This is a genomic window from Pedococcus sp. P2_D7 (assembly GCF_056404295.1).
Window position 1 is genome coordinate 450045 of the sequence record NZ_JBFUEH010000004.1, and the last position, 57235, is coordinate 507279.

Here is a 57235-nt window from a genome sequence, read left to right on the forward strand (position 1 = left end):
TGGGCACCGTCAAGGACGTCGACCTGGGCGGGGGAGCCAAGCGCACCTATGTCTCGGTGGACGGCGGCATGAGCGACAACATCCGCACCGCGCTCTACGACGCCGACTACTCCTGCACGCTGGCCAGCCGGCACTCCGACGCCGCGCCGCGGCTGGCCCGCGTGGTCGGCAAGCACTGCGAGAGCGGCGACATCGTCGTCATGGACGAGTACCTGCCGGACGACATCTCGGCCGGTGACCTGGTCGCCGTCCCGGGCACCGGTGCCTACTGCCGGAGCATGGCCAGCCAGTACAACCACACCCCACGCCCCCCGGTGATCGCGGTCAGGGACGGGCAGGCGAGGGTGCTGGTGCGGCGCGAGACGGTGGACGACCTGCTGGCCCTCGACGTCGGCTGAGCCGATGACCCCCGGCTACAGTCCGGATGGCGGAACAATGGGCGTCCACGAAGTGGTCACCCGTCACGATGGGCCCGACCGTGAGACAGCCCCACGAGGGCGCGAGGAGCAGGTGTGAGTGAGAGCCAGCAGGTGACGGCGGTGGAGCCCCTGAGGGTGGCCCTCCTCGGATGCGGTGTCGTCGGCTCGTCCGTGGCCCGGATGCTCACCGAGCACGCCGACGACCTCGCCGCCCGGGTGGGGCGGCCCCTCGAGCTGGTCGGCATCGCCGTGCGCCGGCCCGGCAAGGACCGCTCCGACCTGCCCGTCGACCCGGCGCTGTTCACCACCGATGCCGAGTCGATCATCACCGGGGCCGACATCGTCATCGAGGTCATCGGAGGCATCGAGCCGGCTCGCAGCCTCATCGAGCTCGCCATGAAGAGCGGCGCCTCCGTCGTGTCGGCCAACAAGGCGCTGCTCGCCGAGGCCGGCCCGGCGCTCTACGCCGAGGCCGCCGCCCACGGCGTCGACCTCTACTACGAGGCTGCCGTGGCCGGAGCCATCCCCATCCTGCGCCCGATCCGCGAGTCCCTCGCCGGCGACGAGGTGCGCAAGGTCATCGGGATCGTCAACGGCACCACCAACTACGTGCTCGACAAGATGGACTCGACCGGGCTGGGCTTCGCCGAGGCGGTCGAGCAGGCCCAGGCGCTCGGCTACGCAGAGGCCGACCCGACCGCCGACGTCGAGGGCTTCGACGCGGCGGCCAAGGCCGCGATCCTCGCCTCGCTGGCGTTCCACACCCGGGTGTCGAGCGACCAGGTCTACCGCGAGGGCATCACCGAGGTGAGTGCTGCTGACGTCCAGGCCGCGCGCGAGATGGACTGTGTCGTCAAGCTGCTCGCCATCTGCGAGCGCACCGAGACGGTCGGCCCCGACGGCACGACGACCGCCGGGGTGAGCGTGCGCGTGCACCCGGCGATGATCCCGCGGTCGCACCCCCTCGGTGGCGTCCGTGACGCGTTCAACGCCGTCTTCGTCGAGGCCGACGCTGCGGGTCAGCTGATGTTCTACGGCAAGGGCGCGGGTGGCGACCCCACGGCCAGCGCGGTCCTCGGTGACGTCGTCGCGGTGGCCCGTCACCGCGTGGGTGGCGGCCGAGGGCACGGCGAGTCGGCCTACGCCGACCTGCCCGTCCTCGAGATGGGTCAGGCGTTGACGAGGTACCACATCAGCCTCGACGTAGCCGACCGTCCGGGCGTCCTCGCCCAGGTCGCGACGTCGTTCGCCGAGCACGGGGTGTCGATCGAGACGGTGCGCCAGCACATCATCGCCGCCGAGCCCCAGGGCCCGGACGGCGAGCTGGGGGAGACCCGTGCGAACCTCATCGTCGTGACCCACACCGCCCCCGATGCCGCGCTGTCCGCCACGGTCGAGGCCCTCGTGCGACTCGACACCGTCCGCGAGGTCGTCTCCGTGATGCGGGTGGAGGGCGCCTGATGGCCACCCTGTGGCGCGGTGTGATCCGTGAGTATGCCGACCGCCTCCCGATGCTCGCGGGTGCGCCGGTGGTGACGCTCCAGGAGGGCGGCACCCCGCTGATCCCGGCAGAGCACCTGTCGGAGCTGACCGGTGCGGTCGTCTTCGTCAAGTACGAGGGGCTCAACCCGACCGCGTCGTTCAAGGACCGCGGCATGACCGCAGCGATCTCGATGGCGGCCAAGAACGGCGCCAAGGCGGTGATCTGCGCGTCGACCGGCAACACCAGTGCCAGCGCCGCGGCATACGCCACGAAGGCCGGCATGGCCTGCGCGGTCCTCGTGCCCGACGGCAAGATCGCGATGGGCAAGCTCAGCCAGGCCATCGCGCACGGCGCGACCCTGCTCCAGGTGGACGGCAACTTCGACGACTGCCTCACCTTGGCGCGCAAGCTCGCCGAGTCCTACCCGGTCGAGCTGGTCAACTCGGTCAACCCGGCTCGGATCGAGGGTCAGAAGACGGCGTCGTTCGAGGTCGTCGACGCGCTGGGCGACGCTCCCGACATCCACTGCCTCCCGGTCGGCAACGCCGGCAACATCACGGCCTACTGGAAGGGTTACCGCGAGTACCACCGCGGCAGCGAGCAGCCCGGCCCCGCGACCAAGCTCCCCCAGATGTGGGGCTTCCAGGCGGCCGGCGCGGCACCGATCGTCCTCGGTCACCCCGTCGACGACCCCGACACCATCGCCACCGCGATCCGCATCGGCAACCCCGCTTCGTGGAAGCAGGCCGAGGCCGCGCGCGACGACTCGGGTGGCCGCATCGAGTCCGTCACCGACGAGCAGATCCTCATCGCCCACCGCATCCTGAGCGCCCGGGAGGGCATCTTCGTCGAGCCCGGCTCCGCCGCGTCGGTCGCAGGTCTGTTGCAGGCCGCCGAGGCGGGCCAGGTCCCGGCCGGCGCCACGATCGTCTGCACCGTCACCGGTCACGGCCTCAAGGACCCGCAGTGGGCGCTGCGCAACGCCGACGGCTCGGACGTCACCCCGACCCGGGTCCAGGTCGACGCGTTCACTGCGGCGCAGGCGCTGGGTCTGCAGGACTGATGGCCGAGCTCGTCGTCGGCAGCTCCGTCCAGGCGCGGGTGCCGGCCAGCAGCGCCAACCTCGGGCCGGGCTTCGACTCGGTCGGGCTCGCCCTCGGGCTCTGGGACACCTGCGTGGCCACGGTCACCGACGAGCCAGGCATCACGGTCGACGTCCAGGGGGAGGGAGCCGCCGACGTCCCCCGTGACGCCACCCACCTCGTCGTGCGCACCATGCTGCGGGCCTGGGACGAGCTCGGCGTCGCACCGCCTCGCGGTCTGCACCTGAGCTGCGTCAACGAGGTGCCGCACGGCCGGGGCCTTGGGTCATCGGCGACCGCGATCGTGACCGGAATCGTTGCGGCACAAGGACTTCACGATGTATGCCGCGGGGTCGCCGAGGGTCCCGACCTCGCCTTCGCCAACGACCTCGCGGCGCGCCTCGAGGGGCACCCCGACAACTCGTCGGCCTCGGTCTATGGCGGGCTCACCCTCTCCTGGTCCGACTCGCCGGACGAGGGGACGCGCACCCTGCGTCTCAAGCCGCACCCCGAGGTGCACGCGCTGGTGCTCGTGCCGGCGACGCAGCTCTCGACCGCGAAGGCCCGGTCGGTGCTGCCGACCCAGATCCGCCACGGTGACGCCGCGCTGAACTCGGCTCGCGCCGCCCTGCTCGTGCAGGCCCTGACCGCGCACCCGGAGCACCTGCTCGACGCGACCCGCGAGTGGCTCCACCAGGAGGCCCGGCGCGACTCGTTCGCCGCGTCCATGGACCTCGTCGACGCGCTCCGTGGAGCCGGCCACGCGGCAGTGATCTCCGGGGCGGGACCGTCGGTCCTGGTCCTCACCCGCGGGGATGGAGCGCCCGCCGTCAAGGCCCTGACCAGCGACGACTGGACGGTGTTGGACCCGGGCATCCCGGCGACCGGGGCGCAGGTCAGCGACCTGCCACCCGGCCAGGACACGTGACGCCCATCTGGGCACACTGGACTGACGAGGCACCCAACGGTGTTACATTGTGAGCGCACTCGCAGCCGATGCCTCCTCTTGCGCATCCAGTGGCGAACTGCACCCACCACATGTCGGCGGCCTCGGCGCTGCCACGCCTCGCTGTGCTGCATGTGGCTCCATCGGTCAGCACGCCTGACCCAAGCACCGGTCCGGGATCTGAACACCGGCCGCGAACGAGGGGGAAGGATCCTTCGTGACAGACACCACCACTCTCGACACTGCGGGTACGCAGGACGAGAAGCCGCGTCGCTCCGGCGCACTGGGCACCATGAAGGTGGCCGAGCTGCAGGGCCTGGCCGCGAGCATGGGCATCACCGGTACCGCCAAGATGCGCAAGGGTGACCTCGTCACCGCCATCAAGGACCGCCAGTCCGGTGCCGGCGCGCCCGCGCGCCGCAGCGCTCCGCCGCAGGACCGCCCGGCGCAGACCGAGGCGCCCGCGACCACCGAGCCGCAGCCGACCCGCGGTGAGCGCCCGGACCGCGCCCAGCGGGCCGAGCGCGCCGACCGTGCCGTCCGTGAGCAGGTCGACCTGGCCGAAGGCCGGGCAGCGGAGGGTCGCGAGTCCGGCTCGGACGACGGCCGCCAGGACCGCGCCGACCGCCAGCAGGGCGAACGCCAGCAGGGTGACCGCCAGCAGGGTGACCGCCAGAACCGCACCCGGGCAGACCGTCAGCAGGGTGACCGCCAACCGGCTGACCGCCAGCAGGGTGACCGTTCGCACCGCGACCAGCAGGACCAGGGCGCGTCGGACCGGGACGAGCGCCAGCAGGACCGGCAGCAGGGGGACCGTCGCGAGCGCCAGAGCCGCGACGAGCGCCAGCAGGACCGGCAGGACCGCCAGCAGGCCGACCGCCAGAACCGCGACGACCGCCAGCACCGCGACGACCGTCCCCAGAACGACCGGGACGACCGCGATGACCGTGACGACCGCGGCAACCGCAACCCGGGCCAGGGCGGCCAGGGCCAGCAGGGCCAGCAGGGCCAGCAGGGCAACCAGGGCTACGACGACGACGGTGAGGGTCGCGGCGGACGCCGTCGTAACCGCAACCGCAACCGCAACCGCGACAAGCGGGGCCAGCGCGGCGACTACGGCAACGACTACGAGAACGAGCCCATGGTCGAGGAGGACGACGTCCTCGTGCCCGTGGCCGGCATCCTCGACGTCCTCGACAACTACGCCTTCGTGCGCACCTCCGGTTACCTGCCGGGTCCGGGCGACGTCTACGTCCCCCTGGGGATGGTGAAGAAGAACGGCATGCGCAAGGGCGACGCCGTCACCGGTGCCGTCAAGGCGCAGCGCGAGGACGCCCAGCAGAACCAGCGGCAGAAGTTCAACGCGCTGGTCCGCCTCGACACCGTGAACGGCATGTCACCCGATGACGCCCGCAAGCGCGTCGAGTTCGGCAAGCTCACGCCGCTGTACCCCCAGCAGCGCCTGCGGCTCGAGACCGACCCCAGCGTCCTGACCACTCGGGTCATCGACCTGGTCGCCCCGATCGGCAAGGGCCAGCGCGGCCTCATCGTCGCGCCCGCCAAGGCCGGCAAGACGATGGTCATGCAGGCGATCGCCAACGCGATCACGACGAACAACCCCGAGTGCCACCTCATGGTCGTCCTCGTGGACGAGCGGCCCGAAGAGGTCACCGACATGCAGCGTGCGGTCAAGGGCGAGGTCATCTCCTCGACCTTCGACCGTCCTGCCGAGGACCACACGACGGTGGCCGAGCTGGCCATCGAGCGGGCCAAGCGGCTCGTCGAGATGGGCCACGACGTCGTCGTGCTCCTCGACTCGATCACCAAGCTGGGACGCGCCTACAACCTCGCTGCCCCGGCGAGCGGCCGGATCCTGTCCGGTGGCGTCGACTCGGCGGCGCTGTACCCGCCCAAGAAGTTCTTCGGCGCGGCCCGCAACATCGAGAACGGTGGCTCGCTCACGATCCTCGCCACCGCGCTGGTGGAGACCGGCTCGCGGATGGACGAGGTGATCTTCGAGGAGTTCAAGGGCACCGGCAACATGGAGCTCAAGCTCGACCGTGGCCTGGCCAACCGTCGGATCTTCCCGGCGGTCGACATCAACAACTCGGGCACCCGCAAGGAGGAGATCCTCCTGTCGGGCGACGAGCTCAAGATCATGTGGAAGCTCCGCCGGGTGCTGGCCGCGCTCGACCAGCAGCAGGGCATCGAGCTCCTCATCGACCGGATCAAGAAGACCAAGAGCAACATCGAGTTCCTCATGCAGGTCCAGCAGAACTCCTCGATCCGCATCGACGACGACGACAAGGACTGACGCCCGGTTCGGTGCCAATCCGACCGGCGGCCCGGCGCCGAACAGGCGCCGGGCCGCTGTCCTGTCGTCCGCTCTGTGGGACGACGGGGAGCCCCGAGGTCTGTGGGTTTGCTCTGCAGTGCCGTCGGAGTGCCCGATGAGCGCGAAGAACGGGTCCTGAGCACGTACATTTGGTTCGGGCTCATCCATTTGCATGACGACGAGAGGACTGGCAGTGACCGCGGCTGAGGGAATCCGAGTGCTCGTCGCCGACGACGACCCGGACATTCGCGACCTGGTGGAGTTCAAGCTCACCCAGGCCGGGTATGCCGTGGAGGCGGTCGGTGACGGCCTGAGCGCCTGGGAGGCGTTCCAGACGGAACCTCCGGCGCTGGTCATCCTCGACGTGATGATGCCCGGCCTCTCCGGGATCGACGTCCTGCGCAAGATCCGCGAGAGCGGCGCGGCCACGGTGCCGGTCCTGATGCTGAGCGCCAAGTCACGCGACAGCGACGTGGACACCGGCTTCGCCGTCGGAGCCGACGACTACGTGATCAAGCCCTTCAGCCCCCGGGAGCTGCTGCACCGCGTCAACGGGATCCTGGCCCGCGTCAGGTGAGCACCCGGGGCATTCTCTGGGGCTCCTGCGCCCTGGTCCTGCTGGCGTGCCTGGCTCTCGTGCTGGTGATCGTCACCACGAAGGTGACGCGCACCCTGCGTGACCGGCGCACCTCGGCCCTGGTCGCCCCCCATCGCGCCGACCTGCTCGCCGTGGGCTCGGGCGAGGACGAGGACGGCACCCACCGCGACGCGCTGATCGCCGTGGACGGACCGGCCCGTGAGGCGTTGGACGACGCGCTGGTCGACCTGCTCACCAAGGTGCGCGGCGTCCCCGCCGAGGAGCTCGCCGCGATCCTCCTGGCGCACGGGGCGGTCGACCGGGCACCCCACGACCTCAAGCACCGGAGCACCATCCGCCGAGCTCGCGCGGCCCACATCCTCGGGCTCTGCCACGTGGGAGCGTCCCTGCCCCTGATCGTCGACGCCCTGCGGGACCCCGCCCCCGAGGTGCGCGTCGCAGCGACCCGCGCCCTCGGTCTCCTCAGGGAGCCCAGCGCCGCTGCCCCCCTCCTCGCGGCGGTCGGCGCCGACCGCGCCGTCCCGGCCGGCCCGGCCGGCGACGCCCTGGAGCAGCTGGGGGTCGGCATCGCCGACGCCCTGCGCGACGGACTCCTGGCTGCCAGCCCCACGACCCGCACGGTCGCGGCATACCTCAGCGGGGAGGGGAGCTTCACGCGGTCGATCGACCTGTTGCGGCTCTCGCTCACGACCGACGAGGACCCCGTCGTCCGGGCCACCTCGGCCGTCGCGCTCGGCCGGATGGGGCGCACCGCCGACGTCGCCGTGCTCCTGGAGGGCACGGGGGACCAGCAGCCCAGCGAGCTGCGCCGCGCCTGCGCGGCCGCCCTGGGTGACCTCGGCGACCCGTCCGCCGTCGACGGGTTGAGTGCCCTGCTGGCCGACCCCGACCCCCGGCTCGCCGAGATCGCGGCCACCTCGCTGCTCAGGCTCGGGCCGGTCGGTCAATCGGCGGTCGACGGCGCGCCCACGAGCGCCTCGATCGAGAGTGCACGGGCCGTCGCCCGGCTGCAGGGGACCCCTTCATGAGCTGGGACGGCTTCGTCGACGGCCTGCGGGCGACCGTGGTGTGGCTCATGAGCATCACGTCGTTGCCGATCCTCATCTACTTCGCGGTCATCAACCTCTCCTACCTGGCCCTCATCGGGCTGGCCTTCATCGACTTCCGGGCGCAGCACCGACGTCGTGAAGCGGTCGTCGAGACCTTCGGGGGCGCCCTGACCCCGGGGGTCTCACTCCTCGTCCCCGCCTACAACGAGGAGGCCGGGATCGTCACGGCAGTGCAGGCGCTGCTGTCCCTGCGCTATCCGCGGCACGAGGTCGTGGCGGTCGACGACGGCAGCACCGACGCCACGTTCGAGCGGCTCCGTGACGCCTTCGACCTCGTCCCCATCCCGCGCGAGATCCCGCAGGACGTGCCGACCCGGGCGCGGGTCATCGACGTGCACGTGCCCCGCGACGGCCGCACTCGCCTCATCGTCGTGCGCAAGGAGAACTCGGGGCGGTCGGAGGCCATCAACGTCGGGGTCAACGCCGCGACCGAGTCCCTGGTCGCCATGGTGGACGCCGACTCCATCCTCGAGCCCGACGCACTGCTGCGCGTCACCCAGCCGTTCGTCGACGACCCGAACCGCATGGTGGCGGCGGGCGGCGCGATCCGCCCGGTCAACGGGAGCCGGGTGGTGTCCGGGCGGATCGTCAAGGTCCAGATGCCCACGTCGTGGCTGGCCAGGATCCAGGTCGTCGAGTACCTGCGTGCGTTCCTGCTCGGGCGCACCGGGTGGGCGCGGTTCGGCGCCCTGATCCTGATCAGCGGGGCCTTCGGCATCTTCCGCCGCGACGTCATCGTCGAGGTGGGTGGGCTCGACCCCGACAGCATCGGCGAGGACTTCGAGCTGGTCCTGCGGATCCACCGCACGATGCGCGACGAGGGCCGTGACTACCAGGTCGCCTTCGTGCCCGAGCCGGTGCTCTGGACCGAGGTCCCGTCAACCACCTCGGTCCTGCGCAGCCAGCGCCGACGCTGGCACCGTGGGCTGTGGGAGACCCTGTGGGCCTACCGCGGCATGCTCTTGCGGCCGCGCTACGGCAAGGTCGGCTTCGTCGCGCTGCCGTACTTCTGGATCTTCGAGCTCTTCGCGCCACTGCTGGAGATGTTCGGCATCATCATCGTCCCGCTGGCCCTCGTCCTGGGCGTCGTGAACGTCCCCTACGCGATCCTCTTCCTCGTGCTGGCCTACGGCCTGGCCGTCCTCGTGACCCTGTCGGCGATGGCTGCCGAGGAGTGGGCCTTCCACCGGCACGAACGCTGGCGCGACCTGGGCCTGACCTTCCTGGCGTCGGTGCTGGAGAACTTCGGCTTCCGGCAGCTCACCGTGTGGTGGCGGCTGGAGGGCTGGTGGGCCAGCCTGCGGCGCAAGAAGCAGGTGTGGGGTGTCATGACCCGGACCGGCTTCGACGAGGCTGGCGAGTGACCAAGCTCGCGAGCCGATCGGTCTCCGGCCAGCTCAAGGTCCTCGGCCTGGCCCTGGTGCTGTTGATCCCGGTCGTGGCCGCGGCATCGCTGTGGAACCTCACCAGCCAGAGTCGCGACATCCGCGCGCTGACGACCTCGTACAGCCCGGCCTCCGATGCCAACAACGCCGTCCTCATCGACATGACCGGGGCCTATGTGACGTGGAGCCAGCTGCTGGGCGGCTCCGCCCCACCGATCAGCTACCGCGGCACGCAGAACCTGGTTTCCGTGGAGCTCGCCGCCATGGAGCGTGCCCTGTCCTCGCCGTCGCTGCCAGCCGAGGACCGCACCCGGTATGCCGCCTTGCTGGACACCCAGCGAGCGGCCATCGACGCCTGGTTCAGGTCGGCGGAGGCCGCCGATGACGGCATGGCGCGCAGCCAGCCGCAGCGCGAGGTCCTCGAGACCGCCGCGAGGGACCGGTTCCGCGCCTTCAGCGACAGCAACCGCAGCCTGTACGACGTACTCCGGGTCGAGCGTGACGCGGCCCGGAACGCGGCGCGGCGCTCCGTCCAGCTGCTCGTCGGTATCGCGGCCGTCACGGTCCTGCTGGCGATGGTCATCGTGCTCAGTGGGTGGCGGCTGCTGGTGCGCTCGGTCAGTGGTCCCCTGGAGCGGCTCCGATCGGTCGTCGAGCGTCAGCGTGACGGTGACCGCGACGCCCAGGCTGACACCGGAACGGGGGCTGCGGAGATCCGCGCGCTGGCGGCCGACTTCAACGGCCTGACCCGCTCCAACCAGGCGCTGCAGGAGCAACAGTCGGTGGTCCTGCTGGCCCACCAGCTCGCCCTGGACGTCGCCCGGGTGGTGCACGGCGCGCCAGAGATCGACACCGCCCTGCACGCGGTGTGCACGATGCTCGGGGAGGGTCTGTCGCTCGACCGGGTCATCCTCTACACCCACGACGAGTCGGGGGTGATAGACCAGCGGACCCAGTGGCATCGTCACGACCTGCCCGAGCTGCCGATCCTCCCGGCCTCGCTGGCCGGTGAGGTCAAGGCCGTGGGCGACGAGCTGCGGCGGCAGGCGACGTTCTTCGTGGTCTCCGACTTCCTCCACCCGGAGGTGCAGGCCCAGGACCGGGCTCAGCGGTTCTTCCGGGCGACCGGTGCCACGTCGCTCCTCATGGTGCCCGTGGGCATCGGCGAGCAGGGTCTCGGCGTCCTGTCGCTGATGACCGTCGACGGCCCGCGACGGTGGCGTCGCTACGAGATCCAGGCGGTGCAGCAGTGCGCCGCTTATGTCGCCCAGTCGATCGTCGACCTCCGGCTGCGCGAGATGCGGGAGGCCCAGGTCGACCAGCTGACCGCGCTCGACCGGCAGAAGACCGACTTCATGGCGACCGTGTCGCACGAGCTGCGGACCCCGCTGACCTCCATCAACGGCTACCTCGAGCTGCTCCAGGACGGCGACTACGGAGACCTCACGAGCGGTCAGCGCGGCGCGCTCGACATCATCGGCCGCAACTCCCACCGGTTGCGTGGCCTCATCGAGGACCTCCTCGTCCTCAACAAGATCGAGGTCACCGGCCTCCACTCGTCGACCGAGGATGTCGGGGTCGACTCACTCGTCGCCGGCGTCGCCGAGCTGCTCCGTCCGGTGGCCGATGCCGCGGGGGTGTCCCTGGTGGTCGACGCCGTCGACCCGGCGATGACCATCCGGGTTGACCGTGGCCAGCTCGAACGCAGTCTCATCAACCTCGTTTCCAACGCCGTGAAGTTCACCCCCTCGGGTGGCCAGGCGACGATCGCCGCGATCCAGGTCGACGACCAGGTGGTGATCACGGTGACCGACACGGGCATCGGGATCCCCGAGAAGGACCTGCCGGACCTGTTCGCCCGGTTCTTCCGTGCGTCGAACGCCACCGCCGCCGCGATCCCCGGCACCGGACTGGGCCTGGCGATCGTGCGAGCGATCGTCGAGGGGCACGGCGGAGAGCTCCAGGTCGCCTCGGTCGAGGACCAGGGCACGGTGATGACGGTGGTGCTCCCGGCGGGGAATGGCAGGCTGGTCCACACCGTTTAGGAGATGTGCGCCGCTCTCTGGCACACTTGACTGCTGACCGGTTCACGGCATGGACACCTCCAGGGCAGCCCGCCCAGCCGACCCGGCCACATTGACTCAAGGAGCACGCTTTGCAGAAGGACATCCACCCCGAGTACGTCGAGACCACGGTGAGCTGCACCTGTGGGTCCACGTTCACGACTCGCAGCACTGCGACCTCCGGCGTCATCCGCGCCGAGGTGTGCTCGCAGTGCCACCCGTTCTACACCGGCAAGCAGAAGATCCTCGACACCGGTGGCCGCGTGGCCCGGTTCGAGGCCCGCTACGGCAAGAAGGCCGCTGCCGAGAGCAAGTAGCTTTCCCGATGCGCCGGTCCTGACCCCCTGGGGTCGGGGCCGGCGCACTGCTTTCCCCGCACCACCCCCGCACCACCCCCGCACCACCCGTACCGCCTCAGGGAGCCCCCATGTTGGAGTCCGCCGCAGCCCTCGTCCAGGAGCACGCCGACCTCGAGAAGCAGCTGGCCGACCCCGCGGTGTTCGGCGACCAGGACCTCGTCCGCAAGCTGAACAAGCGGTATGCCGCGCTGGCACCCACCGTCGCGGCATACCACGCGTGGCACGCGGCGACCGACGACCTGGCGGCCGCCCGCGAGCTCGCCACCGAGGACGCGGGCTTTGCCGCGGAGGTGCCCGGTCTCGAGGCGAGGCTGGCCGAGACCGAGGACGTGCTGCGGCGCCTGCTCATCCCGCGCGACCCCGACGACGACCGCGACGTGATCCTCGAGGTCAAGGCGGGCGAGGGCGGCGAGGAGTCGGCGCTGTTCGCCGGTGACCTGCTGCGGATGTACCTGCGCTACGCCGAGCGGCGCGGGTGGAAGACCGAGGTCATCGACGCGACCGAGTCCGACCTCGGTGGCTACAAGGACGTCCAGGTGGCGGTGAAGGCCAAGGGCACCCCGCAGCCGGGAGACGCACCGTGGGCCCGGCTGAAGTACGAGGGCGGGGTGCACCGGGTGCAACGCGTCCCCGTGACCGAGAGCCAGGGGCGCATCCACACCTCCGCGGCGGGCGTCCTGGTGATGCCCGAGGCCGAGGAGGTCGAGATCACCATCGACGCCAACGACCTCAAGATCGACGTCTACCGCTCGTCCGGGCCCGGTGGCCAGTCGGTCAACACCACCGACTCGGCGGTGCGGATCACGCACCTACCCACCGGGGTGGTGGTCTCGTGCCAGAACGAGAAGAGCCAGCTCCAGAACAAGGAGTCGGCGATGCGCGTGCTGCGTGCCCGCCTGCACGCACTCGCCAAGGAGGCGGCCGACGCCGAGGCCAGTGCCGCCCGGCGTTCGCAGGTCCGCACGGTCGACCGCAGCGAGCGGATCCGCACCTACAACTTCCCGGAGAACCGCATCTCCGACCACCGCACCGGCTACAAGTCCTACAACCTCGACACCGTGCTCGACGGTGACCTCGAGGCGGTTGTGCAGTCCGCGGTCGACGCCGACGAGGCCGCGCAGATGGCCGCGGTCGCCGACGGCTCGGGTCCGTGACGACGCTCCGATCGGAGGTCGTGCGGGCCACCGTCGCGCTCGCCGAGGACGGCGTGCCGTCGCCGGAGGCGGACGCCCTCGCGCTGGCCGCGTTCGCCCTCGGCACCGATGTCGCCGAGGTCGGGCGTCGCATGGTGATGCTCGACGAGGCCGACGCCGGCTTCCGCGATCGCTACGCGGGTCTCGTCGCGGACCGCGGGGCGCGGATCCCGTTGCAGCACCTGACCGGTCGCGCCGGGTTTCGACGGCTCGACCTGAGCGTCGGGCCGGGGGTCTTCGTGCCACGGCCCGAGACCGAGTTCGTGGCTGGGCTGGCGATCGACGCTGCACTGGGCCTCGAGGCGCCCGTCGTGGTCGACCTGTGCACCGGTTCGGGTGCCATCGCCCTCGCCGTCGCCGACGAGGTGTCGACCGCGACGGTGTATGCCGTGGAGCTGGGTCGCGAGGCGCACGCCTGGGCCGAGCGCAACGTCACCGACTCCGGTCTGGCCGTGCACCTGCGGCTCGGCGACGCGACCGAGGCCTTCCCAGAGCTGGAGGGCACGGTCGACGTCGTGGTGTCGAACCCGCCCTACATCCCGGTGGGGATGGTGCCGCTCGACCCGGAGGTGCGCGACCACGACCCGGAGCTCGCGCTCTTCGGCGGAAGCCCTGACGGGCTGGCCATCCCGCTCGCGGTCGCGCGTCGTGCCGCCCAGCTCTTGCGTCCCGGCGGCCTCCTGGTGATGGAGCACGCCGACAGCCAGGGCGTGAGCCTGCCGCACGGACTCGGGCGCACGGGTGAGTGGACGGACGTCGCCGACCACGACGACCTCACCGGCCGGCCCCGCGCCACCACTGCGCGCCGGGCTCCACGCGCGTGACCAGCTGCCTCCCGTCACCAGGCTGCGTTCACGTCAACAGGTAGAACCGCCAGAACCCGAACTCCTCGATGGGGAGGATCTCGAACCCGGTGAAGCCGGCCGCTTCGGCATAGCGACGCAGGGTGGCCGGGCGCATGACGGTGCCGGTCCCCACACTGCCGGGAGCAGACATCCCGTCGGGCAGGCAGACGAGCAGGCTGAAGCCGTACATGACGCGCTCGAGCTCGTCGCCGTGTGGGGAGAACTCCTCCGCGACGGCCTCGTCCATGACGACCACGAACCCCCCGGGCGCCAACGAGGCGCGCGCGGCCGCGAGCACCGCCACGGGCTGGGGCATGTCGTGCACGCACTCGAAGGCGAACGCGGCCGTGAACCGGCTGCGCGGCATACCGGCTGCGTCGCCCGCGGTGAACCGCACCCGGTCGTCGACGCCCTGCTCCGCGGCGTTGGCCGTGGCCATGGCAACCGACGGTGCGTCGATGTCGAAGCCCTCCACCGTCGCCTCGGGGTAGGCCTTGGCGAGCGCGATGCTCGACCAGCCGCCCCCGCACCCGACGTCGGCGATGACGGCGCCCGGTGCGGACAGCGCCTCGTGCACCTGCGGCACGCCCGCGAGGGCGTTGGCGAGCTGGTGCTGGTACCACGGCCGGTTGCCATCGGCCTGGGACTCCCGCGCCTCGGTGCCGAGCTGGTCCCAGCTGACCCCGCCGCCCGAGCGGTAGGCCTCGAGGAGGTCGGGCAGCTGTGGACCGATGGCGGCGAACATCCGCGCCAAGGGGGCGAGGTAGCTGAGGCTGGCCTCGTCGGTCATCACCTCGGCGGTGGCCGTCGGGATCGAGTAGACCCTGGCGTCGGGGTCGTCGTCGGGGTGGTCGAGGGCGAGGAAACCGGTGACCGCCTGCTGCTCCAGCCACTCGCGGGCGTAGCGCGCATGGGTGGACGTGCGGGCGGCGAGCTGGGGCGGGGTCGCCGGGCCGTCGGACACCAGGCTGCGGTACCACCCCAGGCGGTCGCCCAGGAAGACCGACAGGATGTCGACCGTGCCCAGGAGGGCGCCGAAGACCCGCTCGGCCAGCTCGTCGGTGGTCGGCGAGGAGATCTCGGTCATCCCGACATGGTCCCCCCGCGCGGACGGCACGCCATCGTGCACCCGACGTAGCGGCCCGGCATCGCGTCGGGTCAGCCGATCAGGGCCTGCGCGATCGCGCAGAAGTCCGAGCCGGCCAGCGGGAACCTGCCGTGGACCTCGACGCCGGCCTCCTCGGTGTCGGTGGCCGGGTCGTAGGTGAACGTCCACGTCGTCAGCCCCGTGTCCCGGCTGATGATGCCTGACCCGTCGAAGAGGTTGTGGCGGTTGCCCGGCTCCTTGAGCACGCTGACGACCGTCCCGTCGGGCATCACCGTGGCCGGCAAGAGGTGCTCGGACCAGTGGCCGCTGAGCCCGAACCAGTCGCCGTTGGTGGGGTTGGTGAAGACGGAGGTGAGGTCGAGTCGTTGCAGGATGAGCTCGTCCCCCGACCGCGGGTCCTCGTGGAGCAGGGCGCTCCCGCGACCGGTGTCGTGCCAGTCCATGGCGAAGCCACAGACGTCTGCGTCGAGCGACCCGGACTCGTCGATCGTGAACGTGGAGTGTTCCGACGGGGCGTTGGCCTGGGCCGCACCCGCGGCTGCGGCCGTGAGCGCCGCGGCGGCGGCGATGGCGATGGCGACCCTCGCCGGCCGATGTGCTGTGGTCATGTGTGCACGCTAGGACCGGGGCGTGCTTCCTCGGATCCGGGAAACCACGTAGCCGTCGGGACGTGACGCACCGCCCCACCTCACCCGAGTCGTTGGGTGATCCGACGGCCCCCGTCCGCCGGATGACTCAAAGACTCGGGTGAGAGGGCTGGGGGAGGGGGTCCTAGGCTGGCCACCATGAGCCCCGTCTACGACTGCACCACCGACGAGGGTCGCCGCGACGGCGTCGCGAAGGCGGTCGAGGCCGTCCGCGCCGGCGAGATCGTCGTCCTGCCGACCGACACCGTCTACGGCGTGGGCGCCGATGCCTTCTCCGCCGAGGCGGTCGCGTCCCTGCTGGCCGCGAAGGGCCGCGGACGCGAGATGCCCCCGCCCGTGCTGGTGCCCAGCGTGCGCACGGTCGACGGCCTCGCCACTGACGTGCCCGCCTGGGCCCGTGACCTGATCCGCGAGTTCTGGCCCGGGCCACTGACCCTGGTCTTCAAGGCGCAGTCGTCGCTGATGTGGGACCTCGGCGAGACGAACGGCACGGTGGCGCTGCGCATGCCGCAGGACGACATCGCGCTCGCGGTGCTGAGCGAGGTCGGCCCGATGGCCGTGACCAGCGCCAACCTCACCGGGCAGCCCGCGGCCACGACGGCCACGGATGCCGCGTCGCAGCTCGGGGCGGCGGTGTCGGTCTACCTCGACGGCGGGCCGACCACCAGCACCGAGGTGTCGACGATCGTCGACTGCACGGGCGAGGAGTTCGTCGTGCTGCGGGCCGGTGCAGTCACCGAGGCGCAGATCCGGGCTGCGCTCGAGCCGAAGGAGCCGGACCCCTCCACGGAGGCCGAGGCGCCCGGCGAGGCCGCCGCGCCCCAGGCGGACGAACCAGTGGCCGAGACGGCAGACGAGCCCGTGGCCGAGACGGCAGACGAGCCCGTGGCCGACTCGGCAGACCAGCCCACCGACGGGCCCGACGACGCGTCGGGCACCCCGGAGGCCGAGGGGACCCAGGCAATAGAGTTGCCCGCGGATCCCGCCACCCGCAGCTTCGACGGCACCGACAGCACCCTCCCAGGAGACCCGCATGAGCGCTGACACCTTCTACGGCTCCGACTTCGGCGCCCTCGAGTCGTTCGACCCCGAGATCGCGGGGGTGCTCGTCTCCGAGCTCGACCGCATCCGCGGCGGCCTCCAGCTCATCGCCTCGGAGAACATGTCGAGCCCCGAGGTCCTCACCGCCCTCGGCTCGACGTTGTCCAACAAGTACGCCGAGGGCTACCCCGGACGCCGCTACTACGGCGGCTGCTCCGAGGTCGACAAGGCCGAGACGCTCGCGATCGAGCGGTGCACGTCGCTGTTCGACGCCGACCACGCCAACGTCCAGCCGCACTCCGGCGCGAGCGCCAACCAGGCCGTCTACGGCGCGTTCATGCAGCCGGGCGAGACGATCCTCGCGATGGCCCTGCCGATGGGCGGCCACCTCACGCACGGCACCAAGGTCTCCTTCTCGGGCAAGTGGTTCAACGCCGTGCACTACGGCGTCGACAAGCAGACCGAGGACATCGACTACGCCGAGGTCGAGCGGCTCGCCAAGGAGCACCGTCCGAAGGTGATCCTCGCCGGCGGGTCGGCGATCCCGCGGCTCATCGACTTCGAGTTCTTCCGCAAGCTGGCCGACGAGGTCGGGGCGATCTTCTGGGTCGACGCCGCGCACTTCATCGGCCTGGTCGCAGGCAAGGCGATCCCCAGCCCGGTGCCCTACGCCGACGTCGTCACCTTCACGACCCACAAGGTGCTGCGCGGCCCGCGCTCCGGAGCGCTGGTCTGCAAGGAGGAGCACGCCGCCAAGCTCGACAAGGCGGTCTTCCCGATGATGCAGGGCGGCCCGCAGATGCACACCATCGCGGCCAAGGCGGTGAACTTCAAGGAGTGCGCCACCACTGCCTACCAGGACTACGCCAAGCGGGTCGTCGAGAACGCGGCGGTGTTGGCAACCGCCTTGGGGGAGAAGGGTATTCGTCCCACCACGGGTGGCACCGACACCCATCTCTCGCTCCACGACCTGCAGGGCGTCGGTGTGACCGGTGCCGACGCGGAGGCTCGGTCCGACGCGGCCGGCATCGTCCTCAACAAGAACGCCATCCCGTTCGACCCGCAGAAGCCCAACATCGCCAGCGGCATCCGGGTCGGCACGCCCTGCGTCACCACCCAGGGCATGGGCACCGACGAGATGCGGGAGATCGCCGAGCTCATCGCCACAGCGGTCATCCGCGGTGACGCGGACCCCGACCACGCCGTCTCCAAGGAGGTTCGCGCGGGGGTCACGGACCTCGTGACCCGCTTCCCGGCATACCCTCGAGGCTGAGTCCCCCCACTCGAGAGGCGCCATAAGTGCGCGAGTACCTCCTCGTCCTGATGGTCGCCGCGGTGATCACGTATGCCGCGACGCCACTGATGCGTGCCGTGGCCGTGCGCACCGGCGCGTTCACGCCGGTGCGCGACCGTGACGTCCACTCGACCCCCATCCCGCGCCTCGGGGGAGTGGCGATCTACCTCGGGTTCGCGGCGTCCATGATCGCGGCGAGCCACCTGCCGTTCCTGGGCCAGGTGTTCCGGCTGGGGCCGGAGCTGCAGGGCGTGCTGGTCGGGGCCGGCATCGTCTGCCTGATCGGTGCCATCGACGACATCCGCGAGATGGACTGGCTGACCAAGATGGGTGGCCAGATGATCGCCGCCGGGATCATGGCGTTCAGTGGGGTGCTGCTCTACCAGCTGCCGATCGGCGGCGTGACCGTGCTTCCGCAGCCGATCATGGTGGGGCTCACCGTTTTCGCCGTGGTGCTGTTCACCAACGCGGTCAACTTCATCGACGGCCTCGACGGCCTCGCGGCGGGGGTCGTGGTGATCGCGGGCACGGCGTTCTTCATCTACAGCTACGGCATCTCGCGCACCTTCGACCCACCGAACGTGTTCTCGTCGGCGACCCTCATCTCGGCCGCACTGATCGGCTGCTGCGTGGGCTTCCTGCCGCACAACTACCACCCGGCCCGGCTCTTCATGGGTGACTCGGGGGCCCTGTTGCTGGGCCTGCTGCTCGCCGCCGCGACGATCTCCACGACCGGCAACGTGACCCCCGCGCAGGTCAGCACCAACCCCGTCGCCGCGACCCTGCTGCCCCTCGTCGTGCCGGCCGCGATCATCCTGCTGCCACTGGTCGACATCCTGCTGGCCGTCGTGCGGCGCACCGCCCGTGGCGAGCGCCCGTGGCACCCCGACAAGCAGCACCTGCACCACCGCATGCTCCAGCTCGGTCACGGCCACCGGCGCGCCGTGCTGCTCCTCTGGCTGTGGGCTGCGGTCGCCGCCCTCGGCTCGGTGAGCTTCATCTTCGTGGACGACGCCCGGGTGGCCGGCGCGGGCGTGCTGGGCGCCGTCGTGGTGATCGGGGTGCTCACCCTGTGGCTGCCGCGCTGGTCGATCCCTGGCCACCGTCCGCGCTAGCACTGACCTTCCGCGCGAGACCGCCTGGCTCAGGCGTCAGGGAGCCCCAGGCGCCCGCGGAGACCGGCACGCACGGTGGGCCACTCGTCCTTCAGCACGCTGAACACGACCGAGTCGCGGAAGCTGCCGTCCGCCCTCCGGGCGTGCCGTCGCAGGACGCCCTCTCGGGTCGCGCCGAGCTTGGCGATCGCGGCCTGCGAGCGCTCGTTCACCGCGTCGGTCTGGATCTTCACGCGCCCGAAGCCGCAGTCGAAGGCGTGACCGAGCAGCAGCAGCTTGCACTCGGGGTTCACCTGGGTGCCCCACCACCGCGAGCCGTACATGGTCCAGCCGAGGTGGATCCGCTCGTTCTGGAGGTCGACGTCGCCGAGCGACGAGGTGCCCACCACCGTGCCGGCGTCGCCGAGACCGCCCGCGCCCGTGAGCCGGACGGTGTATGCCGTGCGGCCCCTCGCGCCGGCCGCGATGTTGTCTCGGTGTCGGCGCGCGTGGCCGCGAGGTCCTCCGGCGGCGGGCGCATGATGAAGCCCTGCGTGTAGACCGCCGGGTCGGTGTAGACCGCATGCAGCCCGGGGGCGTCCTCCACGGTCATCACGTCGAGCCGGACGAACCGGCCCCGCAGGGGTGCGCCGGTCGGGGGAGTGGCTGGCATGGCGGAAGGCTATCGATGCGGCGACCCGAGTCGTGTGGGTCAGCACGCGTCCAGGCGCGTCCTGACGCCTACGGCTCGGCCTGCCTGAGAGGGGCGGACCCCCCGGTGGCAGGGCCTGAAGCGCTTGTGATACCTTTCACAAGCACCCCAAGGTGGGTGCAGACCACCCCGTTCGCCAGGCACCGCAGCCCCGACGAATCAGGCAGGCCAGACCGATGAGCGCAACTCCGCACACCGACCGCGACCCGTTCGCGGTGATGCTGCGTGGAGCCTTCCTCCCCACCGTCGCGGTGGGTCCGGTGGCCGTGGTCGTCGCCGCCATCGTGGGTGGCGGCAAGGCCGCCCTGGGTGCCGCGCTCGGCTTCGTCATCGCCCTGGCCTTCTTCGCCCTCGGCCTGGTCGTCATGCGCAAGCTGGACAGCGCTGCCGACCCATTGCGCTTCCTCGCCAGCGCCCTGGGGGTCTTCATGGGCCAGATGATCTTCCTGCTCGTGGTGATCATCGCGCTGCAGGACGCCTCCTGGCTCGACGGCACCGCCTTCGGCATCACCGTCCTGGCCGTCGCACTGGTGTGGCAGGTGTTCCAGGTGATCGCCTTCGTCCGCTCTCGTCGCCTTGCTTTCGACGCGCCGCAGGAAACGCGGCAGGATGGGGGTTCGGCCAGATGACCACAGGAGTTCACCGTGACCAATCCGCCCTCGCGACCGTCGCCGGACACCCGGCAGACGCCGTTGCAGAAGGCCGACTCGGGTCATCAACGGCTCGACGAGGCGAGGATGTGGAACGTCGTCTCCTACCTCATCACCGGACCGTCGATGTTCGGTGCGGTGGGCTGGGGACTCGACCACTGGCTGGGCACGACCTGGCTCGTCGCGGTGGGGATCGTGGGCGGGATGGCACTGTCGCTGTACCTCGTGTGGTTCCGGTACGGTACGCAATGACTTCCGCAGGTCAGCTCCCCCCTCTGTATGCCGGGCCCACGCCTATGGGCGCTGCCCCCGTTGGCCCGTGGACTGTTCCGAACGCAAAGCTCAAGGAGAACCTGTGAGTCTGAACGTGCTGGGTGCCATCAGCCTGGCTGCCGCGGGCGGCGAAGGTGAGGGCTTCCACGCCCCCACGCCGGCCGAGTTCTACCAGCCGCTGATCGGTCACGGTGACTTCGCGATCACGCGCCCGATGGTCGTCCTGGCCATCTCGGTCGCGCTCCTCGCGTGGTTCCTCGTCGCCACCACCAAGCGTGCTGCGGTCGTTCCCGGCAAGGGCCAGTGGGTCACCGAGAACGCCTACAACTTCGTGCGCAACGGCGTGGCCCGCGACATCATCGGCAGCCACGACTTCCTCAAGTTCGTCCCCCTGCTGTTCAGCATGTTCATGCTGATCCTGGTCAACAACCTGTTCGGCATCATCCCGCCGATCCAGTACCCGACCATGAGCCGCATCGGCTTCCCGATCGCGTTGACCCTGTTGGTCTTCGTGATCTACCACGCCGTCGGCATCAGGAAGAACGGCGCCTGGGGACACATCAAGCACATGATCCCGCCGGGGCTGCCCAAGGGCATCTACGTGCTGATCATCCCGCTGGAGCTGCTGACCTACTTCGTCACCCGCCCGCTCACCCTCGCGCTGCGACTCTTCGGCAACATGTTCGCCGGGCACATGCTCCTGCTGCTGTTCATCACCGGTGGCGAGTACATGCTGATCCACGGCGGACTGGGCCTCAAGGTCGCCGGTGTCGGCTCGTTCGGCATGGCCTTCGTGCTGACCGCCTTCGAGGGACTGATCGAGTTCCTGCAGGCCTACATCTTCACGCTGCTCGCAGCCACCTACATCGCCGGCTCGCTCGCCGACGAGCACTGAGATCGTCCGGGCCGATGACCGGCTCGGTGCAGGACCGCCACACCCACAACTGAATACGCCACACGAACTCCCGCTCGGCGAGGTGCCGACGGATCTGATAACCGAAAGAGGACCACTGACATGACTGGCAACATCGCCATCCTCGGCTACGGCCTGTCTGCGATCGGCCCCGGTGTGGGCATCGGCCTGATCTTCGCGGCCTACATCAACGGCGTCGCCCGCCAGCCCGAGGCGCGCGGCGTCCTCCAGGGCATCGCCATCCTCGGCTTCGCCCTCGCCGAGGCGCTGGCCATCTTCGGTCTGGTGCTCGCGTTCGTCTTCAAGTAAGTCGAACCACCCAGCCCAACGCCCCCTGGCACCACAGCACTAGGAGAACCCGTGCAGCACTTCACCGGCATCACGCAGGTGGTTGTCGCGGCCGCCGCCGAGGACAAGACCGGCGAACGCCTGCCGATCCTGCCCCTCTGGGGTGAGCTCATCTTCGGCATCATCGCGTTCGCGATCCTCTACTGGGTCGTGGCCACCAAGGTCGTGCCCAACCTCGAGAAGGCGTACGCCGAGCGCACCGCCGCGATCGAGGGCGGGATGCAGCAGGCCGAGGAGGCCCAGCAGCAGGCCCAGGCTGCCCTGGAGCAGTACCAGGCCCAGCTGACCGAGGCCCGTGCCGAGGCGGCCCGGATCCGCGAGGAGGCTCGCGAGCAGGGTGCGGCCATCGTCGTGGAGATGCGTGGACACGCGCAGGCCGAGGCGGCGCGCATCACCGAGGCGGCGCACAAGCAGATCGAGGCCGAGCGCCAGCAGGCGGTCGTCTCGCTCCGCTCGGAGGTGGGTCGCCTGTCGACCGACCTGGCCAGCCGCATCGTGGGTGAGTCGCTGCACGAGGAGACCCGTCAGAAGGGCATCGTCGACCGGTTCCTGGCCGAGCTCGAGGCTGGCGAGATCCAGCCCGAGAAGGTCGGGGAGGACGCCTGATGCGTGGGTCCTCGCGCGCGGCCGCCATCGCCGGAGGCAAGGCGCTCGACGCCGCGCTCGCCGGTGGGGCTGACCGTCGGGTGCTCGGTGACGAGCTGCTGGCCGTCGTCGGTGTCATCGACGGCTCGGCCACCTTGCGCCGCGCCCTCGCCGACCCGTCCCGCGAGGGCTCGGAGAAGCAGGCGCTCGCCGAGCGACTGCTCGACGGCAAGGTCTCGGCCGAGGCGATCGTCGTGGTCAAGAACCTCGTCGGTCAGCGCTGGGCCACCGAGCGCGACCTCTCCGACACCCTGGAGGACCTGGCGGTCACGTCGATCCTCGCGGGTGCCGAGAAGGCCAACCGGATCGAACGGGTCGAGGACGAGCTGTTCCGGTTCGAGCGGATCGTCGCGGGCAACCCCGAGCTGCGGGACCGCCTGACCAACCGCCAGGGCGACGTCGACGCCAAGGCCGGCGTCGTCAGCGAGCTGCTGGAGGGCAAGGCCACCGAGGAGACCGTGCGCCTGGCGCGCCTGGCCGTGCTCGCCCCGCGTGGTCGCAAGCTCGACCGCACCCTCGAGCGCTACCTCGGCCTCGCGGCCCAGCGGCGCGAACAGATCACGGCGGTCGTGACGGCCGCCACCGAGCTCACCCCGCAGCAGCGTGAGCGGCTCGCCGCAGCCCTGCAGGGCATCTACGGCAAGCCGGTCCTGCTCCAGGTCGTCCTCGAGGACCAGGTCCTCGGCGGCATTCGGGTGCAGGTGGGCGACGAGGTCGTCGACGGCACCGTGCTGCGACGCCTCGACGAGGCCCGTCGGCACATCGCCGGCTGACCACCGGCACCCAGCCACACCGCATACGCACCACTTGCGCCACCACAACTGAAGATGCAGGACCACACCACAGACTTCGGTTCGACTCATCGGGCCGGTTATCGAGGAGAAGAGATCAGATGACGGAGCTTTCGATCCGTCCGGAGGAGATCCGGGACGCGCTGGACAACTTCGTTCAGTCCTACGAGCCCGGCACGGCCTCCCGCGAAGAGGTCGGCCGCGTCAGCGACGCCGGCGACGGCATCGCCCACGTCGAGGGCCTGCCCTCGTGCATGACCAACGAGCTGCTCGAGTTCGAGGACGGCACGTTGGGCCTCGCGCTCAACCTCGACGTCCACGAGATCGGCGTCGTCATCCTCGGTGACTTCTCCAAGATCGAGGAGGGCCAGGAGGTCAAGCGCACCGGAGAGGTCCTCTCGGTCCCCGTCGGCGACGCGTTCCTCGGCCGCGTGGTCAACCCGCTCGGCCAGCCGATCGACGGCCTCGGCGAGATCGACTCGACCGAGCGCCGTGCGCTCGAGCTGCAGGCCCCGACGGTCGTCCAGCGCAAGTCGGTGCACCAGCCGCTGCAGACCGGCCTCAAGGCCGTCGACGCCATGACCCCCATCGGTCGCGGCCAGCGCCAGCTCATCATCGGTGACCGCCAGACCGGCAAGACCACGGTCGCGGTCGACACGATCATCAACCAGAAGCAGAACTGGGACTCGGGTGACCCGGAGCAGCAGGTCCGCTGCATCTACGTCGCGATGGGCCAGAAGGGCTCCACCATCGCTGCCGTCCGCGGCACCCTGGAGGAGGCCGGCGCGCTCGAGTACACGACCATCGTCGCGGCCCCGGCGTCCGACTCGGCCGGCTTCAAGTACCTCGCGCCCTACACCGGTTCGGCCATCGGTCAGCACTGGATGTACCAGGGCAAGCACGTCCTCATCGTGTTCGACGACCTGTCGAAGCAGGCCGAGGCCTACCGCGCCGTGTCGCTGCTGCTGCGTCGTCCGCCGGGCCGCGAGGCCTACCCCGGTGACGTGTTCTACCTGCACTCCCGTCTGCTCGAGCGTTGCGCCAAGCTCTCCGACGACCTGGGCGCGGGCTCGATGACCGGCCTGCCGATCATCGAGACCAAGGCCGGTGACGTCTCGGCGTACATCCCGACCAACGTCATCTCCATCACCGACGGCCAGATCTACCTCCAGGCCGACCTGTTCAACGCCAACGTGCGTCCCGCGATCGACGTGGGTGTCTCCGTCTCCCGTGTCGGTGGCGCCGCGCAGATCAAGGCCATGAAGGAGGTCTCCGGTCGTCTGAAGCTCGACCTCGCGCAGTTCCGCGCGATGGAGGCCTTCGCCATGTTCGCCTCCGACCTCGACCCGGCGTCGCGCGCCCAGCTGGCCAAGGGTGCTCGCCTCGTCGAGCTGCTCAAGCAGAAGCAGGCCGCGCCGTTCCCGGTGGAGGAGCAGGTCGTCTCGATCTGGACCGGCACCACCGGCCAGCTCGACTCCATCGCCGTCGAGGACGTCTCCCGCTTCGAGACCGAGTTCCTCGACTACCTGCGTCGCGAGAAGAAGGGCCTCCTGGACGCCATCCGCGAGTCCAAGAAGTTCGAGGACGAGACGCGCTCGGGACTCGAGGAGGCCGTGGGCAAGTTCAAGGAGCAGTTCGCGGCGTCCGGCTCCGAGAAGACCCCGGTGGGCCACGAGGCCGACCCGGGTGCCCTCGAGCACGACGTCGAGCAGGAGAAGATCGTCAAGCAGAAGCGCTGACCGGTATGCCGGGTGCCCACCGCGGTGGGCACCCGGCACCGCAGCGAACGTGCCGGGACCACCCGGCATACCGAACTCGCAGAACCCGACGACACACGAACGAGAGAGGCGGCAACATATGGGAGCGCAGATGCGGGTCTACCGCCAGCGCATCCGGTCCGTCCAGGCGACCAAGAAGATCACGCGCGCGATGGAGCTCATCGCAGCCTCCCGCGTGGTCAAGGCGCAGCAACGGGTGCGGGAGTCCTCGCCCTACGCCCGCGCCCTGACCCGTGCGGTCTCGGCCGTCGCGACCTTCTCCAACGTCGACCACCCGCTGACCACCGAGCACGACGACGTCCGTCGCGCGGCGGTCCTCGTGGTGACCTCCGACCGTGGGCTCGCGGGGGCCTACAGCTCCTCCGTGCTCAAGGAGAGCGAGCGCCTCATCGGCGACCTGCGCGCCGACGGCAAGGAGGTCGTGCCGTTCCTGGTCGGTCGCAAGGCCGTGGGGTTCTACAAGTTCCGCAAGCGCGAGTACGCGGACGAGTGGACCGGGTTCACCGACCAGCCGACCTTCGACGTCGCCCGCGAGATCGGCGAGGCGCTCGTCGCGGCGTTCAACCAGGACTACTCCGAGGGTGGGGTCGACGAGGTCCACATCGTCTTCACGCGGTTCGTCAACATGGTGAACCAGGAGCCTGACGTCATCCGCATGCTCCCGCTCGAGGTCGTCGAGGGCGAAGAGGCTCCGGCCGAGGACGACGTCCTGCCGCTCTATGAGTTCGAGCCGAGTGCCGAGCAGGTGCTCGACGCGCTGCTGCCCAAGTACGTGACGGCGCGCATCTACAACTGCCTGCTCCAGGCCGCCGCGTCCGAGCTGGCGTCGCGCCAGCGGGCCATGAAGTCGGCGACGGACAACGCCGAAGAGCTCATCAAGAAGTACACCCGGCTGGCCAACCAGGCTCGCCAGGCCGAGATCACCCAAGAGATCAGCGAGATCGTGGGCGGCTCCGACGCCCTCGCCGACGCCAGTTGAGAAGGTAGAGAGAAACCAATGACTGCCACTGTCACTGAAGAGACCAAGGCCGCCACCCCCGGTGGCATCGGCCGCATCTCCCGCATCATCGGCCCGGTCGTCGACGTCGAGTTCCCCGCGGACGCGATGCCGGAGCAGTACAACCTGCTGACCACCGAGGTCGAGCTCGCGGGCGAGAAGAAGAACATCAACCTCGAGGTCGCCCAGCACATCGGCGACAACATGGTCCGGGCCATCTCGCTCCAGCCCACCGACGGCCTCGTCCGTGGCACCAAGGTGCAGGACACCGGCGGCCCGATCTCGGTCCCCGTCGGCGATGTCACGCTCGGCAAGGTCTTCAACACCACCGGTGAGGTCATGAACCTCGCCGAGGGCGAGACGTTCGAGGTCAAGGAGCGCTGGGGCATCCACCGCAAGGCCCCGGCCTTCGACCAGCTGGAGTCCAAGACCCAGATGTTCGAGACCGGCATCAAGGTCATCGACCTGCTGACCCCCTACGTCCAGGGTGGCAAGATCGGCCTGTTCGGCGGCGCCGGCGTGGGCAAGACGGTCCTCATCCAGGAGATGATCGCCCGAGTCGCCCGCGACCACGGTGGTGTGTCGGTGTTCGCCGGTGTCGGCGAGCGCACCCGTGAGGGCAACGACCTCATGGTCGAGATGGAGGAGGCCGGAGTCCTCGGCCAGACCGCCCTGGTCTTCGGCCAGATGGACGAGCCGCCGGGCACGCGTCTTCGCGTCGCGCTCTCCGCGCTGACCATGGCGGAGTACTTCCGCGACGTGCAGAAGCAGGACGTGCTGCTCTTCATCGACAACATCTTCCGCTTCACCCAGGCCGGTTCCGAGGTCTCCACCCTCCTCGGTCGCATGCCGTCCGCCGTGGGCTACCAGCCCACCCTCGCCGACGAGATGGGTGTGCTCCAGGAGCGCATCACCTCCACGCGTGGTCACTCGATCACCTCGATGCAGGCGATCTACGTGCCGGCCGACGACTACACCGACCCGGCCCCGGCCACCACCTTCGCGCACCTCGACGCGACCACCGAGCTCTCCCGTGAGATCGCCTCGCTGGGTATCTACCCGGCCGTGGACCCGCTCACGTCGACCTCGCGCATCCTCGACCGTCGCTACATCGCCGAGGACCACTACAACACCGCGGTGCGCGTCAAGCAGATCCTCCAGCGCAACAAGGAGCTGCAGGACATCATCGCCATCCTCGGCATCGACGAGCTCTCCGAAGAGGACAAGATCCTCGTCAACCGCGCCCGTCGCATCCAGCGCTTCCTGTCGCAGAACACCTACGTCGCCAAGCAGTTCACCGGCATCGAGGGTTCGACGGTCCCGCTGGTCGACAGCATCGAGGCGTTCACCAAGATCGCCGACGGCGAGTACGACCACGTGCCCGAGCAGGCGTTCTTCATGTGCGGTGGACTCGACGACGTCGAGCGCCAGGCCGCCGAGATCGAGAAGAACCTCTGAGCAGGACCACCACCGCGTGACCCGTGGGGCCGGCCGGACACGGCTGGCCCCACGGCATACCACTGGCCCGCAGGGCACCACCCTGCAGGCCGATAGACTGCAAGCACCGCACCACTGGAGGACACCGTGAGCACCCTGCAGGTTGAACTCGTCGCAGCGGACCGCAAGGTCTGGGAGGGCGAGGCCGACATGGTCGTCGCCCGCACCGTCGACGGCGAGCTGGGCATCCTGCCCGGACACACGCCGCTGCTCGGGGTCCTCGTCCGGGGTGAGGTCAGGATCAAGTCGGGGGAGGGCTCGCAGAGCGCCACCATCGACAGCGGTTTCCTGTCCGTCGACCGCGACAAGGTGATCATCGTCGCCGAGGCGGTCGACGCCTCGCAGTTCACGGCCTAGCCGCGGGCTGGTCACGGCTGCCCACGACCAACTCAGGGTCACTTTCGGAAGGGGTGAGCATGTCGCCCGTCGTCTCCGCGGAGATCGTCGCCGGCGCCCTCATCCTGCTTGCCGTCCTGGCGCTGACCTACATCTTCGTGCGGCGGCGTCTGCTCGCCTCCGGAGCACCGCTCATGCTGTGTGCGCTCCAGCCCCACGGCCGGTCCCAGTACCGCCTGGGGCTGCTGCGGTTCTCGGGCAGTGCGCTGGAGTGGTTCACCCTGATCGGGCCCTCGCCGCGCCCGGCCCGCACCTGGGAGCGGCCCCGCCTCGAGCTGGGTCCGCCGGGGCTGCCACCCGCGGCCATCGCCGGCCTCCCCGAGGCGGTCACCGTCGACTGCCACTACGGCAGCGACACCTTCTCGCTCGCCCTGGCGCCATCGGCCTACACGGCGATGCGCAGCTGGCTGGAGAGCTCGCCCCCCGGCTTCAACGTCAACGTCGCGTAGCTAGCTGCTGCGGCCGGGCGGCCCTTCGGCGCGACCGCCCCCGGGCTGCCAGAGGACGTCGCCACCGATGGGCAGGTTGGCCACGCGGGCCAGCACGAACAGCAGGTCCGAGAGCCGGTTGAGGTACTTCGCGGTGAGCAGGTTGACGCCACCGGCACCCTTGGTCGAGCCGGGCTGGTCGCCGTAGGCCTCGATGGCCGACCAGGCCTGTCGCTCGGCCCGGCGCACGACGGTCGTGGCCACGTGCAGGTAGGCCGAACCGACCGTCCCCCCGGGGAGGATGAAGGAGCGCAGCTTCTCGACCCGCTCCAGGTAGCGGTCGCAGTCGGCCTCGAGCTCGTCGATCCAGGCCGCCTCGACCCGCAGCGGGGGGTACTCGTAGCTCTCCTGCAGCGGCGTGCACAGGTCTGCGCCGACGTCGAAGAGGTCGTTCTGCACGCGCAGCAGGGTGGTCCGCAGCTCGTCCGGCAGGTCACCCGCCGCCAGGGCCACGCCGATCGCGGCGTTGGCCTCGTTGACGTCGGCGTAGGCGAGCAGCCGGACGTCGGTCTTGCTGGTGCGGCTCATGTCCCCGAGGTGGGTCTGGCCGTCGTCGCCCGTGCGGGTGTAGATGCGCGTGAGGTTGACCATGCCACGAGGGTATGCCGCGAGGTTCAGTGGCGGGTCAGGGGCCGGGTCAGGGGCCGGGTCAAGGGGCCGGGTCAAGGGCCGGGTCGAGGGCCCCTCGCGCCTAGATAGGGTGGTGCGGTGGCTGAACGTTTCCGAGTCGTCGGAGGGACCGCGCTGCACGGTGAGGTCGCCGTGTGGGGCGCCAAGAACAGCGCCCTCAAGCTCATGGCGGCGGCCCTGCTCGCGGTGGGGCGCACCCGGCTGACCAACGTGCCGGCCATCCTCGACGTGACGATCATGGCCGAGCTGCTGCGACGGCTCGGCTGCACGGTCGACTACGACGCCCCGAGCGGGGTCGTGGAGATCGACGTGCCGGAGCAGATCGGCCACCGGGCCGACTACGACCTGGTGCGGGCCCTGCGCGCGTCCACCGCGGTGCTCGGCCCGCTCGTCGCCCGGTGCGGCGCCGCTGACGTGGCGGTGCCCGGTGGCGACGCGATCGGCTCACGGGGGCTCGACCTGCACGCGGCGGGTCTGGAGGCCCTGGGGGCGCGGGTGCACGTCACCCACGGGTTCCTCGTCGCCGAGGCGCCGAGGGGCCTCGACGGTGCCGAGATCCGGCTGGACTTCCCGAGCGTCGGCGCGACCGAGAACGTCCTCACCGCCGCCGTGCTGGCCCGGGGTGCCACGCGGCTGGAGAACGCCGCCCGCGAGCCCGAGATCGTCGACATCGCGGAGATGCTGATCTCGATGGGCGCGCGGATCACCGGAGCGGGCTCGTCGGTGGTGGAGATCGAGGGCGTCGACCGACTGGCGCCCATCGAGCACGCCGTGGTTCCCGACCGGATCGCCGCAGGCACCTGGGCGTTCGCGGCCGCAGCAACCCGTGGTGACGTCGAGGTGGTCGGTGCCCGCCCCGAGCACCTCACCAGCGCCCTCGAGCTGGTGCGCGCCAGCGGTGCCACCGTGACGACGACCGAGCGGGGCTTCCGGGTCGACTCGGGTGGTCGCCGCCCCAAGGCCTTCGACGTGGCCACCTTGCCCTACCCGGGCTTCCCGACCGACCTCCAGCCGTTCGCCCTGGCGTGCAACGCGGTCGCCGACGGCTCGGCGATGATCACCGAGAACCTCTTCGAGGCACGGTTCCGCACCGTCCAGGAGCTGAACCGGCTCGGGGCGGAGACACGGATCGACGGCCACCACGTGATGGTCCACGGGGTCGAGACGCTGTCCGGCGCCCCGGTCGAGGCGAGTGACATCCGGGCCGGTGCAGCCCTGGTGATCGCGGGGCTGGTGGCCGACGGGATCACCACCGTCAGCGGCGCCCAGCACATCGACCGCGGCTACGCAGGGTTCGCCGAGAGCATGCAGGGGCTTGGCGCAGACGTCACCCGCGAGCCCGACGACGCCCCGTTCTTCTGAGCCGGGCGGCGCTCCGGCACCGAACGCTGCCCAGACCTTTATCAGATCTTGATCTGGACGGCGACAACCGAAACCCCCATCGCTCGCGTCCTTGTGAGTGAATGTCTGTCACGGACGAGGGGGTTCGCATGTCGATCAGCACCATCGGGGCTCTGCCCGTGGAAGTGCTTGCCACGCACACCGGGCAAGAGGTCGCGATCATCGGCCGGATCGACGTGCACACCGTCCCGGATGTGCGACTGCTCCTCCACGAGATCATCGACACCGGCATCGGTGACGTGCACATGCGGCTCGCGGGGGCCGAGATCGGCGACGCCACCGGACTCGGCGTCCTCGTCGAGGCCTACAACCGGGCCCGCCGCGCGGGGCGCCGACTGGCCGTCATCGACATGACCGAGCGCACCGGGCGGCTGTTGCGTGCATCACGCCTCGACCGCGCGCTGGTGCTCCGGGAGGACGTCGTGGCGTCGACTGTGGCGGCTGTCACCGCCTGAACGGCTGCCTGACCCTCCCCCCGCGCAGGTACCTTCGGCCCTATGGCCGAGCACACCGACGTCCAGGCGCCTGACCTCGCCAACCCCGCCGACGCGGGACCCGTCGCGGAGCCGGACGGGGACGCTGCCCCGGCACGTGTCCCGGAGGCGGCCGCGCCCGCGCGCCCCGAGCGCGACCGCCCCTGGGTGATGCGCACGTATGCCGGTCACTCCAGTGCCGCGGCCAGCAACGAGCTCTACCGCCGCAACCTCGCCAAGGGGCAGACCGGGCTCTCGGTCGCCTTCGACCTGCCGACCCAGACCGGCTACGACCCCGACCACCCGCTCGCCCGGGGCGAGGTCGGCAAGGTGGGGGTGCCGATCTCGCACCTCGGCGACATGCGTGCGCTGTTCGACCAGATCCCGCTCGACCAGATGAACACCTCGATGACCATCAACGCCACCGCCATGTGGTTGCTGGCGATGTACCAGGTCGTCGCCGAGGAGCAGGCGGCCGCGAGCGGGGCGGACCCCGGCGAGGCCGTCCGCGCGTTGGCCGGGACGACCCAGAACGACATCATCAAGGAGTACCTGTCGCGCGGGACCTACGTCTTTGCCCCCGGGCCGTCGCTGCGGTTGATCACCGACATGGTGGCCTACACCGTCTCGGACATCCCGAAGTGGAACCCCACCAACATCTGCAGCTACCACCTGCAGGAGGCCGGGGCCACGCCCGTGCAGGAGATCGCCTACTCGATCTGCACCGCGATCGCCGTCCTCGACGCCGTCCGCGACTCCGGGCAGGTGCCACCCGAGCGGTTCGGCGAGGTGGTCGCCCGCATCTCGTTCTTCGTCAACGCGGGAGTGCGGTTCGTCGAGGAGATGTGCAAGATGCGCGCCTTCGTCCAGCTGTGGGACGACCTGACGCGTGAGCGCTACGGCGTCACCGACGCCAAGCAGCGCCGGTTCCGGTACGGCGTGCAGGTCAACTCGCTCGGGCTCACCGAGGCCCAGCCGGAGAACAACGTGCAGCGCATCGTCCTCGAGATGCTCGCGGTGACGCTGTCCAAGGACGCCCGCGCCCGCGCCGTCCAGCTGCCCGCGTGGAACGAGGCGCTCGGTCTCCCGCGTCCGTGGGACCAGCAGTGGTCGCTGCGGATGCAGCAGGTGCTCGCCTTCGAGTCCGACCTGCTCGAGTACGACGACCTGTTCACCGGGTCGAAGGTCGTGGAGGCCAAGGTCGCCGAGCTCGTCGCCGGCGCGCAGGCAGAGATCGCCCGGGTGCAGGAGATGGGCGGTGCCGTGCCCGCGGTGGAGAGCGGCTACATGAAGTCTGCGCTCGTGGCCTCACACTCGTTGCGCCGCCAGCGGATCGAGGCCGGCGAGGACGTCGTCGTCGGGGTGAACCGGTTCGAGACCACCGAGCCCAACCCGCTCACCGCCGACCTGGATGCCGCCATCCAGACCGTCGACCACGACGTCGAGGCCAAGGCCACCGCCGCGGTGCGCGAGTGGCGCGAGCGTCGGGACGCCGACCCCGAGGGGCGCGAGCGCGCAGCCGCGGCGCTCGCCGCGCTGACTGCGGACGCCCGCAGCGGCACCAACCTCATGGCGGCCTCGCTCGAGGCCGCCCGATCAGGGGTCACGACGGGAGAGTGGGCCCAGGCGCTGCGCGAGGAGTTCGGCGAGTTCCGCGCGCCGACCGGCGTCTCCGGGTCGGTCGGCGTCTCCAGCGGGGGGAGCGACGAGCTCAAGGCCGTGCGGGCAGACGTCCGCCGCACGGAGGAAGAGCTAGGGGAGCGGTTGCGCGTGCTGGTGGCCAAGCCGGGTCTCGACGGGCACAGCAACGGCGCCGAGCAGGTCGCTGTCCGGGCTCGCGACGCCGGCTTCGAGGTCGTCTACCAGGGGATCCGGCTGACCCCGGAGCAGATCGTGGCGGCGGCGGTGGCGGAGGACGTCCACCTCGTGGGGATCTCCATCCTGTCCGGCTCCCACATGGAGCTGGTGCCGGAGATCCTCGCGGGGCTACGCGACGCCGGTGCCGGCGACGTCCCCGTGATCGTCGGCGGAATCATCCCGGACACGGACGCCCGCGCGCTGCGTGAGCGTGGCGTGGCCGCGGTCTTCACCCCGAAGGACTTCGGGCTCAACGACATCATGGGCCGGTTCGTCTCGATCATCAGGGTCTCGCGCGGGTTGGACTGACACCGCAGGGACCCCGGCCACCGGGGCCACGCCGGCTCTCCCGCGCCCCCGCCGGAGCGGCGTGGAAATCCCCCGGTCGGGCGCAGGTGAGCCATTTCGGTGGCAACCACCGGAAACCTAGGCAAATTTCTGGTTCGGGTCTCGGCAATTCCCTGTTCGTCGCCGCTCGCGATGGCTTACCTTCACCTCGGCGTGGTGAACCGGTGGGGGAGCGTTTCCTCCGCGAGCCTCGGGCGATCCCTGAGGCGAGTGGTTGTGCGGCCACGTGCGAAGGAGACCTCGTGTCGATGGAATCTCGGGGAAGGCGTCGTCGCGGCTACACAGCCGTCGTCGGAGTCAGCGCCCTGTCGATCGTGGCGGCAGCTGCTGTGAGTGCAGCGCCCGCCATCGCGAGCACCACGCCGAGCCCGGTCAAGCACCGCGGCAAGGCGTTCACCGTCCCCGAGGGACTGACGGGTGGTGGATCCTTCCGGCTGGGCACCCAGCGCTCGCAGGCGGAGAAGGTCGACCGTTCGCTCAAGGGCGCCAAGGGCGCCGTTGACGTGATGATCGAGCTCGACGCCGTTCCCGCGTCGACTGCCTACACCCGGGCCGGCGCCCGCGGCTCGGCAGCGACGCTCGCAGCACGCAACCAGACGGCCACGATCAAGCGCGCCCAGGCGGCGGTCGAGGCTCGTTTCGGCGCCTCCGCGACCAAGGCGCACACGCTCTACCGCGCGCACGCCCTCTACTCGGGTGTCGCGGTCCGCACCGACGCGAGCAAGCTGCAGGCACTCGCAGCCCTCCCCGGCGTCAAGGCGGTCCACCGCATCACGCCGAAGTCCCCGTCGAACTCCTCCTCGGTGCCGCTCATCGGCGCTCCCGCGGTCTGGAAGGCCAAGGGCGAGACCGGTCAGGGCGTCCGGGTCGGCGTGATCGACACGGGCATCGACTACACCCACGCCGACTTCGGCGGTCCCGGCACGACGGCGGCATACGACACCGCCAAGGCCTCCAACACCTTCACCCCCACCGCCAAGGTGGTCGGTGGCTACGACTTCGCGGGTGACGCGTACAACCCCGGCGAGGGCATCACGCAGCCCGTGCCTGACCCGAACCCGCTCGACTGCGAGGGCCACGGCTCCCACGTCGCCGGCACCACCGCGGGTCTTGGTGTCACCAAGGCCGGGGCCACCTACACCGGCGGCTACGACGTGACCATCGACCCTGCCACCATGGCCATCGGCCCCGGTGTCGCACCGGGCGCCAAGCTCTACGCCCTCAAGGTGTTCGGCTGCGAGGGTGACACCAGCGTCGTCGGCCAGGCACTCGACTGGGCCGCCGACCCCAACGGTGACGGCAACCTGTCCGACCGCCTCGATGTGGTCAACATGTCGCTGGGCTCCAGCTACGGCTCCCCGGACGACCCGGACTCCGTGGCCTCCAACAACCTCGCCGCCCTCGGCACCGTCGTCGTCGCCTCCATGGGCAACAGCGGCGACGTCTACGAGGTCGGTGGCGCCCCCGGCAACGCCACCCGCGTGCTGGCCGTGGCCGCCTCCGACGACCGTGACTCGGTCGTGGACGGCCTCAAGGTCGACAGCCCCACCGGCATCGAGCCGGCCAACACCGTCGACAAGAACCAGGACGACGTCTTCGCGGCGCTGAAGTCGGTGGCCTACGACTGGGCGACCAAGCCCGGCGTGACCAACACCGACGTCGTCACCATCGGTGACTGGAGCCAGGCAGCCAGCCCGACCAACAACACCGACGCCTGCTCGACCCTGTCGGTGGGCGACGCGGCCAAGGTGGCCGGCAAGATCGTCATGACCAAGTGGTTCGACGGCACGGGTCGTCGCTGTGGCTCTGCCGCTCGCGCCCAGCTCGCCCAGGACGCCGGAGCCGTCGGGGTCATCTACGGCAGCGACGTGAACTCGTTCTCGGCCGGTGTGACCGGTGACGCGGACATCCCCGCGATGCTGACCGTCAACCAAGCGACCGTGGCCATCAAGGCCAAGCTGGACAACAGCGTCCCGGTGAAGGTCACGATGACGAACGCGCTGCGCAACAGCGTGACCGTCGTCAACCCCGGTGCGATCGACCAGGTCGCCGGCTTCTCCTCGCGGGGTGTCGGCATCGCCAACAACGTCAAGCCTGACGTCGCGGCCCCCGGTGTGACCACCTTCTCGGTCGCCGTCGGCACGGGCAGCGAGGGTATCGCCGAGAGCGGCACCTCGATGGCGTCCCCGCACGTGGCCGGCGAAGCCGCCCTCGTCCGTGGTGCCCACCCGAACTGGACCTCCGAGGAGGTCAAGGCCGCCATCATGAACACGGCGACCCAGGACGTCTTCGTGGGTGCGAACCACACCGGTGCCGTCTACGGCCCGGAGCGGGTCGGCTCGGGTCGCGTCAAGGCCGACGCGGCCGTCGACACGACCACGCTGGCCTACGTCAAGGACACCCCCGGTGCGGTCAGCGTCTCGTTCGGGCCGGTGGCCGTCACGGCAGCGACCACGACCCTGACCAAGACGGTCAAGGTCGTCAACAAGCGCCCGACCGGGACGTCGTCCTACACGATCGGCTACCAGGCGGCCCACCCGACCCCGGGTGTGACGTACTCCTTCAGCCCCACCCAGATCAGCCTCGCGGCTGGCGGGTCGGCTGACGTCAAGGTCACGGCCACCATCACGCGTTCGGCGCTGCGGGCGGTCACCGACCCGACCACGCCGATCGACCCGCTCGGACTGGAGATCAACCAGAACCACCGCGCTGACGCCAGTGGCCGCATGGTCCTGACGCCGGCCGGCACCACCCCGGGCTCGAAGCTCCGGGTGCCGGTGTGGTCTGCTCCGCGTCCGGCCTCGGCGATGAAGGCGGCCGCCACGGCCACCGTCTCGGGTGGGGCGGTCAAGACCGGCTCGCTCGCGCTGTCGGGCACGGGCGTCCAGCAGGGCACTGGCTCCACCGGCTACGAGTCGTCGGTGTCCGCGTTCCAGCTGCAGGGCACCAGCGCGAAGCTCCCGAGCTGCTCGTCCACCTTGGTGGTCAAGTGCATCGCGTTCGCCGACGACCGTTCCGCCGACCTGCGCTTCGTCGGCACCGCTTCGGACTGGCCGCTGTTCAACCCGGCAACCCTCGACCCGACCAAGCCCGACCCCCGGTTCATCAGCTTCGGGGTCAGCAGCTTCGGGCCGTGGCGCACTCCCGCCTCGTACACCGAGTTCGACGTCTTCCTCGAGACGGACGCCACGAACCCGGGGCCCGACTCGGTGGTCTACAACACCCGGTTCGTCACCACGGACGACTACGACTACTTCCTCTCGGAGCTGGTCGACCTTCGCCCCGGTGACGACCAGTACTCGGTCATCGATGACCAGCTGCTCAACGGCGTCGACGGCTCCTTCGACACCAACGCCTTCAACAGCGACTCCCTGGCCCTCCCGGTCTCGGTCGGTGCGCTGAAGGCTGCGGGCCTCCTCGCGGGGTCGGCGCCGAAGATCAAGTACTGGGTCGAGTCCTCCACCGCGGAGGCCGGTCTGGTCGACACGATGGGCTCGCAGGCCGCTCCGTTGACGCTCAGCGTGGCTTCGCCCGCGCTGGCCGCCTACGGCGACTTCGGCACGCTGCTCAACACCGACCTCCCCGGTAGGAAGCTCACGGTCCGTCGCGCCGACGCGTCGTTCGCGTCGGACAAGCCGCAGGGGCTGCTGCTCATCCACCACCTGAACGCCAACGGTGCTCGGGCGCAGGTCGTGCCGGTCAAGCTGGCGACCAAGGCCTCGCTCAGCTCCAACGACCGTGACTACCGGTACGGCTACCGCCCGACCCTGACGTCGCTGGTCACCCCGTCGGCCGCCACGGGAACGGTCACGTTCCGCGACGGCTCACGGGTGCTCGGCACGGCCAAGGTCTACTCGGGCAAGGCGACCTTCAGGGCGCCCGTCCTGGCCCGTGGCACGCACCGCCTGACGGCGACCTACAACGGCTCGGGGATCTACAGCCCCGCGACGTCTGGCGCCCTCTCGGTGGTCGTGCGCTGACCCGGAACCACCCCGCCTGACCCCTGGGCCCCTGCCAACCGGCAGGGGCCCAGGGTCGTCCCGGCAGTAGAGGCGTCTCCTCTCCCACTTCTGGCCAGCCATGCCCCACCGGCACCGCCGTCAGGCGCCTTCGTGCGGGACCGTTGACCAGAAGTCGGGGGAGGGGGTCGGATCAGAGCCAGGTGCCGCGACGCAGGACCCGGTGGAGGACGAGCTGGGAGTCGACCACCAACAGGTCGGCGTGCTGACCCGGCGCGAGGCTCCCCGACCCCGTGAGGGCGAGCGCCCGGGCCGGTGTGGCTGACGCCGCCGCCACCGCGTCGGACAGGGGGATGCCCAGGTCGCGGACCAGCCAGCGCACCTCATCGAGCAGCGTGCTCACCCCGCCGGCGAGACTGCCGTTGCTGGTCAGCCGGGCGGCCCGAGCGCTGACCGTCACGTCGAGCCCACCCAGGGTGTAGGCCCCGTCGGGTAGGCCGCTCGCGGACATCGCGTCGCTGACCAGGGCGATGTGTTCGGGTCCCACGGTGTCGAAGAGCATCCGCACGGTGCCGCCGTCGAGGTGCACGCCGTCGGCGATCACCTCGACGACCGCACGGCCGCGGGCAGCGGCCGCGATCGCGGCACCCACGGCGCCGGGGGCGCGCGAGAGCAGCGGCGGCATACCGTTGAAGAGGTGCGTCGTGAGGGGAAGGCCGCCGCGCACCCCGCGGTCGGCCACCGCGTCGAGAGCGCGGGCGGCGGTGTCGTAGTCGGCATCCGTGTGGCCCACCGCACCCACGGCACCGACCGCGGCGAGGGCCGCGGGCACCTGGTCGCCGCCGGTGCGTTCCGGGGCCCAGGTCATCTGCGCGAACGCTCCCTCGCCCGCGGCGTCACCGAGGGTTTCGACGAGTGCGACGTCGGCGTCGACCAGCGCGGCAGGGTTCTGCGCACCACACCGCACGGTCGACAGGAACGGCCCTTCGAGGTGTATGCCGGCCAGCTCGCCGGCGCGCACGAGGTCACCGAGCGTCCGGGCACCCTCGACCAAGGTGGCCGCCGGCGCGGACACGAGGGAACCCACGATCGTCGTGGAGCCCTGCTGGTGGTGGTGCCGGGCCGCCCGGTGCGCGCTCGCAGCATCGGGACCGAACTCGCCCCCGTTGCCTCCGTGGCAGTGGATGTCCACGAGCCCGGGCAGCAGGGTCAGGCCGGCCTGCCAGCCGGCCGGCTCGGCCACCTCGGCCCAGTCGGAGGGCAGCGAGCCGCGCTCACCGGCATACGCGATGGAGCCATCGGTGACCGCCACGGCACCGTCGCCGATGACACCGTCGGGCGTGACGACTCGCCCGGTCAGGAGCAGGCGTCCGGTGTCGGTGGCGGAAGAGGTCACGTGAGGATGATGGACCGGGACAGGTGTCGAGGTCGATCCGGGTCCACGCCCGCCTGCTCGGCCTTGGCCAGGCAGAGCCGGTGCAGGCGCACCAGGTCGGCGAGCGGGTCGATGGCGCGGTGCTCGAAGTGTGCGCCAGTCGCCCGGACGTCCTCGTCCAGCCCGGCAGGGACCTCGCCGAAGGCCCAGGTCGCCCGCCCGGTCGTCGCGATGCTGATCGGGCCGTGTCGATACTCCATCGCGGGGTAGGACTCGGTCCAGAACTGTGCTGACTCGCGGAGCTTGAGGGCGGCCTCATGGGCCAGCCCGACGGTCCACCCGCGGCCGACGAAGGTGATCTGCTCGGCATCGCCGACGCCGTCCAGGGCGGTGGACCCGTCCTCGGCGAGCACTGCCTCGGCGTCGGCGATCGCGGCGCTGAGGTCCTCGCCGAGCGTGGCCCGCAGGAGCGCGAGGGTCGTCGTGGCGAAGCGGGTCTGCACGACGGAGGACTCGTCGACCTCGCTGAGCAGGAACGCGTGCGTGGCCAGGTCGGGGATGGCGGTGCCGGCCGTGGCGACGATCGCCGTCGTGGTCGGGCCGCCGGGCTGCCCTCGCAGCTGCTCGAGCAGGTCGATGACCTCGGTCGTCGTGCCCGAGCGCGAGATGGCCACGACGTGGTCGTAGCCGCGCCCGAGCGGGAACTCGCTGGCCGCAAACGCGTCGGTGGGTCCGGCGCCGGAGGTCTCCCGCAGCGCGGCGTAGACCTGCGCCATGTAGTAGGACGTGCCACAGCCGGTCACCGCCACCCGCGCGCCGCGGGGCGGCAGGACGGCCAGCGCCTCCTCCACGCGGGCGAGCACGGCTCGCCAGTTGTCCGGTTGGGTGGCGATCTCGGCGGCCAGGTGGGCAGCGGGGTGGTCAACCACGGTGCGACTCCTCGGTTGAGTGAATAAGACTGATGCGAATGCTTAACCATCAGATTCGATCAGTCAAGACCAGTGGTGTTTGATCCCTGTTTCGCCCGTTTAGTCATCCTGACCACCGGAGAAAGTCGCCCCGAAACCCTTGACGAGCAGGGATCGCGGGGCCACTGTGGCTGTCGAGCCTCGCAGATGTGAGCGAAGCGCGCGGCAACCGCTACGAAACGATCACGGCAACGGGCCTTGGTCGACACGAGAACCGACAGAGATCGAGGTAGACACGTGAGCACCAGACGACACCTCCGGGGAGCGGCGTTGGTCGCAGGGACTGCGGCAGCCGCCCTCGGGTTGGCGGCCTGCGGTGGCGGCCAGGGAGCCGGAACCGCCGACGGCGGCGGATCCGGGGGCAAGGCGACGACCATCAAGCTGGTTGCGGCCGAGTACTCCAAGGACCACACGAAGGCCTTCTGGGACCAGTTCGCCCAGGCCTACAAGACCAAGACGGGCAACACCCTCCAGGTGCAGATCGTCAGCTGGGACGACATCGACCAGCAGAGCTCCACCATGGTCCAGAACAACAACCCGCCGGACATCCTCAACCTCAACGCCTACGCGAGCTATGCCAAGGACGACCTGCTCTACAGCTCCGACGACGTGCTGTCCGACTCGGTCAAGTCCGACCTGCTCGACGCGTTCGTCAAGTCGGGCACCTACGAAGGCAAGATGTACGGCATGCCGGATCTCTCCTCGGCCCGCGCGATGTTCTACAACAAGGCGCTGTTCAAGCAGGCCGGCATCGCCGAGCCGCCGAAGACGTGGGCCGAGTTCGAGGCCGACGCCAAGAAGGTCTCCGACCTCGGCAACGGTGCCATCGGCTACGGCCTGCCACTTGGCCCCGAGGAGGCGCAGGGGGAGTTCTCGATCTGGGCGTTCAACAACGGCGGTGACTGGAAGAAGGACGGCAAGTGGACCGTCAACAGCCCTGAGAACGTCGAGACCCTGACCTTCCTCAAGAGCCTGGCCACCAAGAAGCTCACCCAGAACAACCCCGGCAAGACCAACCGCCAGGACGCGTTCGACCTGTTCGCCTCGGGCAAGGTCGGCATGGTCGTCGGGTTCTCGCCCCTCGCGGCGACGCTCGACAAGGACGCCAAGGTCGACTACGGCGTCGTGCCGATGCCGACCAAGGCCGACGGTGGCACGCCCCAGACCTTCGGTGTGACCGACTACCTCATGGCCTTCAAGAAGAAGGGGAACCAGGACGCGGTCAAGGCGTTCTACGACCTCTACTACCAGAAGGACCAGGTCAACCAGTTCATCAAGGCCGAGGGCTTCCTGCCGGTGACCAAGTCGGGGATCCAGGAGTTCTCGAGCGACCCCAAGCTCAAGACCTACCTCGACACGCTGCCGAACGCGCACCTCACGCCGACCGACGACCCGACGTGGGACAAGGTCAAGCTCGCCGTGCAGCAGAACCTTGGCACGGCCATGACCGGTGACCCGAAGGCGGTGCTGGACAAGCTGCAGCAGTCCGCCGAGGCCGGCGGCTGAGCGTGACCCAGCCCATCGGTGCAGGGGCGGGTGCGGCCGGGGATCCGGCCGCGCTCGCCCCGGCCGCCCCCTCGTCGCCGGCCCCGGCCGCCGGTGGCCGTCGCCGCCCGGCGCGGCGACGGCATACCTCCGGCGTGTCCGGGTGGATCGCCCTGTTGTGGCTCGCGCCCGCCCTCGCGCTCATCCTCGGGGTCGTCGTGTGGCCGGCAGTCGAGCTGGTCCGTGCCTCCCTCTCGCGCTACTCGATCACGGGTCTGCGCAAGGGAGACGCGGGCCTCGACAACTTCCGCAACGTCCTCGCCAACGACAGCCTCGCGACGGTGCTGACCAACACGATCGTGTGGGTCGTCGCCGTCGTGGCGCTGACGATCCTCATCAGCCTGGGTGTCGCGCAGTTCCTCACCAAGGAGTTCTGGGGACGACGCATCGTGAGGTGGGCCGTGATCGTGCCCTGGGCCGCGTCCCTCGTGATCACCGCCCGGCTGTTCAGCCTCATCTACAGCTACTACTACGGCACCCTCAACGCCGTCCTCCTCAAGCTGAACGTCATCGACACCCCGATCGACTTCATCGGCAGCGACCGACTGATCATGCCGTCGATGATCGCAGTAGGCGTGTTCGTCTCGATCCCGTTCACCGCCTACGTCTTCGTCGCCGGGCTCAACGCGATCCCCGGTGACGTCTACGAGGCGGCGCGCATCGACGGTGCCTCGGCCTGGCAGACCTGGCGGCAGATCACCCTGCCGCTGCTGCGACCGGCGATCCTCGTCGCGACCGTCCTCAACATGATCTACGTGTTCAACAGCTTCCCGATCATCTACACGCTCAACGAGTCCAACCCCGGTTTCGGTCACGACACGACGATCACCTTCATGTACAAGCTCGCGTTCAAGAGCGCCGAGAAGGACGTGGGCCAGTCCGCCGCAGCCGGGTTGTTCAACGTGTGCCTGATCCTGGTTGCGGTGCTCGTCTACCTCCGGGTGTCCAGCTGGCGCGAGGAGGAGTCATGAGCAGCACCACGACCACGGCACCGGGGGCCGTCCGTCGTCCGCGACCGGGTGGGTGGCGGGGCATCCGGCCGTGGGCCATGCCGATCATCGGCCTGGTCGTCGCCTTCGCCTTCCTGTGGCCCTACCTCGTGATGCTGCTCGACGCGTTCCGCCCGAGCAGCGACGTGGTGAAGACGCCGCCGTCGCTGCTCCCGGAGCAGTGGAAGTGGACGACGTTCTCCGAGGTGCTCGGTGACGAACGGTTCCTCGCCTGGCTCAAGAGCTCGCTGGTGATCTCGCTGTCCTCGACCGTCATCGTCGTGGTGGTGGCGATCCCGGCGGCCTACTTCACCGCACGGTTCCGGTTCCGCGGCCGGATGGCGTTCCTGTTCCTCGTGCTCGTGACCCAGATGTTCGCCCCGACCTCGCTGGTCGTGGGCATCTACCGCGAGTTCTACGCCCTCACCCTGGTCGACACCTACCAGGCGCTGATCCTCACCAACGCCGCCTTCAACCTCGCCTTCGCGATCTGGATCCTGCACGGCTTCTTCGCCTCGATCCCGCGCGAGATCGAGGAGGCCGCCGAGCTCGACGGCGCAGGTCGGCTCGGTCGGCTGTGGCGGGTCATGCTGCCACTGACGCTGCCGGGCCTGGTCACGGCGACGATCTTCACGTTCATCGCGGCGTGGAACGAGTACGTCGTCGCGCTGACCCTGATGCTCAGTGACGACAAGAAGCCCCTGACCGTCGGCATCAACTCCTACGTCACCGGCTATGAGCAGAACTGGGACCAGCTGTTCGCCGCGTCCGTCGTCGCGATCGTGCCGGTCGTGGTGTTGTTCGCGCTCATCGAGAAGCACCTCGTCGGCGGGCTCACGTCGGGGGCGGTCAAGTGAGCGAGCTCGAGGTGCGCGGCGGCATGGATCGCGGCGCCCGCTGGGGTGCCCTGCTCGGCCTCCTCGCCGAGCACGGCCGGCTGAGCGTGGCCCAGGTCGTGGAGGCGCTCGGTGTCTCCGAGGCCACGGTGCGGCGCGACTTCGGCGAGCTCGCCGCCCAGCAGCTGGTGACCCGCACCCACGGCGGGGTCGTGGCCAGCGCCGTGGCGTACGAGCTGCCGGCCCGCTACAAGCTGGCCGGGAGCGACTCGGCCAAGGAGCGGGTCGCAGCCCATGCGGCCGACCTCGTGCCCGAGGGCACCGTGGTGGGCTTCAACGGGGGCACGACGACCAGCGCGACCGCGCGACGGCTCGCGGCCCGAGCCGACCTTGCGGCCAGCTCGAGGCGCCCTGCGGTCACCGTCGTGACCAACGCGCTCAACATCGCCACCGAGATGGTGCTGCGACCCTTCATCCGTTGCGTGTCGTTGGGGGGCGTGGCCCGGCAGGAGTCCTACGAGCTCTCGGGTCCGCTCGCCGCCATGGTGCTGGGCGAGCTGTGGCTCGACACGGTCGTCCTCGGGGTCGACGGGGTCTCCAGCGCGGGTGGGGCCAGCTGCCAGCACGAGGGGGAAGCCGGCATCAACTCGCTCATGGTCCAGCGCGCGGACCGGGTCGTCGTCGTCGCGACGGGCGACAAGGTCGGCCGCCGGGCGTTTGCCCGGATCTGCCCGACCGAGCGAATCTCGTTGCTGGTCACCGATTCCAGCGCTCCCGACGATGCCGTCTCCGACCTGCGGGCCGCGGGCGTCACGGTGCAGGTGGTCTGAGGGTGGATCGCCCCGTCGTGGCCGCGATCGATGTCGGTGGCACGCGGATCAAGTCCGCCTTGGTGACCCGCGAAGGAATCGAGGTCGTGGCCCTCACTCGAGCCACTCCCGAGCGCCTCGACGTGGAGGGCGCCCTGGTGGACGCCGCGGCCGACACGCTGGGCGCGCTACAGTACGCCGCGACCCGAGACGGCCACGAGGTCGCCGTCGCCGCGGTGGGACTCGTCGTGCCGGGGATCGTCGACGACCGCAGGGGCCTGGCGCGCTGGTCGGCCAACCTGGGCTGGCGCGACCTGCCCGTCGCCGAACCGCTGGAGCGGATCCTCGCGCTCCCGGTCGCCTTCGGCCACGACGTGCGTGCCGGGCTGGTGGCCGAGGCCAGGTTCGGTGCGGCGCGGCACGCCTCGAACGCAGTCTTCGTCGCCATCGGCACCGGCGTGGCCGGCGCCCTGCTGCTCGACGGTCGAGTGATCTCGGCCGACGGCTGGAGCGGCGAGCTGGGTCACCTCGTCGTGGAGCCGGATGGTCCACTCTGTGGCTGCGGAGCGCGGGGATGCCTCGAGGCCGTGGCCTCGGCCGCAGCGGTCGAGTCGGCCTACGCGGCCACCACCGGCACCCGCCGTGACGCCGCGGCGATCGCGGAGCTCGTGGCCGGCGGAGACCTGCCGGCCACCAGCGTCTGGCAGGGCGCCGTCGACGCGCTGGCCCGGGCGGTCGTCGCGACGGTCACGCTGACCGGGGTCGAGCGAGTTGTCGTGGGGGGCGGACTGAGCCGCAGCGGTGAGGTGCTGCTGGGCCCGCTGCGCAGTGCGGTCGAGTCGGCCCTCACGTTCCAGCGGCCCCCCACCATCGTCCAGGCCGCGCTCGGTGACCGCGCGGGATGCCTGGGCGCCTCCTGCCTGGCCTGGGACCGGACGTGATCGTCACCGTCACGCCCAACCCGGCCCTCGACGTCACGTATGCCGTCGAGCGCCTCACGGTCCACCGCAGCCACCGCGTGCTCGAGGTCCGCGAGGTGGCGGGCGGCAAGGGGCTGAACGTCTCGTCGGTCCTCACCAGCCAGGGACAGCCCGTGCTGGCGGTGGCGCTGGTCGGGGGAGCCGCCGGCGAACGGCTGCTCGCGGACCTCGACGCACGCGGCATACGGCACTCGTGCCTGACCAGCGCCGTCGAGACCCGGCGCACGGTCACCGTCGTCTCGCGGGCCGACGGGGACGCGACCGCCTTCAACGAGCCCGGTTCGCCGTGCCCGCCGGGCCAGTGGGACTCGGTCGTCGCGCACACCGGTCGGGTGCTCGTCGAGCACCGTGCCGCGGTGCTGGTCGCCTCCGGCAGCGTTCCACCGGGCTTTCCGCCCGACGGGTACGTCCAGCTCGTGGAGGCCGGTCACGCCGCCGGCTGCCGGGTGGTCCTCGACGCCTCCGGCGACGCGCTGCTCGGTGGGGTCGCCGCTGGTCCTGACGTGGTCAAGCCAAACCGTGACGAGCTCGCCGAGGTGACGGGGAGTCACGACCCGGTCGCGGGTGCGCGGCTGCTCCAGGACCGCGGGGCCCGCGACGTGCTGGTCTCGCTGGGGCCGGACGGCATGGTCTGGGTCCCGGCGCAGGGTCCGGCGCAGCGGGCGGCACTCGGCCACTCGCTGCGCGGCAACCCCACCGGCGCCGGCGACGCCGCCGTGGCCGCGGTCGCCGCGGGCCTGCTGTCAGGGGAGCCGCCCGAGCGGCTGCTGCGCAACGCCGTGGCCTGGTCTGCGGCTGCGGTGCTGCAGCCGGTCGCGGGGGTCGTGTCGGCCGAGGACATCGCCCGTCTGGGGCCCGACGTGACGATCTGGAGGGACTGAGGTGCTGGCTGACCTGGCAGGAGTGCTCGCAGGGGCGCGGGCGCAGGGGCGTGGGGTGGCGGCCTTCAACGTCATCCACCTCGAGCATGCGCAGGCCCTGGTCGGGGCGGCCGAGGACGTGGGCCTGCCCGTCGTCCTGCAGGTCAGTGAGAACACCGTGCGTTTCCACGGGGCCCTGGCCCCCCTCGCGGCGGCAGCCCGCGTGCTGGCCGAGGCGGCCACCGTCCCCGTGGTGCTCCACCTCGACCACGCGGTGAGCACCGACCTGGTCGAGGAGGCGCTCGGTCTGGGCTTCACGTCGGTGATGTTCGACGGCTCGACCCTCGAGGACAGCGAGAACCGTGCCGTCACGCGGGCGATCGTCGACCGCTGCCACGCCGCGGGCGTGAGCGTCGAGGCAGAGCTCGGCGAGATCGGGGGCAAGGACGGCGTGCACGCGCCGGGAGTCCGGACGCGACCGGACGAGGCGGCCCAGTTCGCCCGCGACACCGGCGTGGACGCGCTCGCGGTGGCCGTCGGGTCCTCGCACGCGATGACCCACCGCACCGCGGTCCTCGACCTCGACCTGATCGCGGCGATCGCGGCGCAGGTGCCCGTTCCGCTGGTCCTGCACGGCTCGTCGGGGGTGCCTGACGACGGGATCGAGGCGGCGGTGCGCGCGGGGATGACCAAGATCAACATCGCGACGCACCTGAACGCCGTCTTCACCGCAGCCGTCCGTGAGCGGCTGGCGGCCGACGACGCCCTGGTCGACACCCGCAAGTACCTCGGGCCGGCGCGCGCTGCCGTGCGCGCCGAGGCGGCCCGCCTGCTGTTGCTGGTCGCGCTGCGCTGACCCGTCTCAGCCGCACGGCAGGGACGGGCTTGCGCGGCATACCCTCGACGCATGAGTGACCTGCAGTGTGCCGCCACGCTCCTCGTCGCCCGCCATGGTGACGCGGAGTACGGACACCCCTCAGTCCTGTCGGACGAGGGAGGGTGGCTGTCGCCCAAGGGGATCGAGCAGACCACCGCCCTGGCCGAGTCCCTCGCCGGCCGCAGGGTGGCCGCGGTCCGCACCAGCATCTTGGCGCGCGCCGTCCAGTCGGGCGCCGTCGCGGCCGAGATCCTCGCTGTCGACTCGCGGGCGGTCGAGGGGCTCGAGGAGTTCTCCGTCGGCGCCCTGGCCGGCCGACCGCACGACGACCCCGAGCTGCAGTCGATCTTCCAGGCGTGGGTGCACGGGGACCTGCGCAGGAGGATCCCCCGGGGGGTGACGGGGGAGGAGGTCCTGGCCCGCTACCGGGAGGCGCTGCTCTCGATCGCCGACCAGTTCCGGGGCGAGACCGTCCTGGTCTTCTCACACGGCGGCGTCATGTCGTTCGCCCTGCCACGGCTCTCCAGCACCCTCCGCGGCGACCTCGCGACGGCCAAGTTCCTGCCGAACTGCGGGGTGGCGGAGGTGGCAGTCGACGGTGACGGCTTCGACGTGCAGACCTGGCCCGGCTCGACCGACCGCACCGTGGTCTGACCCGCTCGGCGCTCACCCATGCAAATGTTGAGTAAGCGCCGGCACTGCGACTAGAACAGGCGGTGCTCGCTGTTGTCGATGCCCTTGAGCGCGTCGTAGTCCAGCGTCACGCAGCGGATGCCCCGGTCGGTCGCGAGCGTGCGGGCCTGCGGCTTGATCTCCTGTGCGGCGAAGACCCCGGTCACGGGAGACAGGTGCGGGTCGCGGTTCATCAGCTCGAGGTAGCGGGTGAGTTGCTCGACACCGTCGATGTCACCCCGTCGCTTGATCTCCACGGCGACCGAGGCACCGGAGCCGTCCCGGCACAGGATGTCGACCGGCCCGATCGCCGTCATGTACTCGCGACGCACGAGGCTCCAGCCGTCGCCGAGGGTGTGGATGTGCTCGGCCAGGAGCTTCTGGAGGTGGGCCTCGACCCCGTCCTTGACCAGTCCCGGGTCGACCCCGAGCTCGTGCGACGAGTCGTGCAGCACCTGGTGGATGAGCACCCGGAGCCGGTCCTCCGACTTGGCGTGCTGCACCAGCCAGACGGCCGTGACGCCGTCCGCGGTCTCGTGCTCCTCGGGAGACGCCTCGGCCATCGCGCACGGAGGGGACATCCAGTTGAGCGGCTTGTAGGACCCGCCGTCACTGTGGACGAGCACCGACCCGTCCGCCTTGACGAGGAGCAACCTCGTCGCCAGGGGGAGGTGGGCCGTCAGGCGGCCCTCGTAGTCCACCGAACACTTCGCTATGACCAGCCGCACGAGGGGTCACTCTACGGGCACCGAACCGTTGCGTCGTGCGGGGTCCGTGGCGCACACTCGGAGCACAGAGGTGAGCTGGTATGCCGAACGTCCTGGGCAACGTCGCCGGTCTCGTCCTCGTGATGGGCACCCTCGTGAGCGGGGTGCGTTGGCTCACGACGGGCCGGCCACCCAGGGTCATGCAGCCAGCCGTCACGAGGTACCAGGCACGGCGTGATCTGCGGCGCCCGGTGCCGGAACCCATCCCGCCCATCCTCCTGGCCATGGAGCTGAGCCGGTTGGCCGCCCACATCCGCCGCGTCGAGGCGGGTGACCAGCCCCGCAAGGCCGAACGGCTCATGGCGGCGAGGCTGGCCTACGACCACGCGCTGCGCGACTACTGCCGGGCCGTCGACATCCCCGTGCCCCTGGCGATCCGCGGCCTGTCCCGCGAGCAGCGCTTCCACATGGAGTCCGCCCTGATCGGCGCCGGCCACGAGTGGTGAGTTCGCGGGCTGGTGGGTCCTCCGACGTCGCCCGATGGCAGCAGGGGTGGTGACCGTCACGCTGCCCGGGGGTCCACCCGGCATACCTGCTCTGCCAGACTCGCCGCATGGCTCGTGAGTTCAGCAAGGTCGGAGTGATCGGTCTCGGCACCATGGGTGCCGGCATCGTCGAGGTGTTCGCCCGCAACGGGATCGACGTCGTCGCCGTCGAGGTCGACGAGGCGGCGGTCGAGAAGGGTCGAGGGGTGCTCGAGCACTCCACCGGCCGGGCCGTCAGCCGCGGCAAGCTGAGCGAGGAGGACCAGGCGGCGCTGCACGCACGGGTGCTGTTCACCTCGAGCCTCGACGAGCTGGCCGAGTGCCAGCTGGTGGTGGAGGCGGTGCCCGAGCACCTCGACCTCAAGAAGGACGTCTTCGGCAAGCTCGACGCGATCGTCGGCCCCGACGCCATCCTCGCGACCAACACCTCGTCGCTCTCGGTCACGGAGATCGCGGTTGCCACCGGCAACCCCAAGCGCGTCGTCGGCATGCACTTCTTCAACCCGGCGCCGGTCCTGCAGTTCGTCGAGGTCATCCGCACCGTCGTCACCGAGGACGAGGTCTTCGAGGACGTCAAGGCACTCGCCCTGCGGCTCGGCAAGCAGCCGGTCATCGTCGGCGACAAGGCCGGCTTCATCGCCAACGCCCTGCTGTTCGGCTACCTCAACCACGCCGTCTCGATGTTCGAGTCGCGCTACGCCAGCCGCGAGGACATCGACGCGGCCATGAAGCTCGGCTGCGGCTACCCGATGGGCCCGCTGGCGCTGATGGACCTCATCGGTCTCGACACCGCCTACGAGATCCTCGACACGATGTACAAGCAGGGCCGCGACCGCCTGCACGCCCCGAGCCCGGTCATCAAGCAGATGGTCAGCGCCGGCCTCAAGGGTCGCAAGAGCGGGCGCGGGTTCTACACCTACGCCGAGCCGGGCAGCAGCCAGGTCGTCGACGACTCCCTGACGCCGCGCCCCGCAGGTGACACGGGAGCCGCGCTGCGCCAGGTGCGCACGGTCGGCGTCGTGGGCTCCGGCACCATGGCCACCGGCATCATCGAGGTCTTCGCCAAGGCCGGCTACGACGTCACCTACGTGACCCGCAGCCAGGCCAAGGTCGACGCCGTCACCGCGGCGATCACCAAGTCCCTCGAGAAGGCGGTCCAGCGCGGCAAGCTCGAGGAGTCGGCCCGCGCGCAGGCCCTCTCGCACCTGACGGGCACCACCTCGCTGGACGCCCTGGCCACCGTCGACCTCGTGGTCGAGGCGGTCGTCGAGGACCTGGCGGTCAAGAAGGCGCTCTTCGAGAACCTCGACGAGATCTGCAAGCCCGGTGCGATCCTGGCCACGACCACCTCGTCGCTGCCCGTGGTCGACTGCGCTGCCGCCACGACGCGGCCCGAGGACGTCATCGGGATGCACTTCTTCAACCCGGCCCAGGTCATGAAGCTGGTCGAGGTCGTCCACACGGTCTCGACCGCCGCCGACGTCGTGGCCACCATCCAGGACGTCTGTGCCACCGTCGGAAAGCACGCCGTGACGTGTGGTGACCGTTCGGGCTTCATCGTCAACGCGCTGCTGTTCCCCTACCTCAACGACGCCGTGAAGATGCTCAGCGCCAACTACGCCACCGCCGACGCGATCGACACGGCCATGAAGACCGGCTGTGGCCTGCCGATGGGGCCGTTCGAGCTGCTCGACGTGGTGGGCAACGACGTGTCCCTGGCGATCCAGCGCGAGCTCTACCTCGAGTTCCGCGAGCCCGGGTTCGCCCCCGCGCCGCTGCTCGAGCACATGGTCACGGCCGGCTACCTCGGTCGCAAGACCGGGCGCGGCTTCCGCACCTACGCCTGAGCCAGCGATGGGTATGCCGCCCGCGCGGCATACCGCCGACGTCCCGATCGGGGCGTCGCCGGGGTGACGTCCGCGCCGACTGCCCTGCGGGAGATGCAGCCTCCTCTGGAAGACTCGGTCGCATGCCCCGCGCCAACCGGCGTCGCCGTGACGACGCCCCGCTGAACCTCGACCGAGCGGTCGGGGGGACCGCGCGTCGGGAGATGTATGCCGGTGGCGAGTGGTTCGTGCGCCGCGTCACCGGCAGCGGGGCGAGCCGGGCGTACCTGTGCCCCGGGTGCCAGCAGAACATCCCGATGGGCACGCCCCACGTGGTCGCGTGGCCGGCCGAGGGCATGGGTGGGCTCGACGACCGACGGCACTGGCACACCCCCTGCTGGGAGGCGCGCGACCGCCGCCACACCCGTGGCGCCACCCGCTGACCCTCTGTCCCTGACGCGCCAGGGATGCCAGCCGCGCGGCATACCGCGCCCTCGGCATCCCGCAGACCGCGGCATGGCGAGTGCTCACCCCCACGACTCGAGCGACAGCCGGTCAGTGGCGACGCTGGCGGGGAAGCAGGACCTCTTCGTAGAGGAGCAGCAGGCCGGCGGCGACGGGGATGGCCAGCAGGGCGCCCAGCACGCCGAGCAGGGTGCCGCCCGCGAGGGCGGCCACGACCGTGACCGCGCCGGGCACCGAGACGGTGCGCTGCATGATCCTGGGCGCCACGACGTAGTTCTCGAGCTGCTGGTAGACCACGTAGTAGATGAGGGCGATGACCGCCTTCTTGGGCTCGTCGAAGATCGCCACGAGGCACACGACGGCCGCACCGGCGGTCGCACCCACCATGGGGATCAGGCCCAGGAAGCCGACCGCGACAGCCAACACGGCGGCATACGGGATGCCGACGATCATCATCATGATCCACGAGCAGATCGCGTTGATCGTCGCGACGGCGACCTGGCCGATGGCGTAGGAGCCCGTCCGTCGCATGATCTCCTCGGAGAGCGAGATCACGCGGGGACGACGCGAGGCGGGGACGATGGCGTAGGCCCCCTGCTTGACCCGGGGGAACGACGCGAGCAGGAACAGCGTGAGGACCAGCACCGTGAAGGCCTGGAAGATGCCGCCGATGACGGCCACCCCCACGCCGAGCACACCGCCGAAGACCTGGCTGAGGAAGTTGCCGTCGGTGATCCTCTTGTTGAACTCCGTCTGGATCTTGTCGACCACGTCGTAGTGCCGGTCGAGGTCCTTGACGAAGCGGCTCCGGAGGATCTGGTCGAGGTAGTCGGGCGCCTTCTGGGCCAGGTCGGTGCCCTGGGAGATCACCGGCGGCACGACGACGAGCCCGAGCAGGGTGAACACCGCCACCACGCCGGCGAAGACGAGGGCGACCGCGCCCCCGCGCTTCAGCCCGTGGCGGGTGAGGAACTCGACGAGCGGGTTGAGGGTGAGGGCCAGGAAGAACGCCACGACCACCAGGGTCAGGACGGTCGTCAGCCGGCCGAGGGTGTGCCAGAGCAGCAGGGCAGTGAGGACCCCGATGGCGCCGACGAAGCCCATGTAGAACGGCGACTGGCGGTTGAGCGGTCGCCCGGCCCGGCCGTAGGGACGGCCGTCGGCGGAGGACTCGTCCTGGGTGGTCTGGCCGGGGCCGTCGTCGGGCCGGTGGCCCTCGGCGACCCCAGCGACCCCAGCACCTTCCGTGCGGCCGTCGGTGCCCTCGTCGGACCCACCGTCGTCGCGGGAGGAACGCCGGCTCGGCAGGATGTCGGGGAGCAGCTCGCCGAGCTCACTGGTCTGCTCGGGGCGGTCGTGGGGATGGTTGCTGGCCCGCAACGCGTCCCGTTGGGCGCGCCGGAACTCTCTCCACCGGTCGAGCACTGACATGCGACGACCCTATGGCACCGCATGGTGCGCAGGACGGAAAGGTGCAGGTCAGGCGTTGCGGAAGCGGTTGATCTGGGGCAGCAGGGCCGCGCGCTTCTCGGTGTCGGTGACGCCGAGTCCCGCCTCGGGCGACAGGGTGAGGACGCCGACCTTGCCCTGGTGGGCATTGCGGTGGACGTCGAGGGCCGCCTGCCCCACCTCGTCCATCGCGTAGGTCTTCGAGAGCGTCGGCTGGATGAGGCCGCGGTTGATCAGCTCGTTGGCCTCCCACGCCTCGCGGTAGTTGGCGAAGTGGCTCGAGATGATCCGCTTGAGGTTCATCCACAGGTAGCGGTTGTCGTACTCGTGCATGTAGCCCGAGGTCGACGCGCAGGTGACGATCGTGCCGCCCTTGCGTGCGACGTAGACGCTCGCACCGAAGGTCTCGCGCCCCGGGTGCTCGAAGACGATGTCGACGTCGTGCCCGCCGGTCAGCTCGCGGATCCTCTTGCCCAGCCGCTGCCACTCACGCGGGTCCTGCTGGGTGTTGTCGTCGTTCCAGAACCGGTAGCCCTCGGCATTGCGGTCGATGATGAGCTCGGCACCCATCTCGCGGCAGATCTGGGCCTTCTCGGGCGACGACACGACGCAGATGGGGGTCGCGCCACCGGCCAGGGCCATCTGCGTGGCGTAGGACCCGAGGCCGCCGGAGGCGCCCCAGATGAGGACGCGGTCGCCGAGCTTCATGGCCGCGCCGTTCTTGGAGACCAGCTGGCGGTAGGCCGTGGAGTTCACGAGCCCGGGGGAGGCCGCCTCCTCCCAGGACAGGTGGGCGGGCTTGGGCATCAGCTGGTTGGACTTCACGATGGCGAGCTCGGCGAGGCCGCCGAAGTTCGTCTCGAAGCCCCAGATGCGCTGCTGCGGGTCGAGCATCGTGTCGTTGTGGCCGTCGGCGTCCTCGAGCTCGACGGACAGGCAGTGCGCCACGACCTCGTGGCCGGGCGCCCACTTGGTCACCCCGGGCCCGGTGCGCAGGACCACACCGGCCAGGTCGGAGCCGACCACGTGGTAGGGCAGGTCGTGCCGCTTGGCGAACTCCGACGTGCGGCCGTAGCGCTCGAGGAACCCGAACGTCGACACCGGCTCGAAGATCGAGGTCCACACGGTGTTGTAGTTGATGGCGCTGGCCATGACGGCGACCAGGGCCTCACCGGGCGCGAGCTCCGGCACCGGCACGTGGTCGAGGTGCAGCGACTTGCGTGGGTCCTTGTCCTTGCTGGCCAGGCCCTCGAACATCCCGACCTCGTCCTTGTGCACCGTCACAGCGCGGTAGGACTCGGGGATGGACAGCCCGGCATACGTCTCAGGGGTGCGGTCCCCGGAGAGGATGGCGTCGCGGATTTCCTGCATCGGTGTGGCTCCTCGGCGTCGTCGGCACGTGCAGCCGAAACTACTGCTGGGTAAGGCGATCCGGGGGGTGGTGAGACTCCGGTCACGCGGTGACCTACCTCACCTGCCGACGGTCCCGGCCGGGCTCGCGGACCGGGTATGCCGCGTGCGCGGTCCCAGCCACGGGCCGCCGCTGGCGGTCAGTGCGTCTCGTGCGCCGGCTGCACCAGCTCGACGAGGATTCCGCCGGCGTCCTTGGGGTGGATGAAGTTGACCCGGGAGTTCGACGTGCCCCGGCGCGGCTCGTCGTAGAGCAGCCGAAGCCCCCTGTCACGGAGCACCTGGCTGACGGCCTCGACGTCCTCGACCCGGTAGGCGACCTGCTGCACTCCGGGACCCGAGCGGTCGAGGAACTTCGCGATCGTCGACTCGGGGGAGAGGGGAGCGAGGAGCTGGATGTGCGAGCCGCTGCCGCCCACCGCCATCATCGCCTCGCGGACGCCCTGCTCCTCGTTGACCTCCTCGTGCGCCAACGTCATGCCGTAGGTGTCGCGGTAGAAGGCGATCGCCTCGTCGAGGTCGCGCACTGCGACCCCTACGTGGTCGATGGCGGTGAACAGGTCGATCGGCAGGCGGGTCATGCCACCACCGTAGGCACCCGGCCGCTCGGCATACAGGGGTGAGTCGTGTGGTGGTCGCCACCAGGGGGCGGCAGGGCCGCCCGCCGGTCGCGTCCCGGTCGCGTCCTGCCGTGGTCCGCCGAGCACGCCCGGGAAGGGGTGGCCGTGCGCAGGGCCCCTAGACTGACGCCCATGTCCGCACTGTCCCGGGACGACGTCGCGCACCTCGCCGGCCTCGCCCGCATCGACCTGTCCGATGCCGAGCTCGACCGCATGGTCGGCGAGCTGGGCGTCATCCTCGAGTCCGTCGCCAAGGTGCAGGAGGTGGCCGCCGACGACATCGAGCCGATGTCGCACCCGCTGCCCCTGACCAACGTCACGCGTCCGGACGAGGTCCGCCCGTCCCTCGGCGCCGAGGCCGCCCTGGCCGCTGCCCCCGAGAAGGAGCTGCAGCGCTTCTCGGTGCCCCGCATCCTCGACGAAGACTGACCGACCGCGCCGACGCGCGCGTCCCACCCCTGCGACAGACCCTGCGACAGACCCTGCGACAGACCAAGGACGACCCCTCGTGAACTCCGACCTCACCCGCCTCAGCGCCGCTGAGCTGGCCCATGCCATCGCCTCGAAGGAGCTCAGCTCCGTCGAAGTCGTCCAGGCACACCTCGACCGCATCGCGGCAGTCGACGCCGATGTGCACGCGTTCCTGCACGTGGACGGCGAAGGCGCGCTCGAGGTGGCCCGAGGCGTCGACGAGCGCCGGGCGTCCGGCGACGACCTGCACGTCCTCGCGGGCGTCCCGATCGCCGTCAAGGACGTCATGGCGACCAAGGGCCTGCCGACGACCTGCGGCTCCAAGATCCTCGAGGGCTGGATCCCGCCCTACGACGCCACGCTCGTCGCGCGGCTCAAGGCGGCCGGCATGCCGATCCTCGGCAAGACCAACATGGACGAGTTCGCGATGGGCTCCTCGACCGAGCACTCGGCCTACGGACCCACCCACAACCCCTGGGACCTCACCCGGATCCCCGGCGGGTCGGGAGGCGGCTCCTCCGCCGTCGTCGCGGCATACGAGGCACCGCTGGCCATCGGCACCGACACCGGTGGGTCGATCCGCCAGCCGGCCTCGGTGACGGGCACCGTCGGCGTGAAGCCGACCTATGGTGGCGTCTCGCGCTACGGCCTCGTGGCGCTTGCCTCGAGCCTCGACCAGGCCGGACCGTGCACGCGGACGGTGCTCGACGCGGCGCTGCTCCACTCGGTCATCGGTGGCTACGACCCGATGGACTCCACCTCGATCAACGCCCCGGTGCCCGCGGTGGTCGAGGCCGCCCGGCGGGCCGACGTCAAGGGACTCAAGGTCGGCGTCATCAAGGAGCTCGGGGGAGAGGGCTACCAGGCGGGCGTGCGCGCCCGGTTCGACGAGTCGGTGGCCCTGCTCCAGGAGGCCGGCGCCGAGGTCGTCGAGGTGTCCTGCCCGAGCTTCGACTACGCGCTCGCCGCCTACTACCTGATCCTGCCCAGCGAGGCGTCTTCCAACCTCGCGAAGTTCGACGCCATGCGGTATGGCCTGCGGGTGCTGCCCGAGGGCGTCGACGACCCGAGCGCCGAGCAGGTCATGGCGGCCACGCGGGACGCCGGTTTCGGCGACGAGGTCAAGCGCCGCATCATCCTCGGCACCTACGCCCTGTCGAGCGGCTACTACGACGCCTACTACGGGCAGGCCCAGAAGGTACGACGGCTCATCGCCAACGACTTCTCCTCGGCCTTCGAGCAGGTCGACGTGCTGGTGAGCCCGACGGCGCCGACCACCGCCTTCAAGCTCGGCGACAAGCTGGACGACCCGATGTCGATGTACCTCCAGGACGTCGCCACCATCCCGGCCAACCTCGCTGGCGTGCCCGGCATGTCGCTGCCCAGCGGCCTGGCCGACGAGGACGGGCTGCCCACCGGCATCCAGATCCTCGCCCCGGCGACCAAGGACGAGCGCCTCTACGGCGTGGGCGCCGCGCTGGAGAAGATGCTCGTCGACCGATGGGGTGGGCCACTGCTGGCCAAGGCCCCCCAGCTGACCGCGAAGGGAGCCTGACCATGAGCAGCGCCAGTTCGGTCGCCGAGGAGATCGTCGACTACGACGAGGCCCTCGAGCGCTACGACCCCGTGATGGGGCTCGAGGTGCACGTCGAGCTCAACACCGCGACGAAGATGTTCTGCGGCTGCGCGACCGGGTTCGGCGCCGAGCCCAACACCCAGGTCTGCCCGGTGTGCCTCGGCCTGCCCGGGGCCCTGCCGGTCGTCAACGAGAAGGCCGTCGAGTCGGCCATCCGGATCGGCCTCGCGCTCAACTGCGAGATCGCGCAGTGGTGCCGGTTCGCCCGGAAGAACTACTTCTACCCGGACATGCCGAAGAACTTCCAGACCAGCCAGTACGACGAGCCGATCGCCTTCGAGGGGCACCTCGACGTCGAGCTCGGGGACGGCACGACCTACCGGGTCGCGATCGAGCGCGCGCACATGGAGGAAGACACCGGCAAGTCGCTGCACATCGGCGGCGCGACCGGTCGGATCCACGGTGCCGACCACTCGCTGGTCGACTACAACCGGGCGGGGATCCCGCTCATCGAGATCGTGACGAAGCCGCTCACCGGAGCGGGAGCGCGCGCGCCCGAGGTCGCCAAGGCCTACGTCGGCGCCCTGCGCGAGCTGCTCCGTGCCCTCGGTGTCTCGGACGTGAAGATGGAGCAGGGGTCGCTCCGCTGCGATGCCAACGTCTCCCTGCGGCCGCGCGCGACCGGCGGCGAGTCGCAGGACGACGTCCCGCTCGGCACGCGCACCGAGACCAAGAACGTCAACTCGCTGCGCAGCGTCGAGCGGGCGGTCCGCTACGAGATCACCCGTCACGCGGCGATCCTCGACAAGGGCGGCAAAATCACCCAGGAGACGCGCCACTGGCATGAGGACACCGGCGTCACGACCAGCGGTCGCGAGAAGTCCGACGCCGAGGACTACCGTTACTTCCCGGAGCCCGACCTCGTGCCCGTGGCCCCGACCTCCGAGACCGTGGAGACGCTGCGGGGCACCCTGCCCGAGCCTCCCGGGGAGCGTCGGCGCCGCCTCCAGAACGACTGGGGCTACAGCGATCTCGAGATGCGCGACGTCATGAACGCCGGTGCGGTCGCCCTCATCGAGGAGACCGTGGCGGCTGGGG

At 70.5% G+C, this 57235-nt stretch carries 54 protein-coding genes (2 of these 54 only partly in view); 44 read left to right on the forward strand and 10 right to left on the reverse strand.

Annotated elements, in window-relative coordinates; genetic code table 11:
* The 12 genes from lysA to prmC form a co-directional block, all read left to right on the forward strand.
* Positions 1-398 carry the 3' end of a diaminopimelate decarboxylase gene (gene lysA, locus AC1DWJ_RS11345; RefSeq protein ID WP_477620813.1) on the forward strand. 1039 nt of this gene lie to the left of the window's left edge, so the window shows 398 of its 1437 coding nt (coding positions 1040-1437); its start codon lies off the left edge, out of view; the stop codon is at positions 396-398.
* Between the two features lie 114 nt (positions 399-512).
* On the forward strand, positions 513-1880 hold the full coding sequence (locus AC1DWJ_RS11350) for a homoserine dehydrogenase (protein ID WP_477620814.1): 1368 nt from the start codon (positions 513-515) through the stop codon (positions 1878-1880).
* Entirely contained in the window at positions 1880-2965 is a 1086-nt protein-coding gene (thrC, locus tag AC1DWJ_RS11355) for a threonine synthase (RefSeq protein WP_457253521.1), read from the forward strand. Before AC1DWJ_RS11350 ends, thrC begins: the two co-directional genes overlap by 1 nt.
* Complete coding sequence (locus tag AC1DWJ_RS11360) at positions 2965-3912, forward strand: homoserine kinase (RefSeq protein ID WP_477620815.1); 948 nt, start codon at positions 2965-2967, stop codon at positions 3910-3912. The genes thrC and AC1DWJ_RS11360 overlap by 1 nt, the downstream gene beginning before the upstream one ends.
* Before the next feature lie 310 nt (positions 3913-4222).
* Positions 4223-6244 carry a transcription termination factor Rho gene (gene rho / locus AC1DWJ_RS11365; protein WP_477620920.1) on the forward strand — a complete coding sequence of 674 codons (2022 nt, stop codon included), beginning with the start codon at positions 4223-4225 and terminating at the stop codon, positions 6242-6244.
* A gap of 214 nt (positions 6245-6458) precedes the next feature.
* Positions 6459-6842 carry a response regulator transcription factor gene (locus AC1DWJ_RS11370; RefSeq protein ID WP_457253518.1) on the forward strand — a complete coding sequence of 128 codons (384 nt, stop codon included), beginning with the start codon at positions 6459-6461 and terminating at the stop codon, positions 6840-6842.
* Positions 6839-7891, forward strand: a complete 1053-nt coding sequence (locus AC1DWJ_RS11375) for a HEAT repeat domain-containing protein (protein ID WP_477620816.1) — start codon at positions 6839-6841, stop codon at positions 7889-7891. The genes AC1DWJ_RS11370 and AC1DWJ_RS11375 overlap by 4 nt, the downstream gene beginning before the upstream one ends.
* The gene (locus AC1DWJ_RS11380) at positions 7888-9336 is read left to right on the forward strand and encodes a glycosyltransferase family 2 protein (protein WP_457253516.1); all 1449 of its coding nucleotides are present in this window, start codon (positions 7888-7890) and stop codon (positions 9334-9336) included. The genes AC1DWJ_RS11375 and AC1DWJ_RS11380 overlap by 4 nt, the downstream gene beginning before the upstream one ends.
* Positions 9333-11402, forward strand: coding sequence for a sensor histidine kinase (locus AC1DWJ_RS11385; protein ID WP_477620817.1), 2070 nt, complete (start codon positions 9333-9335; stop codon positions 11400-11402). Before AC1DWJ_RS11380 ends, AC1DWJ_RS11385 begins: the two co-directional genes overlap by 4 nt.
* Positions 11403-11512: 110 nt before the next feature.
* Positions 11513-11737 (forward strand): 50S ribosomal protein L31, encoded by a 225-nt coding sequence (rpmE, locus tag AC1DWJ_RS11390; RefSeq protein ID WP_056922415.1) that lies wholly within the window; start codon positions 11513-11515, stop codon positions 11735-11737.
* 110 nt (positions 11738-11847) lie between these two features.
* Positions 11848-12933 carry a peptide chain release factor 1 gene (gene prfA, locus AC1DWJ_RS11395; RefSeq protein WP_477620818.1) on the forward strand — a complete coding sequence of 362 codons (1086 nt, stop codon included), beginning with the start codon at positions 11848-11850 and terminating at the stop codon, positions 12931-12933.
* Positions 12930-13796: a peptide chain release factor N(5)-glutamine methyltransferase gene (gene prmC, locus AC1DWJ_RS11400; RefSeq protein ID WP_477620819.1), complete on the forward strand. Its 867-nt coding sequence runs from the start codon at positions 12930-12932 to the stop codon at positions 13794-13796. Before prfA ends, prmC begins: the two co-directional genes overlap by 4 nt.
* 28 nt (positions 13797-13824) lie before the next feature.
* Here prmC and AC1DWJ_RS11405 read toward each other — a convergent pair whose 3' ends face one another.
* Both AC1DWJ_RS11405 and AC1DWJ_RS11410 read right to left on the reverse strand, forming a co-directional pair.
* On the reverse strand, positions 13825-14904 hold the full coding sequence (locus AC1DWJ_RS11405; protein ID WP_477620820.1) for a class I SAM-dependent methyltransferase: 1080 nt from the start codon (positions 14902-14904) through the stop codon (positions 13825-13827).
* Between the two features lie 71 nt (positions 14905-14975).
* Positions 14976-15533, reverse strand: a complete 558-nt coding sequence (locus tag AC1DWJ_RS11410) for a hypothetical protein (protein ID WP_477620821.1) — start codon at positions 15531-15533, stop codon at positions 14976-14978.
* 177 nt (positions 15534-15710) lie between these two features.
* Between AC1DWJ_RS11410 and AC1DWJ_RS11415 the strand changes: the two genes are divergently transcribed.
* Genes AC1DWJ_RS11415 through AC1DWJ_RS11425 form a run of 3 tightly spaced genes read left to right on the forward strand, consistent with a single transcriptional unit; the run spans position 15711 to position 19022 of the window.
* On the forward strand, positions 15711-16616 hold the full coding sequence (locus AC1DWJ_RS11415) for an L-threonylcarbamoyladenylate synthase (RefSeq protein ID WP_457253510.1): 906 nt from the start codon (positions 15711-15713) through the stop codon (positions 16614-16616).
* A complete protein-coding gene (locus AC1DWJ_RS11420; protein ID WP_457253509.1) occupies positions 16606-17886 on the forward strand; it encodes a serine hydroxymethyltransferase in 1281 nt (426 codons plus the stop codon). The genes AC1DWJ_RS11415 and AC1DWJ_RS11420 overlap by 11 nt, the downstream gene beginning before the upstream one ends.
* 26 nt (positions 17887-17912) lie before the next feature.
* Positions 17913-19022 (forward strand): MraY family glycosyltransferase, encoded by a 1110-nt coding sequence (locus AC1DWJ_RS11425; protein WP_477620822.1) that lies wholly within the window; start codon positions 17913-17915, stop codon positions 19020-19022.
* A gap of 29 nt (positions 19023-19051) precedes the next feature.
* Here the strand turns inward: AC1DWJ_RS11425 and AC1DWJ_RS11430 are convergent, their stop codons facing one another.
* Positions 19052-19411 carry a GNAT family N-acetyltransferase gene (locus tag AC1DWJ_RS11430; protein ID WP_477620823.1) on the reverse strand — a complete coding sequence of 120 codons (360 nt, stop codon included), beginning with the start codon at positions 19409-19411 and terminating at the stop codon, positions 19052-19054.
* A 478-nt stretch (positions 19412-19889) separates the two neighbouring features.
* Here AC1DWJ_RS11430 and AC1DWJ_RS11435 point away from each other — a divergent pair, with 478 nt between their 5' ends.
* The 11 genes from AC1DWJ_RS11435 to AC1DWJ_RS11485 all read left to right on the forward strand — a co-directional run bounded on the left by AC1DWJ_RS11435 (position 19890) and on the right by AC1DWJ_RS11485 (position 28450).
* Positions 19890-20342: a hypothetical protein gene (locus AC1DWJ_RS11435; protein ID WP_477620824.1), complete on the forward strand. Its 453-nt coding sequence runs from the start codon at positions 19890-19892 to the stop codon at positions 20340-20342.
* A gap of 15 nt (positions 20343-20357) precedes the next feature.
* Entirely contained in the window at positions 20358-20615 is a 258-nt protein-coding gene (locus tag AC1DWJ_RS11440; RefSeq protein ID WP_457253505.1) for an AtpZ/AtpI family protein, read from the forward strand.
* A 103-nt stretch (positions 20616-20718) separates the two neighbouring features.
* Entirely contained in the window at positions 20719-21531 is an 813-nt protein-coding gene (atpB, locus tag AC1DWJ_RS11445; RefSeq protein ID WP_477620825.1) for a F0F1 ATP synthase subunit A, read from the forward strand.
* Positions 21532-21651: 120 nt separating this feature from the next.
* Positions 21652-21858: an ATP synthase F0 subunit C gene (gene atpE / locus AC1DWJ_RS11450; protein ID WP_056883533.1), complete on the forward strand. Its 207-nt coding sequence runs from the start codon at positions 21652-21654 to the stop codon at positions 21856-21858.
* A 69-nt stretch (positions 21859-21927) separates the two neighbouring features.
* Positions 21928-22503 carry a F0F1 ATP synthase subunit B gene (locus tag AC1DWJ_RS11455; protein ID WP_056922710.1) on the forward strand — a complete coding sequence of 192 codons (576 nt, stop codon included), beginning with the start codon at positions 21928-21930 and terminating at the stop codon, positions 22501-22503.
* The gene (locus AC1DWJ_RS11460; protein WP_477620826.1) at positions 22503-23315 is read left to right on the forward strand and encodes a F0F1 ATP synthase subunit delta; all 813 of its coding nucleotides are present in this window, start codon (positions 22503-22505) and stop codon (positions 23313-23315) included. The genes AC1DWJ_RS11455 and AC1DWJ_RS11460 overlap by 1 nt, the downstream gene beginning before the upstream one ends.
* 119 nt (positions 23316-23434) lie before the next feature.
* Positions 23435-25072 (forward strand): F0F1 ATP synthase subunit alpha, encoded by a 1638-nt coding sequence (gene atpA, locus AC1DWJ_RS11465; protein WP_457253502.1) that lies wholly within the window; start codon positions 23435-23437, stop codon positions 25070-25072.
* A 118-nt stretch (positions 25073-25190) separates the two neighbouring features.
* Positions 25191-26090, forward strand: a complete 900-nt coding sequence (locus tag AC1DWJ_RS11470) for a F0F1 ATP synthase subunit gamma (RefSeq protein ID WP_457253501.1) — start codon at positions 25191-25193, stop codon at positions 26088-26090.
* 18 nt (positions 26091-26108) lie between these two features.
* Complete coding sequence (gene atpD, locus AC1DWJ_RS11475; RefSeq protein WP_457253499.1) at positions 26109-27566, forward strand: F0F1 ATP synthase subunit beta; 1458 nt, start codon at positions 26109-26111, stop codon at positions 27564-27566.
* A gap of 126 nt (positions 27567-27692) precedes the next feature.
* Positions 27693-27962 (forward strand): F0F1 ATP synthase subunit epsilon, encoded by a 270-nt coding sequence (locus AC1DWJ_RS11480; RefSeq protein ID WP_477620827.1) that lies wholly within the window; start codon positions 27693-27695, stop codon positions 27960-27962.
* Between the two features lie 59 nt (positions 27963-28021).
* A complete protein-coding gene (locus tag AC1DWJ_RS11485; protein WP_457253497.1) occupies positions 28022-28450 on the forward strand; it encodes a DUF2550 family protein in 429 nt (142 codons plus the stop codon).
* Here the strand turns inward: AC1DWJ_RS11485 and AC1DWJ_RS11490 are convergent, their stop codons facing one another.
* Positions 28451-29080, reverse strand: coding sequence for a cob(I)yrinic acid a,c-diamide adenosyltransferase (locus tag AC1DWJ_RS11490; RefSeq protein WP_457253495.1), 630 nt, complete (start codon positions 29078-29080; stop codon positions 28451-28453). It lies immediately after the preceding gene.
* Between the two features lie 117 nt (positions 29081-29197).
* On the opposite strand from AC1DWJ_RS11490, the gene murA reads away from it, so the two are divergent.
* The 4 genes from murA to AC1DWJ_RS11510 all read left to right on the forward strand — a co-directional run bounded on the left by murA (position 29198) and on the right by AC1DWJ_RS11510 (position 37178).
* Positions 29198-30481 (forward strand): UDP-N-acetylglucosamine 1-carboxyvinyltransferase, encoded by a 1284-nt coding sequence (gene murA, locus AC1DWJ_RS11495; RefSeq protein WP_457253494.1) that lies wholly within the window; start codon positions 29198-29200, stop codon positions 30479-30481.
* Between the two features lie 128 nt (positions 30482-30609).
* Positions 30610-30975 carry an STAS domain-containing protein gene (locus AC1DWJ_RS11500; RefSeq protein WP_477620828.1) on the forward strand — a complete coding sequence of 122 codons (366 nt, stop codon included), beginning with the start codon at positions 30610-30612 and terminating at the stop codon, positions 30973-30975.
* Positions 30976-31164: 189 nt separating this feature from the next.
* Positions 31165-33159, forward strand: a complete 1995-nt coding sequence (locus AC1DWJ_RS11505; protein WP_477620921.1) for a protein meaA — start codon at positions 31165-31167, stop codon at positions 33157-33159.
* 287 nt (positions 33160-33446) lie between these two features.
* Positions 33447-37178: a S8 family serine peptidase gene (locus AC1DWJ_RS11510; RefSeq protein ID WP_477620922.1), complete on the forward strand. Its 3732-nt coding sequence runs from the start codon at positions 33447-33449 to the stop codon at positions 37176-37178.
* Positions 37179-37350: 172 nt separating this feature from the next.
* On the opposite strand, the gene AC1DWJ_RS11515 is transcribed toward AC1DWJ_RS11510, so the two are convergent.
* Both AC1DWJ_RS11515 and AC1DWJ_RS11520 read right to left on the reverse strand, forming a co-directional pair.
* A complete protein-coding gene (locus AC1DWJ_RS11515; RefSeq protein WP_457253491.1) occupies positions 37351-38553 on the reverse strand; it encodes an N-acetylglucosamine-6-phosphate deacetylase in 1203 nt (400 codons plus the stop codon).
* On the reverse strand, positions 38550-39461 hold the full coding sequence (locus AC1DWJ_RS11520) for an SIS domain-containing protein (RefSeq protein WP_477620829.1): 912 nt from the start codon (positions 39459-39461) through the stop codon (positions 38550-38552). The genes AC1DWJ_RS11515 and AC1DWJ_RS11520 overlap by 4 nt, the downstream gene beginning before the upstream one ends.
* Before the next feature lie 276 nt (positions 39462-39737).
* Between AC1DWJ_RS11520 and AC1DWJ_RS11525 the strand changes: the two genes are divergently transcribed.
* The 8 genes from AC1DWJ_RS11525 to AC1DWJ_RS11560 are packed head-to-tail and all read left to right on the forward strand — an operon-like array spanning position 39738 to position 47050.
* The gene (locus AC1DWJ_RS11525; RefSeq protein WP_477620830.1) at positions 39738-41006 is read left to right on the forward strand and encodes an extracellular solute-binding protein; all 1269 of its coding nucleotides are present in this window, start codon (positions 39738-39740) and stop codon (positions 41004-41006) included.
* Positions 41007-41008: 2 nt separating this feature from the next.
* Positions 41009-42016, forward strand: coding sequence for a carbohydrate ABC transporter permease (locus tag AC1DWJ_RS11530; RefSeq protein WP_477620831.1), 1008 nt, complete (start codon positions 41009-41011; stop codon positions 42014-42016).
* Positions 42013-42891 carry a carbohydrate ABC transporter permease gene (locus tag AC1DWJ_RS11535; protein WP_457253484.1) on the forward strand — a complete coding sequence of 293 codons (879 nt, stop codon included), beginning with the start codon at positions 42013-42015 and terminating at the stop codon, positions 42889-42891. Before AC1DWJ_RS11530 ends, AC1DWJ_RS11535 begins: the two co-directional genes overlap by 4 nt.
* Positions 42888-43700 carry a DeoR/GlpR family DNA-binding transcription regulator gene (locus tag AC1DWJ_RS11540; RefSeq protein ID WP_457253482.1) on the forward strand — a complete coding sequence of 271 codons (813 nt, stop codon included), beginning with the start codon at positions 42888-42890 and terminating at the stop codon, positions 43698-43700. Before AC1DWJ_RS11535 ends, AC1DWJ_RS11540 begins: the two co-directional genes overlap by 4 nt.
* A 2-nt stretch (positions 43701-43702) precedes the next feature.
* Positions 43703-44620, forward strand: a complete 918-nt coding sequence (locus AC1DWJ_RS11545) for an ROK family protein (protein ID WP_477620832.1) — start codon at positions 43703-43705, stop codon at positions 44618-44620.
* Positions 44617-45540 (forward strand): 1-phosphofructokinase family hexose kinase, encoded by a 924-nt coding sequence (locus tag AC1DWJ_RS11550; RefSeq protein ID WP_457253478.1) that lies wholly within the window; start codon positions 44617-44619, stop codon positions 45538-45540. The genes AC1DWJ_RS11545 and AC1DWJ_RS11550 overlap by 4 nt, the downstream gene beginning before the upstream one ends.
* A gap of 1 nt (position 45541) precedes the next feature.
* Positions 45542-46375, forward strand: a complete 834-nt coding sequence (locus AC1DWJ_RS11555) for a class II fructose-bisphosphate aldolase (RefSeq protein ID WP_457253476.1) — start codon at positions 45542-45544, stop codon at positions 46373-46375.
* 51 nt (positions 46376-46426) lie between these two features.
* The gene (locus AC1DWJ_RS11560; RefSeq protein WP_477620833.1) at positions 46427-47050 is read left to right on the forward strand and encodes a histidine phosphatase family protein; all 624 of its coding nucleotides are present in this window, start codon (positions 46427-46429) and stop codon (positions 47048-47050) included.
* A gap of 50 nt (positions 47051-47100) precedes the next feature.
* On the opposite strand, the gene nucS is transcribed toward AC1DWJ_RS11560, so the two are convergent.
* Complete coding sequence (gene nucS / locus AC1DWJ_RS11565; RefSeq protein WP_477620834.1) at positions 47101-47796, reverse strand: endonuclease NucS; 696 nt, start codon at positions 47794-47796, stop codon at positions 47101-47103.
* Positions 47797-47876: 80 nt separating this feature from the next.
* On the opposite strand from nucS, the gene AC1DWJ_RS11570 reads away from it, so the two are divergent.
* The 3 genes from AC1DWJ_RS11570 to AC1DWJ_RS11580 all read left to right on the forward strand — a co-directional run bounded on the left by AC1DWJ_RS11570 (position 47877) and on the right by AC1DWJ_RS11580 (position 50589).
* On the forward strand, positions 47877-48281 hold the full coding sequence (locus tag AC1DWJ_RS11570; protein ID WP_457253470.1) for a hypothetical protein: 405 nt from the start codon (positions 47877-47879) through the stop codon (positions 48279-48281).
* A 107-nt stretch (positions 48282-48388) separates the two neighbouring features.
* On the forward strand, positions 48389-50167 hold the full coding sequence (locus AC1DWJ_RS11575) for a 3-hydroxyacyl-CoA dehydrogenase family protein (RefSeq protein WP_477620835.1): 1779 nt from the start codon (positions 48389-48391) through the stop codon (positions 50165-50167).
* Positions 50168-50289: 122 nt separating this feature from the next.
* A complete protein-coding gene (locus AC1DWJ_RS11580; protein ID WP_477620836.1) occupies positions 50290-50589 on the forward strand; it encodes a hypothetical protein in 300 nt (99 codons plus the stop codon).
* 112 nt (positions 50590-50701) lie between these two features.
* Here AC1DWJ_RS11580 and AC1DWJ_RS11585 read toward each other — a convergent pair whose 3' ends face one another.
* From AC1DWJ_RS11585 to mce, 3 genes are all read right to left on the reverse strand, one after another.
* A complete protein-coding gene (locus AC1DWJ_RS11585) occupies positions 50702-52042 on the reverse strand; it encodes an AI-2E family transporter (RefSeq protein WP_477620837.1) in 1341 nt (446 codons plus the stop codon).
* Positions 52043-52090: 48 nt separating this feature from the next.
* On the reverse strand, positions 52091-53431 hold the full coding sequence (gene ccrA / locus AC1DWJ_RS11590) for a crotonyl-CoA carboxylase/reductase (RefSeq protein ID WP_477620838.1): 1341 nt from the start codon (positions 53429-53431) through the stop codon (positions 52091-52093).
* A gap of 179 nt (positions 53432-53610) precedes the next feature.
* Positions 53611-54051 carry a methylmalonyl-CoA epimerase gene (mce, locus tag AC1DWJ_RS11595; RefSeq protein WP_056922453.1) on the reverse strand — a complete coding sequence of 147 codons (441 nt, stop codon included), beginning with the start codon at positions 54049-54051 and terminating at the stop codon, positions 53611-53613.
* 171 nt (positions 54052-54222) lie between these two features.
* On the opposite strand from mce, the gene gatC reads away from it, so the two are divergent.
* From gatC to gatB, 3 genes are all read left to right on the forward strand, one after another.
* Positions 54223-54519 (forward strand): Asp-tRNA(Asn)/Glu-tRNA(Gln) amidotransferase subunit GatC, encoded by a 297-nt coding sequence (gene gatC, locus AC1DWJ_RS11600; RefSeq protein WP_477620839.1) that lies wholly within the window; start codon positions 54223-54225, stop codon positions 54517-54519.
* A 79-nt stretch (positions 54520-54598) separates the two neighbouring features.
* Positions 54599-56116 carry an Asp-tRNA(Asn)/Glu-tRNA(Gln) amidotransferase subunit GatA gene (gene gatA, locus AC1DWJ_RS11605; RefSeq protein ID WP_477620840.1) on the forward strand — a complete coding sequence of 506 codons (1518 nt, stop codon included), beginning with the start codon at positions 54599-54601 and terminating at the stop codon, positions 56114-56116.
* Between the two features lie 2 nt (positions 56117-56118).
* Positions 56119-57235, forward strand: partial view of an Asp-tRNA(Asn)/Glu-tRNA(Gln) amidotransferase subunit GatB gene (gene gatB / locus AC1DWJ_RS11610; RefSeq protein ID WP_477620841.1) — the 5' portion only. 419 nt of this gene lie beyond the right edge of the window; 1117 of the gene's 1536 nt are visible here — the first part of the coding sequence; its start codon is at positions 56119-56121; the stop codon falls past the right edge of the window.

Coding starts and splice junctions, on each gene's coding strand:
- AC1DWJ_RS11420 (WP_457253509.1), top strand. CDS start 16,606: ATGAGCGCTGACACCTTCTACGGCTCCGACTTCGGCGCCCTCGAGTCG.
- AC1DWJ_RS11410 (WP_477620821.1), bottom strand. CDS start 15,533: ATGACCACAGCACATCGGCCGGCGAGGGTCGCCATCGCCATCGCCGCC.
- AC1DWJ_RS11575 (WP_477620835.1), top strand. CDS start 48,389: ATGGCTCGTGAGTTCAGCAAGGTCGGAGTGATCGGTCTCGGCACCATG.
- AC1DWJ_RS11500 (WP_477620828.1), top strand. CDS start 30,610: ATGTCGATCAGCACCATCGGGGCTCTGCCCGTGGAAGTGCTTGCCACG.
- atpE (WP_056883533.1), top strand. CDS start 21,652: ATGACTGGCAACATCGCCATCCTCGGCTACGGCCTGTCTGCGATCGGC.
- AC1DWJ_RS11510 (WP_477620922.1), top strand. CDS start 33,447: ATGGAATCTCGGGGAAGGCGTCGTCGCGGCTACACAGCCGTCGTCGGA.
- AC1DWJ_RS11380 (WP_457253516.1), top strand. CDS start 7,888: ATGAGCTGGGACGGCTTCGTCGACGGCCTGCGGGCGACCGTGGTGTGG.
- atpA (WP_457253502.1), top strand. CDS start 23,435: ATGACGGAGCTTTCGATCCGTCCGGAGGAGATCCGGGACGCGCTGGAC.
- AC1DWJ_RS11405 (WP_477620820.1), bottom strand. CDS start 14,904: ATGACCGAGATCTCCTCGCCGACCACCGACGAGCTGGCCGAGCGGGTC.
- AC1DWJ_RS11585 (WP_477620837.1), bottom strand. CDS start 52,042: ATGTCAGTGCTCGACCGGTGGAGAGAGTTCCGGCGCGCCCAACGGGAC.
- mce (WP_056922453.1), bottom strand. CDS start 54,051: ATGACCCGCCTGCCGATCGACCTGTTCACCGCCATCGACCACGTAGGG.
- AC1DWJ_RS11485 (WP_457253497.1), top strand. CDS start 28,022: ATGTCGCCCGTCGTCTCCGCGGAGATCGTCGCCGGCGCCCTCATCCTG.
- AC1DWJ_RS11570 (WP_457253470.1), top strand. CDS start 47,877: ATGCCGAACGTCCTGGGCAACGTCGCCGGTCTCGTCCTCGTGATGGGC.
- prfA (WP_477620818.1), top strand. CDS start 11,848: ATGTTGGAGTCCGCCGCAGCCCTCGTCCAGGAGCACGCCGACCTCGAG.
- AC1DWJ_RS11415 (WP_457253510.1), top strand. CDS start 15,711: ATGAGCCCCGTCTACGACTGCACCACCGACGAGGGTCGCCGCGACGGC.
- atpD (WP_457253499.1), top strand. CDS start 26,109: ATGACTGCCACTGTCACTGAAGAGACCAAGGCCGCCACCCCCGGTGGC.
- AC1DWJ_RS11470 (WP_457253501.1), top strand. CDS start 25,191: ATGGGAGCGCAGATGCGGGTCTACCGCCAGCGCATCCGGTCCGTCCAG.
- gatC (WP_477620839.1), top strand. CDS start 54,223: ATGTCCGCACTGTCCCGGGACGACGTCGCGCACCTCGCCGGCCTCGCC.
- AC1DWJ_RS11535 (WP_457253484.1), top strand. CDS start 42,013: ATGAGCAGCACCACGACCACGGCACCGGGGGCCGTCCGTCGTCCGCGA.
- AC1DWJ_RS11505 (WP_477620921.1), top strand. CDS start 31,165: ATGCGCACGTATGCCGGTCACTCCAGTGCCGCGGCCAGCAACGAGCTC.
- thrC (WP_457253521.1), top strand. CDS start 1,880: ATGGCCACCCTGTGGCGCGGTGTGATCCGTGAGTATGCCGACCGCCTC.
- AC1DWJ_RS11435 (WP_477620824.1), top strand. CDS start 19,890: ATGAGCGCAACTCCGCACACCGACCGCGACCCGTTCGCGGTGATGCTG.
- AC1DWJ_RS11460 (WP_477620826.1), top strand. CDS start 22,503: ATGCGTGGGTCCTCGCGCGCGGCCGCCATCGCCGGAGGCAAGGCGCTC.
- ccrA (WP_477620838.1), bottom strand. CDS start 53,431: ATGCAGGAAATCCGCGACGCCATCCTCTCCGGGGACCGCACCCCTGAG.
- AC1DWJ_RS11580 (WP_477620836.1), top strand. CDS start 50,290: ATGCCCCGCGCCAACCGGCGTCGCCGTGACGACGCCCCGCTGAACCTC.
- rho (WP_477620920.1), top strand. CDS start 4,223: ATGAAGGTGGCCGAGCTGCAGGGCCTGGCCGCGAGCATGGGCATCACC.
- AC1DWJ_RS11490 (WP_457253495.1), bottom strand. CDS start 29,080: ATGGTCAACCTCACGCGCATCTACACCCGCACGGGCGACGACGGCCAG.
- AC1DWJ_RS11560 (WP_477620833.1), top strand. CDS start 46,427: ATGAGTGACCTGCAGTGTGCCGCCACGCTCCTCGTCGCCCGCCATGGT.
- AC1DWJ_RS11360 (WP_477620815.1), top strand. CDS start 2,965: ATGGCCGAGCTCGTCGTCGGCAGCTCCGTCCAGGCGCGGGTGCCGGCC.